The organism is Micrococcus sp. R8502A1 (assembly GCF_006704135.1).
GTDB lineage: Bacteria > Actinomycetota > Actinomycetes > Actinomycetales > Micrococcaceae > Micrococcus > Micrococcus luteus.
Genome location: NZ_VIGS01000013.1, coordinates 1 through 50,657, shown reverse-complemented (window position 1 = coordinate 50,657; position 50,657 = coordinate 1). Strand labels below are relative to the sequence as shown.

Genomic DNA, 50,657 nt, shown 5'->3' with positions numbered 1-50,657 from the left:
CGTCTGGGGTTTCAACCCATCCATTGGAGAAAGTCCATGAATGCCTGACGACCAGATCATCCGCATCTAGCTTGTAAAAAAATTGTCTCTACTCATCAGCTGAATATCGATCTTGTTTATCATCGTCTTGGTTAATTTTTTTTTTTTTCAAGCAGAAGTCGGCATACGAGATGTAGCTCCGTCTCGTGGGCTCGGAGTTGTGTATAAGAGTCAGATCCACATGGGCGTCGAGTGTACCGGGCGGCGCGTGTGGGCGACAGGGGCCCCGGCGCCCGGTCCGCTGACGACGCGCACGTATCCTGCGGGCATGACCGCGTCCCCCTCCCCTGCCCCGCCGCAGCCCGGCCGGACGGGCCGGGCGACCGTCGTCGTGATCGGCGCGGGCCAGGCGGGGCTGTCCGCCGCGTACCACCTGCGCCGCCGCGGCGTCGTGGGGCTGACTCCGAACGACGACGGCGCCGCCGGCGTCCCCGAGGACGCCCCCGGCACGTTCGTGGTGCTCGACGCGGAGACCGCCCCGGGCGGTGCGTGGCAGCACCGCTGGGACTCGCTCACGATGGCCACCGTCAACCACATCCACGAGCTGCCCGGCGACCCGGTGCCGCCGGCCGACCCGGCCGCGCGCGCCAACGCCCTGCTGCCGGCCTACTTCGCGGACTACGAGGCACGGTTCGCCCTGCCGATCCGGCGGTCCGTGCGCGTGAGGCGCGTCGAGCGGATCGGCGAGCCGGGACGTGCGCGCGGGCTCCTCGTCCGCACGGACGGGGCGCCGGGCACGTGGCGGGCGGACTTCGTGGTCAACGCGACCGGCACCTGGACGTCCCCACGGTGGCCCTCGGTGCCCGGGATGCGCTCGTTCCGCGGCCGGCAGCTGCACACCCATGACTACGTGTCCAAGGACGAGTTCGCCGGGCAGCGGGTGGTGATCGTGGGCATGGGCGTCTCGGCGACGCAGCTGCTGGCCGAGATCTCCACGGTCGCGGACACCCTGTGGGTGACCCGCCGCGAGCCGCAGTGGCAGGACTCGGCCGCGCCCGGCGCCCTGGCCGAGTCGGTGCGCGGGGTGGACGAACGGACCCGTGCGGGCCTGCCGCCGGGCTCCGTGGTCGGGGCGACCGGGATGCACCGCTCACCCTGGGTGCGCGAGGCGGAGACACGAGGCGTGCTGGTGCGCCACCCCATGTTCACGGCCGTCGAGCCGGACGGGGTGCGGATGCCCGACGGCTCGTTCGAACCGGCGGACGTGATCCTCTGGGCCACCGGCTTCCGGCCGGCGATCCGGCACCTCGCTCCCCTGCGGCTGCGCACGCCCGCCGGCGGCATCCGCGTGGCGGGCGGGCGCGCCCTGGACGAGCCGCGCCTGTTCCTCCTCGGCTACGGCCCCTCCCAGTCCACAGTCGGGGCCAACCGCGCCGGGCGCGACGCAGCGCGCGCGATCCTCTCGGACCTGGCCGGGCCGGCGTCGGGCTGAAGGCCGCCACGACCCGCTGACTACGATGGTCGCCGTGAGCTCCGCATCCCATTACTTCGACGTCGACCCCTCCGCGCCCGAGCGACGCCGCACCGTGCGGACGCGCCTGGCCGGCCGCGACGTCGAGGTCCAGACGGCCAACGGGATCTTCTCCCCGGACGGTCTGGACAAGGGCACCGCGGCCCTGTTCTCGGCCGTGCCCGCGCCGCCGGCGAGGGGCCGGTTCCTCGACGTCGGCGCGGGCTGGGGGCCGGTCGCCCTCACGCTGGCGCTGCGGTCGCCCGAGGCGGAGGTGACCGCCGTCGAGGTCAACGACCGCTCCCTGCAGCTGACCCGCGACAACGCCGCGGCGCTGGGTCTCGACAATCTCGTGGCACTGCGGCCGGAGGACGTCCCCGAGGGCGCGGAGTTCGACCTCATCTGGTCCAACCCGCCCATCCGGATCGGCAAGCCGGCGCTGCACGCCCTGCTGGAGCGGTGGCTGCCGCGCCTGGCCCCCGGCGGCGAGGCCTGGCTGGTGGTGCAGAAGAACCTCGGCGCGGACTCGCTGCTGCCGTGGATCGGCCGGATGCTCGAGGAGCGCGCGCCCGGCCGGTTCACCGCGGAGCGGGCGGACAGCGTCAAGGGCTTCCGGATCCTGCGGGTGGCGCGGGCGCGCTGAGACGCCGTTCCCCGAACGACAGCGGTTCGTGGCCCGCCGTTTCCCGAACGACAGCGGTCAGGCGGTGAGTTCGCCGTCGAAGACCAGCTCGGCCGGGCCCGAGAGGACCACGTGCTCGGCCCCCTCCGGGCCCGGCACGACATCCACGGCCAGCACGCCGCCGGGCACCTCGACGAGCCACGAGTCCGAGCCCTGGTCGCCCGACCACGCGCGCATCGCCACGGCCGCCGCGCACGCGCCCGTCCCGCAGGACTGGGTCTCGCCCACCCCGCGCTCGTGCACGCGCATCCGCACGCGGCCGACGCCCTCGCGCACGAGCGGCTCGTGCGCGGCCACGAACTCGACGTTCGTGCCGTGCGGCGGGGCGGGGTCCACCTCGGGGGCGCGGCCCAGGTCCAGGCCCTGCAGGTCGGCGAAGGAGGCCAGCGGGACCACGGTGTGGGGGTTGCCCATCGAGATGCTCAGCGCCGGACGCGGATCGGTGAGGCCGTGGGCACGGACCATCGAGTCCGACGCCGCCTCCTCCGCGAGCTCGGGGTCGAGGTAGGACCAGGGGCCCATGTCGATCGCGTAGCCGTGCTCGAGCCGGGTCACGGCCTTCACGCCGGCGCGCGTGCCGATGGTGATCGCCCGGCCGGGGGCCAGGTCCACGAGACCCTTCTCGACCAGGAAGTGCACGAAGACGCGCACCCCGTTGCCGCACATCTCGGCGATCGAGCCGTCGCCGTTGCGGTAGTCCATGAACCACTCGGCCTCGGGGTGCTCGGCGAGCAGCGCCTCACCCTCCGGCAGGCGTGCCGAGCGCACGGCGCGGATGACGCCGTCGGCGCCGATCCCCCGGTGCCGGTCGGCCAGCCGTGCGACGCGCTGGGCGTCGAGCTGCGTGTTGCCGTCCGGGTCGGCGATCAGCACGAAGTCGTTGCCCGTGCCATGGCCCTTCGTGAACGGCACGCGCGGCGCGCTCGCGTGGAGGGGGTCCTGGGCGGCGGGCGCCGCGGGCTGCTCGGTCATGAGCCCAGTCTAGGTGGCGTCCCCGGCGACGACGGCGAGCGCCTCCGCCACGATGTCCTCGCCCTGCGCGTCGAGCCAGACGACGCGCGGGTCGGCCCGGAACCAGGTCTCCTGGCGTCGGGCGAACCGGCGCGTGGCCACGACGGTCTGCTCGGCCGCCTCCGCCTCGGTGAGCTCGCCGTCGAGGACGGCGAGCATCTGGGCGTAGCCGATGGCGCGGGACGCGGTCGGTCCCTGCCGCAGCCCCTCCGGCCCGGGGACGTCGAGGCGGCGGACCTCGTCCAGCAGGCCCTCGGCCAGCATGCGCTCCACCCGGGCCGCGATCCGCCGGTGCAGCTCGGCCCGGTCCAGGCGCAGGCCGAGCTGCACCACGGGGGCGACCTCCGGGGCGTACGTGCGCTCCGGCATGAACGCGGAGAACGGGCGGCCCGTCAGCCGGCACACCTCCAGCGCGCGCACGATGCGGCGGGCGTCCTGCAGCCGCTCCGCCGAGACCGGGTCCAGGGCGGCCAGCTCGGCCCTCAGCCCGGCCAGGCCCTCCCGCTGCGCGCGCGCCTCCAGCTCGGCCCGCAGCGCCGGGTCCGTGGGCGGGAACTCGAGCACGTCCAGCGCCGCCCGCACGTACAGCCCGGAGCCACCCACGAGGATCGGGGTCCGACCCCGCGCGCGGATCTGGTCGAACAGGTCGCGGGCCGCGGACTGGAAGGCCGCCACCGAGGCCTCCTGGCCGACGTCGAGCACGTCCAGCTGATGGTGCGGGACGCCCTCGCGTTCAGCCTGGGTGACCTTCGCCGTGCCCACGTCCATCCCCCGGTAGAACTGCAGGGCGTCCCCGTTGACCACCTCGCCGTCCAGCGCGTGCGCCAGGGCGACGGCGAGGGCGGACTTGCCCGTCGCCGTCGCCCCGACGACGGCGACGACGGGCGGCCGGGCCGCGGCGGCGGACATCAGGACCGCGGGCGCAGGGTCGGCATGCCGAGGCTCGTGGCCCCGGAGCCGCCCGCCGTGCCGGGGGCGGGCGCGCCGCACGACTCGGCCTGGGCGCGGTCCCACGCGTCGCCGGCCCGGGAGCGGCGCAGGACGTAGTCCTGTGCGGTCGGGTCGGCGACGGCGAAGAACGGGTGGGCCTCGGTGACCGTCACGGTGACGAAGTCGCCGGGGCGGGGGGTCTCGGCGCCGGCGGGCACGGAGAAGTGCACGAGCCGGTTGTCGGGTGCGCGCCCGGACAGGCGGCCGCGCTCCGCGGCCTTAGAGCCGGAGTCGGCGGTGACGAGCAGCTCCTGGCGGGTGCCGACGAGCGTGGCCATCTCCTCGGCCGAGATCCGGTCCTGCAGGGCCACGAGGCGCTCGAAGCGCTCCTGGACGACGGCCTTGGGCACCTGGTGGTCCATCTCCCCGGCCGGGGTCCCAGGGCGGATGGAGTACTGGAAGGTGAACGCGGAGGAGAAGCGGGAGGCCTCGACCACGCGCATCGTCTCGGCGAAGTCCTCCTCGGTCTCCCCGGGGAAGCCGACGATGATGTCCGTGGTGATGGCGGCGTGCGGGATGCGCTCGCGCACCTTCTCCAGGATCCGCAGGAACTTCGCGGACCGGTAGGAGCGGCGCATGTCCTTGAGCACCTTGTCCGAGCCCGACTGCAGGGGCATGTGCAGCTGCGGCATGACGTTGGGGGTCTCGGCCATCGCGTCGATGACGTCGTCCGTGAACGCGGCCGGGTGGGGGCTGGTGAAGCGGACGCGTTCGAGGCCCTCGATCTCCCCGCACGCGCGCAGCAGCTTGGCGAACGCGCCGCGGTCGCCGAACTCGACGCCGTAGGTGTTCACGTTCTGGCCCAGCAGCGTGACCTCGACGGCGCCGGCGTCGACGAGCGCCTGCACCTCGGCGAGGATCTCCCCGGGGCGGCGGTCCTTCTCCTTGCCGCGCAGCGACGGGACGATGCAGAACGTGCACGTGTTGTTGCAGCCCACGGAGATGGACACCCAGCCGGAGTGGGTGGAGTCGCGCTTGGTGGGCAGGGTGGAGGGGAACACCTCGAGCGACTCGAGGATCTCGATCTCGGCCTCGGCGTTGTGGCGGGAGCGCTCCAGCAGCACGGGCAGGGAGCCGATGTTGTGGGTGCCGAAGACGACGTCCACCCACGGGGCCCTGCGCTGGATGGCGGCCTGGTCCTTCTGGGCGAGGCACCCGCCGACGGCGATCTGCATGCCCGGGTGCGCGTCCTTCACCGCACGCAGGTTGCCGAGGTTGCCGTACAGGCGGTTGTCCGCGTTCTCGCGGACCGCGCACGTGTTGAAGACCACGAGGTCGGCCTGGGCGTCCTCGGCGACCGGGGCGTAGCCGGTGGACTCGAGCAGGCCGGAGATGCGCTCGGAGTCGTGCACGTTCATCTGGCAGCCGAAGGTACGGACCTCATAGGTCAGACCCTCGTGCGGGCGCGCGGCGGCGCCGTCCTGCGCGAGCGGGGTGGTGCGGGGGGTGGGGTCCGTCAGAGTCACCGCACCATTCTAGGAACTCCGGGCGCGGCCCGGATCCGCTCACTCCTCGTGCTCGGCGAGGACCTCCTTCACGACGGCGAACGCGAGGCCGCCGCCGTAGCCCTTGCGTCCCAGCATGCCGACGAGGCGGCGGGTCACCTTGTTCCGCTCGGCCCGGGCCTCCGGCGAGGCACCGCCGGGGACGGTGCGGCCCCGCAGCCGTCGGCGCACGAGGTCGAGGGCGGCGGTCCGTTCGTCCTCGCCGTCGATGGCCTCGAGCGCCTCGGCGGCGATCTCCCGGTCCACGCCCTTCTGCTGGAGCTCGTGCCCGAGGGCACGGCGCGCCAGGCCCTTGCTTCGGTGACGGCTGCGGACCCAGACCTCGGCGAAGGCGGCGTCATCCACGAGGCGCACCTCCTCGAAGCGGTCGAGGACGCGCTCGATCAGCTCGGGCTCGGCCTGGCGCTCGGCGAGCTTGCGTTCGAGCTGGCCGCGGGAGCGGGGGCCCAGGGCGAGCTGGCGCAGGACGACCTCGCGTGCGGCCTCCTCGCGCTCACGCGGTGCGGTGGGCAGGGGCGCCGGGCCGGGGCGACGTCGGGGGCGGTCGGTCTCGACGGCGGGGCGGGGATCCACGGCCGGGCGTCCCTCGTCGCGAGGACGGCCACGCCGCGGGGGCGTGGTGGCCCGCTTCCGGCCCCGGCGCTCGATGTCCGCCCGGGTGTCCTCGCGCCCGGACCAGGGCAGCGCACGGGGCCCGGCGCCGGGCGCGGGACTGGGCAGATCGCTCGCGCGAGTCAGCAGGGCCCCGAGATCCGGTGCTGCGCCGGGGGCGGGATCCGAGCCGTCCCCCGCGGGGGTTCCGGCGTCGCGCGCGGGCACGGCGTCCCGCGCGGCGTCCGCGTCGGACGACGTCGGCTCCGGTGCGCCGGCCAGGTCGAGCCACATCCGGCCCACGTCCGAGTCCCGGGCGTCGTCGAACGCGGACGCACCGGAGGCGGAGCCGCTCCGGCCGGTCGTCTCCGACCGGTGGGCGGCCCCGCCTCCGACGTTCCTGCGCGATCGGGTCATCCGACGGCGGTGTCCCCCGGAACCGCGGTCAGGGCCGGGGCCTCGTCGTCCTCGGCCTCCGGGGCCACGCCGATGCCGAGCTTCGTGAGGATGCGCTCCTCGATCTCGTTGGCGAGGTCCGGGTTGTCCTTGAGGAAGCGACGGGCGTTCTCCTTGCCCTGCCCGAGCTGGTCCCCGTCATAGGTGAACCACGCGCCGGACTTCTTGACGATGCCCTCCTCGACACCCATGTCGATCAGGCCGCCCTCGCGGGAGATGCCGACCCCGTAGAGGATGTCGAACTCGGCCTGCTTGAAGGGCGGGGCCATCTTGTTCTTGACGATCTTCACGCGGGTGCGGTTGCCGACGGGGTTGCCGGCCTCCTTGAGGGTCTCGATGCGGCGGACGTCGATGCGCACGGACGCATAGAACTTGAGCGCCTTGCCGCCCGTGGTGGTCTCCGGGGAGCCGAAGAACACGCCGATCTTCTCGCGCAGCTGGTTGATGAAGATGGCCGTGGTCTTGGTCTGGTGCAGGCGGCCGGTCACCTTGCGCAGCGCCTGGGACATGAGGCGGGCCTGCAGGCCGACGTGGGAGTCGCCCATCTCGCCCTCGATCTCGGCGCGCGGGGTCAGCGCGGCCACGGAGTCGATGACGACGATGTCCAGGGTGCCCGAGGAGACGAGCATGTCCATGATCTCCAGGGCCTGCTCGCCGGTGTCCGGCTGGCTGACCAGCAGGGCGTCCGTGTCCACCCCGAGCTGGCGGGCGTAGACCGGGTCCAGGGCGTGCTCCGCGTCGATGAAGGCCGCGATGCCGCCGTTGCGCTGCGCGTTGGCCACCGCGTGCAGGGCCAGGGTGGTCTTGCCCGAGGACTCCGGGCCGTAGATCTCCACCACGCGGCCGCGCGGCAGGCCGCCGATGCCCAGGGCCACGTCCATGGCCACCGAGCCCGTGGGGATGACCTCGACGGGTGCCTGGGTCTGGTCCCCCAGCCGCATGACGGAACCCTTGCCGAACTGCTTGTCGATCTGGGCGAGAGCGGCCTCGAGGGCCTTCTCGCGATCCGTCACCTTGCTCATCCTTCACCCCTAGCTCTGGTGGTGCTGCCGCGGACGCTGGAGCGCCCGCCTCGGTCATGTCCGTGAATCTACGGGGGGGCGGCGGACACGATAAGCGTGGCCGGCCCCGCCTGTGCACGAGATCACCCCGTCGCACTGCTGTGCAGGACTCTACCGCATTCTTCGAACACGTGTTCGAACAGGGGCAGTGCCCCGCCAGCGCGTCGCGGCGTCAGCGTTTCGGCGGCACGTCCCGACCGAGACGCCGCTCCTGCGGGATCTCATGCAGGTCGCAGACCGCCAGCCAGACCCGCCGCGGGTCCACGCCGGCGGCGAGCGCCGCCGTCGCGGTGGTGTCCAGGCCGGGCAGGTGCAAGGAGTCGGCCACGAGGCCGGCCCGGGCGGGGCCGAACTCCTCGTCCATCAGCCGGCGGAACTCGCTCTCGCGCACGGGCGGTCCTCTCTGTGGTCGGTCGCGGGGTCAGGGACGGGGACGCAGACGGCGCGGGCGCCCCGAGACGGGGCGCCCGCGCCGTGGGTGTGGCGGGGTCAGCGGCCGGCCAGCGAGCCCAGGCTGGGGTCCGTGAGGTCGTCCGGCAGGGTGTCCGGGACGACCATGCCCTCCTGCTCCACGAGCCGGTCCGAGACCTCCCGCAGCAGGTAGGACAGCGGGATGTCCAGCGCCTGGCAGATCGAGGCCAGCAGCTCGGAGGAGGCCTCCTTCTGGCCGCGCTCCACCTCCGACAGGTAGCCGAGCGAGACACGGGCGTCGTGCGAGACCTCGCGCAGGGTGCGGCCCTGGAGCTGCCGGACGTCGCGCAGGACGTCGCCGATCTCGTGGCGGAGGAGGGGCATGCTGCGCTCCTTGATGTCGGGGGCGGCCGCGCGGGGACGGGGCTGGTCATCGACCCAGCGCGTGATTCCGTGGGAATGGACGGGATGTCGCATCATGTCTATCGCCTGCTCCTGGACTTTTCCTGAAGGGCGCCGGGCCGCGGGCCTGATCCCGCGGGGCACTCTTCTTGACTCGTTACATTCAACGTCGGGCGGGGTCGCGTTCATTCCCGACACATGGTCTCCTCCGCCGTCAGGCCCTCGGCGGCCCCGTCGCCCTCGTGCCGCTCCGAGCGCCGATGCCGTTCCCGCAGGGAGTACGTGGCGTTCCGGATGCGGTCGGAGTCGTCCAGGCTCGAGCCGACGGCCCCGGCCATCGTGCCCATCGACGCCGCGAGCCACACGAGCCGCACGTAGTCGCCCACGCCGCCGGGCTGGTCGAGCTCCTCCTCCAGATACTCCACGGGGATGATCATGAGCGCGACCAGCAGCAGCGTGACGAAGAGCAGGACGTAGACCACGGTGCAGGCCAGACCGACGGTGAGCACGGTGGAGAGGTTGTCCAGCCGCGAGCTGTGCCGGTGGGTCGCACCGTGCGTCCACAGGCCGTTCGTGGTGACCAGCCACGCCACCAGCAGCACCACGGACAGCACGCTGACCGCCGCGAGCCGCACCGGGGACATCACGCTGGAGAGCACCCAGATGGAGCCGAAGAACACGCCGTAGGCACCGGCCGCACTGGCCGAGGCGATCGTGAACGTCATATCCCGCGGCATGAGCAGCGGCCGGTTGGCCATCACCATCCCGGCCAGCAGACGCAGCGTGCCCGTCCAGCCCTTCACGTACACCGTGGACGCGCGTCGGGACTCACCGCCCATCCCGGTGGTCGTGGTGACGTCCGCGTCGACGTCGCCCAGCGGGGCGATGCCCCGCAGCGCGGCCGTGTCGGGCTCGGGAGGCTCGTCCGTCGGGGACCGGCCGCCGTCCTCCTCCACCTCGCCGGACTCGTCGGAGGACTGCACGTCCAGCTCCCCGTCCGGCGGGTCCACGTGCGGGGCGGTGTCGATGTGCTCGACGATCCGCAGCACCGTCTCCCGCAGCCGGCGGGCCGGGGTGATGACCCCCAGCGCCGGTACGCACACGACGCCGACCCGCAGCTGCGGCACGACGTCCGCCACCACGCCGCGCCGGTCGTCGAACCGGGGCAGGTCGACGACGGCGACCACCGTGTCCCATCCCCGCCCGTTCGCGAGTGAGCGGACCGGCTCCTCCAGGACCATGCCCCCGGTCGCACCGACCGGCAGCGACTCCTGCCGTGTCTCGACCCGCCAGCCGCCGGGCTGCGGCAGGCGGTCGTCGAGCCGGTCCTCGACATCCCCGGCGATGCGGCGCACGAGGGCCCACGGGGTGCCCGGGTCGGCCACGAGGCCGATGACGCGGGGGCCCGGGGCGTCGTCGCCGTCCTGCGGCGCATGCTCGGGCGGGGTGGGAGGCGATGCGGTCTCCATCGCGCCGAACCTACGCGGCGGGGCGGGCCGGCACCAGGGACGGGGCGCCGAGGCGGGTCGGTCGGCGCCCCCATGCAGCCTCAGTGGCCGCGGCCGGCGAGCAGGCGCGTCAGGGCCTGCAGCGCCGCGGCGACGGTGGCCTCCCGGATCGCGGCCCGGTCGCCGTCGAGCCGGAGGAGGATCGCGGTGGCCGCGCCGTCGCGCTCGCCGCCGAACACGTCCAGCGCGCTCGCGTCCGCGTCGGGCACGGCCAGGCCGAGCCACACGGTGCCCACCGGCTGGCCCTGGTGCGGCTCGGGCCCGGCGACGCCCGTGGTGGCCACACCGACGTCGGCGCCCAGGGCCGCCCGGGCGCCGAGGGCCATCCGTCGGGCCACGTCCGCGTCCACCGCCCCGACCCGCGCGAGCAGGTCCTCCGGCACACCCAGCAGGCCGGTCTTCACGGCGTTCTGGTAGGCCACCACGCCCCCGTGCAGCACGGCCGACGCCCCGGGGACGTCGGCCAGGCGCGCGGCCAGCAGGCCGGCGGTGAGGGACTCCCCCGTCGCCACCGTGAGGCCCGCGTCCGCGAGCGCGTGCACCACGTCCCGGGCCGCCGCCATGGTCATCGCCTCAGGCCCCCCGCTGGGCGGCGAGGGCGTCCCGCCGCAGGATCCACGCGTCCTTGACGTACTCCAGACCGGTCAGCACCGTCAGCACGGTGGCGGCCCCGATGACCGCCCAGCCGGCCCACGGCCACCAGCCGCCCACGAGCGGAGCCATGGGCAGGAGCAGCAGGCCGATGCCCACGGTCTGCAGCACGGTCTTGAGCTTGCCGCCGCGGCCGGCCGGCATCACGCCGTAGCGGATCACCACGAAGCGCATCAGGGTGATGCCCCATTCGCGCACCAGGATCACGATGGTCACCCACCACCACAGCTCGCCCAGCAGGGAGAACAGCACGAGGGCCGTGCCCGTGAGCAGCTTGTCCGCGATGGGGTCCGCGATCTTGCCGAAGTCGGTGATCAACCCGCGGGCGCGGGCGATGTCCCCGTCGAGCTTGTCGGTGTACATGGCCGCCGCGAACAGCGCCAGCGCGACCCAGCGGGCGACGAGCGAGTCGCCGCCCCACGGCCCGCCGGCCCACAGCGCCCAGGCGAAGAAGGGCACCATCAGGATGCGCACCGAGGTCAGGATGTTCGGCAGGTTCCAGGCGGACACGTGCTGCGCCCCACCCGCCGTGCTCATCTGCCCGTCAGCTGCCACGCGCCCTCCGATCCCTCGTCGTCGTCCTCATCGTTCCAGTCCACGGCGGCCGGGCGCGAGTCCAGATCCTCCTGCACCAGGTCGCGCGGACCGGACGACGCCGAGGCGTCGCCGTCGCCGGAGGTGGCCGAGGGCGGGGTGTCTCCGGAGATGGTGGCGAGCACGTCCGCGAGGTCGTCGGGCTTGACCAGCACGTCGCGGGCCTTGGAGCCCTCGGAGGGGCCCACGACGCCGCGGGACTCCATGAGGTCCATGAGGCGGCCGGCCTTCGCGAAGCCCACCCGCAGCTTGCGCTGCAGCATGGACGTGGAGCCGAACTGCGTGGTGACCACGAGTTCGACGGCCTGCAGGAGCAGGTCCAGATCGTCGCCGATGTCCTCGTCGATGACCTTCTCGGTCTTCTCGGGGATCACGTCCTCGCGGTACTGGACCTGCATCTGCGACTTCACGTGCTCCACGACGGCGTGGATCTCGGACTCGTTGACCCACGCCCCCTGCACGCGCATGGGCTTGGACTTGCCCATCGGCAGGAACAGGGCGTCGCCCTGGCCGAGCAGCTTCTCCGCGCCGGGCTGGTCCAGGACCACGCGCGAGTCCGTGACCGACGACGTCGCGAACGCCATGCGCGAGGGCACGTTGGCCTTGATCAGGCCCGTGACCACGTCCACGGACGGCCGCTGCGTGGCGAGCACGAGGTGGATGCCGGCCGCGCGGGCCAGCTGGGTGATGCGCACGATCGCGTCCTCGACGTCGCGCGGGGCGACCATCATCAGGTCCGCGAGCTCGTCCACGATGACCAGCAGGTACGGGTACGGGCGCAGCACGCGCTTGGAGTCCGGCGGCAGCTTCACCTGGCCGGCCCGGACGGCCTTGTTGAAGTCGTCCACGTGCTTGTAGCCGAACGCCGCGAGGTCGTCGTAGCGGGTGTCCATCTCCTTGACGACCCACTGCAGCGCCTCGGCCGCCTTCTTCGGGCTCGTGATGATCGGGGTGACCAGATGGGGCACGCCCTCGTACGCGGTGAGCTCGACGCGCTTGGGGTCCACCATCACCATGCGCACCTCGTCCGGGGTGGAGCGCATGAGGATCGAGGTGATCATCGAGTTCACGAACGAGGACTTGCCGGCGCCGGTGGCGCCCGCCACGAGCATGTGGGGCATCTTCGCGAGGTTGGCCACCACGTAGCCGCCCTCCACGTCCTTGCCGACGCCCATCACCATCGGGTGGTCGGTGCGCTGGGCGGCCTGCGAGCGCAGGACGTCACCGAGGGCCACGACCTCCTTGTCCGTGTTGGGGATCTCGATGCCGATCGCGCGCTTGCCCGGGATGGGGCTGAGGATCCGCACGTCCGAGGAGGCCACCGCGTACGCGATGTTCCTCTCCAGCGCCGTCACCTTCTCCACCTTGGTGCCGGGGGCGACCTCGACCTCGTAGCGCGTCACCGTCGGCCCGCGGGAGAACCCGGTGACCTGGGCGTCCACCTTGAACTCGGTGAACGTGGTGGTCAGCGCGGCGACGACCCGGTCGTTGGCCTCGGAGCGCTCCTTCGGCTGGGGCCCGGCGGGGAGCAGGGCAGACTGCGGCAGCGTGTAGGACACGTCCCCGCCCAGCTCGGACTGGGTGCCGCGGGCCGGCTCGGCGGTCACCGGCGGCACCGGTGCGGGGGTGCTGGCGGGCACGGCGGAGGACGACGACGGCACGGCGGCCCCGGAGCCCTGACGTGGGGCGTCGTCCAGGGCGAACGGGGTGTCCTCCCCCGCGTCCTCCTCCGGGGCTGCGGCGGCCGGGGCGGCGGCCTCGCGCTGGGCGCGGGCGTGTTCGCGGACCTGCTCGAGGGCACGGTCCGCGGCCGTGGGTCGGCGCACTCCGGCGGGCGGCTGCGGCTCGGCGTCCGCGTGCTCGGGCGCGTCGTCCTCGTCCACCCACGGGTCGAAGTCGTCCGAGGCGTCCCGGCCCGCGTCCCGCGCGTCCGCGGCGGCCTGCTCGGCGTCGAACACGCCCTGCTCCCCGCGAGCGGCCCGGCGGGGGGCGGGCCGGGGCAGGACCTGGGTGGTCTCGGCCTCGGGGGCGGCGTGGGAGCCGGGCTCGGCCTCGTGGATCACCGGGGAGTCGTAGGCGGTGCTGGCGGTGTGCTCCGGGGCGGCGTCGGCGGCCTGCTCCTCGCGTGCCCGGCGCCCGCCGAACAGGCGCGCGAACAGGCCGGGGCGGGAGGCCCCGGCGGCGTGGGCGCCGGCGGCCGGGCCGTCCAGGTAGGACTGGTCGTGGTCCGGGTGGGTGCGCCCGGTCTCCGCATCCACGGAGAGCGGGGTGGCGAGGTCCTCGGCCTCGCGGCGCTCCTCCCGGGCCCGGCGCCGCTCGGCACGGCGGGCGGCCCGCTGCTCGGAGGCACCCTCGGGGTCCTGGCCCGTGAGCCAGTCGTAGCCGCCCGCGATCCGCTGCGGGATCGAGCCGACGGGCGTCGCGGTGAGCACGAGCACCGAGAAGAAGGCCAGCAGGATCATGAGGACCCAGACGGGCACGGGTGTCAACAGGGAGGCCAGCGGCGCCGTCGCCAGGTAGCCGACCATGCCCCCGGCGCCGAGCATGTCCTCGAAGGCCTCGGCGGCCGAGGGCACGCCGCCCACGAGGTGGGCGATGCCGGAGCCGGCGACCGTGGCCATGAGCAGGCCGATGATGATGCGCCCGTTGGCGCGATGGTCCGTGGCGTGGCGGAAGCAGCGCACGGCCACGACGAGCAGGGCGATCGGCACCAGGAGGGCGAACCACCCGACGGTGCCGCCCACCACCCCGTGCACCACGCGGCCGACGGCGGTGCCGCGCAGGCCCCACCACTCCACGGCCGCGATCAGCGCGGCGAGCAGCAGCAGGAGCAGGCCGGTGCCGTCACGGCGTTCCTCACGGTCGATGCGCACGTCCGGGCCGAGCTTGCGGAAGCCCGCGCCGACCGGTGTGGCCAACCCCATCCACAGGGTGTGCAGGGCGCGCAGGGGCGCGGCGGGCCGGTCGGCCTCGGGGACGGTCGCGGTCGACCCCTTCCGTCCGGAGCCTCGGCGTCCGGCGGAGCCGGAACGGGACGTGGCGGAGGAGGAGGACGACGAACGCGTGGGGGAAGTACGGGTCGCCATGCCCACCAAACTACCGCGAACCGCGGACACGGCAGGCATGGCGACCCGGAGGGGTCAGGCCTCCAGGACCACCGGGATGATCATCGGGCGGCGGCGCAGCTTGCGGTTGACCCACGTGCCGACGGTCCGGCGGACCACCTGCTGGAGCTGGTGGGCGGTGTGGTCCTTGCTGGACTGCACGGCCTCCTCGAGCGCCCGGACGATCTTCGGCTTGATCTCGTCGAACACCTTCTCGTCCTCGGCGACGCCGCGGGCGTGGACGTCCGGGCCGGACACGATCGTGCCGGTCTGCCGGTTGACCACGGTGATGATCGAGAGGAAGCCCTCCTCGCCCAGGACACGGCGGTCCTTGAGGTCCGAGTCGGAGATCTCGCCCACGGAGGAGCCGTCCACGTACACGTAGCCGCACTCCACCTCGCCGACGACCTTCACGAGGCCGTCGGTCATGTCCACCACGGTGCCGTTGCCGGCCAGGATGACGTTCTCGGCCGGCACGCCGGTCTTCTCCGCGATCCGGCCGTTGGCGATCAGGTGGCGGGTCTCGCCGTGCACCGGCATCACGAACTCGGGCTCGACGATGTTGTAGCAGTACAGCAGCTCGCCCTCGGAGGCGTGGCCGGAGACGTGCACCTTGGCCATGCCCTTGTGCACCACGGTCGCGCCGAGCTTCATGAGCCCGTTGATCACGCGGAACACGGAGTTCTCGTTGCCCGGGATCAGGGAGGAGGCCAGCACGACGAGGTCGCCCTCCTCCAGCTGCACCTGGTGGTCCCCGTTGGCCATGCGGGACAGGGCCGCCATCGGCTCGCCCTGGGAGCCGGTGACCATGAGCACGATCTCGTCGTCGCGGTACTTGTCCACCTTGCGGATGTCCACGAGGATCCCGTTCGGCACGTTGAGGTAGCCGAGCTTCGCCGCGATGATCATGTTGCGGATCATGGAGCGCCCGCCGAAGGCCACCTTGCGACCGTGCTTGTGGGCGGCGTCGAGGACCTGCTGGACGCGGTGCACGTGGGAGGAGAACGAGGCCACCACGATGCGGCGCTTCGCCGTGGCGAAGTAGCGCTCGAGGGTGGGGCCGATCTCCGCCTCCGTGGTGGTGAACCCCGGGACCTCGGCGTTCGTGGAGTCGGTCATGAACAGGTCCACGCCCTCCTCGCCGAGACGGGCGAAGGCGCGCAGGTCCGTGATGCGGCCGTCGAGCGGCAGCTGGTCCATCTTGAAGTCGCCGGTGTGCAGGATGGTGCCGGCGTCCGTGTGGATGGCGACGGCGAGCGCGTCCGGGATCGAGTGGTTCACGGCCACGAACTCGCACTCGAACGGGCCGAACTCGACGATGTCGTCTTCCTTGACCACGCGGGTGCGCGGCTTGATCCGGTGCTCCTCGAGCTTGGCCTCGATCAGGGCGAGGGTCAGCTTGGAGCCGATCACGGGGATGTCGTCGCGCAGGCGCAGCAGGTACGGCACGGCGCCGATGTGGTCCTCGTGGCCGTGGGTCAGGATGATGCCGACGACGTCGTCCACGCGGTCCCGGATGTAGTCGAAGTCCGGCAGGATCAGGTCGACGCCGGGCTGGTGTTCCTCGGGGAAGAGGACGCCGCAGTCGACGATGAGGATCTTGCCGTCGATCTCGAAGGTGACCATGTTGCGGCCGACCTCCTCGAGGCCGCCCAGCTGGACGATGCGGCAGGTGCCCCGCTTGAGCTTGGGCGGGGTGGACAGGCGGGTGCCTGCGGTCATGGAACGGGTCCCTTCTAGAAGGTGATGCCGGCCTCCGCGAGGTCGGCTCGGATGACGGAGAGCTCGTCCGGCGTGGCCTGGACGAGGGGCAGCCGCACGGCTGCGGACGGGATGACGCCCTGGGCGGCGAGGACGGCCTTCGCGGCCACCGCGCCCTGGACGTGGGTCATGATGCCGCGCTGGACGGGGTCCAGCGCGAAGTGGTGGTCACGGGCACCGGCCAGGTCGCCGGCGTGGACGGCGTCCACGAGCTGGCGGTACAGCTCGGGGGCCGCGTGTGCGGCCACCGAGACGACCCCGACGGCGCCGAGCGCCATGAGCGGCAGGGTCGCGCCGTCGTCACCGGAGTAGAGGTCGAGGTCCGTGTGCGCCAGGACGGTGGTGGTGGACTGCAGGTCCCCCTTGGCGTCCTTGAGCGCACGGATGTTGGGGTGCTGCGCGAGCGCGATGATCGTCTCGGGCTCGATCGGCATCACGGAGCGGCCCGGGATGTCGTAGAGCATGATCGGCAGGTCCACGCCGTCGGCCACGGCCTCGAAGTGCGCGCGGATGCCGGCCTGGTTGGGCTTGTTGTAATACGGGGTGACGAGCAGCAGCCCGTCCACACCCGTCTCGGCCGCGCGGCGGGACAGCTCGAGGGTGTGCGCCGTGTCGTTGGTGCCGGTGCCGGCCACGACCCTGGCGCGGTCCCCCACGGCCTCGACGACGGTGCGGAACATCGCCACGTTCTCCTCGTCCGTGAGCGTGGAGGTCTCGCCGGTGGTGCCGGTGACCACGAGGCCGTCGGCCCCGCGGTCCACCAGGTGCTCGGCCAGCGCGGCGGCCGCCTCGAGGTCCACGGCGCCCTCGTCCGTCATGGGGGTGACCATGGCGGGCACGACCGTGCCGAAGAGCAGCTCGGAGGGGATGACGGCGGAACGGACGGCACTCATGGGCCCCACCCTACCTGCGAGACTGGGGGCCCGCGCCGTCCGTGGCCCCTCCGCGACGCGCGGCGACCCGAGAGGAGCCCGCCCTGCGTCCCGCCCCGCCCCCCGCCGCCGTCCGCCCGGACCGGCCCGCGCGTCGCCGGCTGCCCGGCGTCGACGCGGCCCGCGCGATCGCCCTGCTCGGCATGATCACCGTCCACGTCGTCGACCCGGTGACGGCGGACGGGGCGCCGCACCCGGCGTTCCTGTGGTTCGCCGGACGCGCCTCGGTGCTGTTCGTCCTGCTGGCCGGAGTCGGGCTGGCCCTGTCCACGGGGGGCGCGACGCCGGCCACGGGGGTCCGGCGCGCGGCGCTGCGCCGCCGGATCGCCCGACGGGCGGGCCTGCTGTTCGTGCTCGGGCTCGCGTGCGGGACGCTCGGCGTCCCCGTGGCCGTCATCCTGTGCCACTACGCCCTGCTCTTCCTGCTCGCGCTGCCCCTGCTGGGCCTGCGCGCCCGCGCCCTGGGCCTGATCGCGGGGGCGTGGCTCGTGCTCGGGCCGGTGCTGGTGTTCGCGGTGGTCGCGGCCGCGCAGGCCGCCGTGGGGCGTCAGGAGTTCTTCGTGGGTGGGCGGCTCTGGCTCTCCCCCGGCCCCGCGGACCTGCTGCGTCCCGGGCTGCTGCTGGCCGATCTCACGGTCACGGGCTACTACCCCGTCCTGTCCTGGGGCGCGTTCCTCGTGCTGGGGCTGGCCCTGGGGCGGCTGCCGCTGGACCGTCGCCGCGTGGCCGCCGGGATCCTCGGCGGCGGGGCCACGGCGTGGGCGGCGGCCGGCGTCGTCGGTGCGGCGGTGCTGCGGGCCCCGGGCACGCTCGAGCGCGTCGCCGCGGCGATCGGCACGGACCCGGTCGAGACGGCGCTCACGCTGCGCACAGGCGAGCCGCGGCTCGCGCTGCTGATCCCGGATCCGCTGTGGCTCGCCCTGCCGACCCCGCACTCCGGGTCCGTGGTGGCCGCCGTGCTCGCGGCGGGCTGGGCCTGCGCCGTGCTGGGCGCCTGCCTGCTGGCCCGGCCGCTGGTCGGGCACGCCGCGCTGCGCCCGCTCGTGGGTGCGGGGCGCATCCCGCTCACGCTCTACGTGGGGCACCTCGTGGTGCTCGCGCTCGTGGACGCGACCGGACTCGACCCGGCCGACGGGGCGCTGCTCGCCGCCCTCGTCGTGCTGTGCCTCGCGGCCGGGCTGGCCGCCGAGCTCAGCGGCCGACGGGGTCCGCTCGAGGCCGTGATGGCCCGGCTCTCCCGGGCGGGTGGGGAACGGGCCGTCGAAGGGCGCTGAGCGAGGCGTGGGCCGCGTCAGCCGGCGCGGTGCAGGCGGACGGCCTCCCGGGCCGCCTCGCGGGCGCGGCGGCGGTCGCCCGAGGCGTCGTAGGCCAGGGCGAGGCGGTAGCGGGCGCGCCAGTCGCGCGGCGCGGCCTCGGCCTCCACGCGGTACAGCTCGAACTGGGCGTCGGCGGCCTCCCGGTCGATCCGGCCGCCCGGCGAGCGCGGCAGGTCGTCCTCCGGCAGCCCGCCCTCGGCCTCGAGCTGGTCGGCCAGGCGTTCGGTCTGGCGGCCGAACCACACCTCGCGGGCCAGGACGGCCACGGTCACCAGCACCACGAGGATGACGCCCGCGCCGATCGCCTTGGCCAGCGGCTGCGGGGCGCGCACCAGCGCGACGGACGCGTTGAGGGCGAACCCGGCGAACAGCAGCACGAGCAGGCAGACGAAGCCGACCCACACCTTGCTCATCACGGTCGAGCGGCGGGCACGGGCGGCGTGCTCGGTCGGGCCCACGGCGCCGTCGTCGGGAGTGCGGGAGGGCTCAGCCAAGGTCCAGGTATCCGTCCAGTCCGTAGGTCAGACCCGGGCGGGAGGCCACGGTCCGCAGGCCGAGGACGACGCCGGGCATGTAGGCGCCGCGGTCGAACGCGTCGTGCCGGACCACGAGCTGCTCGCCCGGCCCGCCCAGCAGCACCTCCTGGTGCGCCTCCAGGCCACGCAGGCGCACCGCGTGCACGTGCACGCCGTGGACGACGGCGCCGCGCGCGCCGTCCGGGTCGTGCTCGGTGGCGTCCGGGGAGACGGGCACGCCGGCCGCGTCCCGGGCCGCGCCGATGAGCTCGGCGGTCCGCACGGCCGTGCCCGACGGGGCGTCCACCTTGTCCGGATGGTGCAGCTCGACGAGCTCGACGGACTCGAAGTACCGCGCCGCCTGCGCGGCGAACGCCGAGGCCAGCACCGAGCCGACCGAGAAGTTCGGGGCGATCAGCACGCCCACCCCCGGGTGCTCAGCCAGCTGCGCCTCCAGGCGCTCGCGGCGCTCGGGCACCCAACCCGACGTGCCGACCACGGTGTGCAGCCCATGCTCCACGGCGAAGGCCACGTTCTCGGGCGAGGCGTCCGGGACCGTGAGGTCCAGGACGTGGGTGGCGCCGGCGTCGAGCACCGCGTCCAGGCGGTCCTGCGAGCCGAGCTCGGCCACGAGCTCCAGCCCCTCGGCCGCTCGCACCGCGGGCACCGCGTGGCGGCCCATGCGGCCACGGGCGCCCAGGATCGCGACGCGCGGGACGTCGTCGGGAGCGGACACGGCGGAGGGGGTGCGGGTCTCGGTCATGGCCTCCAGCCTACGCGGCCCGCCCCGGCGGCCGTGGCCGAGGTCAGGCCGGGGCGACGACGACGCGCGCCCGGTCCCCCGCGGCCAGGCGCGCGGCCACGGCCCGGACCTGGCCGGCGTCGACCTCGCGGACCCGGGCGAGGGAGGCCGCCAGGTCCACGTACTCCCCCGTGACCAGTTCGGCCCGTCCCAGCCGGGACATGCGGGCGCCCGTGGACTCCATGCCCAGCACGGTGCCGCCGCAGATCTGCCCGTGGGCGCGCGCGAGCTCCTCCTCGGTGACGTCGGCCTCGGCCATCCGGTCCAGCTCGGCCTCCATCAGCGCGGCCACCTCGTCCACCCGGTCCGGCTGGCAGCCCGCGTACAGCCCCCAGTAGCCGGCGTCGGAGTACCCGGCGGAGAACGAGTAGGTGTTGTAGGCCAGGCCGCGGCGCTCGCGGATCTCCTGGAACAGCCGCGAGGACATGCCCCCGCCGAGGACGGACTGCATGACGCCCAGGGCGAAGCGGTCCGGGTCCGTGATGGACAGCGAGCGGCCGCCGACGAGGACGTTGGCCTGCTCGACCGCCTTGGTGACGGTGTGCGTGCCGGCCCGCACCCGCGAGGCCGCGGCCCCGGCGGCGTCCACGGCACGACGCGGGGCGGGCAGGGCCCCCGAGGTGAGCTCCCAGCCCGAGGCGCGCAGGGCGGCGAGGACGAGGCGGCAGACCTCGTCGTGGTCGAGGTGGCCGGCGGCGGTGACGACGAGCTCGTCCGGGCGGTACCAGTGCGTGTAGTGCCCGACCACATGGTCGCGGGTGACGGCCCGGATCGTCTCGGGCGTGCCGCCGATCGGCCGGCCGAGGGGGTGGCCGTCCAGCATGACCTCGGCGAGCTTCTCGTGGGCCACGTCCACGGGGTCGTCCGCGTCCATGGCGAGCTCCTCGAGGATCACGCCGCGCTCGGTCTCGAGCTCGTCCGGGTCGATCAGGGAGGAGGTGAGCATGTCCGTGAGGACCTCCACGGCCATCGGCAGGTCCTCGTCCAGCACGCGGGCGTGGTAGACGGTGGACTCCTTGGCCGTGCCGGCGTTGGACTCCCCGCCCACGCGGTCGAAGGCGGCCGCGATGTCCATCGCGGTGCGCGTGGGCGTGCCCTTGAAGAGCAGGTGCTCGAGGAAGTGCGTGGCGCCGTAGCCCTCGGGCGACTCGTCACGAGACCCGACGGCCACCCAGTAGCCGATGGTCACCGAGCGCTGGTCCGGCATGGCCTCGGTGAGCACGCGGACGCCGCCGGGCAGCACGGAGCGGCGCACCACGGAACCGTTGCCCTCGTCCGCCAGCACGCCGTCGAAGTCCAGGGGGATCTCACGGTGAACACTCATGACGGCCATTCTCGCCCATGCGCGACGACGGCGCCGCACCACTCGCGGGGAGGGTGCGGCGCCGTCGTGGTCACCGGGCCGGGCGTGCCCGGCCGGGGCGGATCAGGCCTCGATCTGCGAGGACTCGATCGCGTCCGCGGTCTCGGCCAGGGCGTCGGACTCCGCCACCACCGGGGAGAGGGACAGCTTGCCGCGGTCGTCGATCTTGGTGATCTCGACCTGGACCTTCTGGCCCACGCCGAGCACGTCCTCGACGTCGTCAACGCGCTTGCCCTCGTTGAGCTTGCGCAGCTCGGAGACGTGCAGCAGACCGTCCTTGCCCGGGGTGAGCGAGACGAACGCGCCGAACGTGGTCAGCTTCACGACGGTGCCGAGGTACCGCTCGCCGATCTCGGGGACCTGCGGGTTGGCGATCGCGTTCACCGCGGAGCGCGCGGCCTCGGCCGAGGCGCCGTCGGTGGCGCCGATCAGCACGGTGCCGTCGTCCTCGATGGTGATGTCCGCGCCCGTGTCGTCCTGGATCTGGTTGATCATGGCGCCCTTGGGGCCGATGACCGCGCCGATCTTGTCCACCGGGATGCGCACGGAGATGATCCGCGGAGCGGTGGGGGCCATCTCGTCCGGGGCGTCGATGGCGGCGTTTAGCACGGACAGGATGTGCAGGCGCGCCTCGCGGGCCTGCGTCAGGGCGGCGGCCAGCACGGAGGCCGGGATGCCGTCCAGCTTGGTGTCCAGCTGGATCGCGGTGACGAACTCGGCGGTGCCGGCCACCTTGAAGTCCATGTCGCCGAACGCATCCTCGGCGCCGAGGATGTCGGTCAGGGCCGCGTACTGGGTCTGGCCGTCCACCTCGGCGGAGACCAGGCCCATGGCGATGCCGGCCACGGGCGCACGCAGCGGCACGCCCGCGTTCAGCAGGGACAGGGTGGAGGCGCAGACGGAGCCCATCGACGTCGAGCCGTTGGAGCCGAGGGCCTCGGAGACCTGGCGGATCGCGTAGGGGAACTCCTCGCGGGCCGGCAGCACGGGCACCAGGGCGCGCTCGGCGAGGGCGCCGTGGCCGATCTCGCGGCGCTTCGGGGAGCCCACGCGGCCGGTCTCGCCGGTGGAGTACGGCGGGAAGTTGTAGTGGTGCATGTACCGCTTGGCCGTCTCCGGCGCCAGCGAGTCGATCTGCTGCTCCATCTTGAGCATGTTCAGCGTGGTGACGCCCATGATCTGGGTCTCGCCGCGCTCGAAGATGGCGGAGCCGTGCACGCGGGGCAGGACCTCCACCTCCGCGGTCAGCTTGCGGATGTCCGTCAGGCCGCGGCCGTCGATGCGCACCTGGTCGGTGAGGATGCCGCGGCGCACGATCTGCTTGGTGAGGGAGCCGTAGGCCTTGGCGATCTCGCCCTTGCGCTCGGCGAAGTCCTTGCCCTCGCCGGCGAGCTCCTCGAGCACCTCGAGCAGGTAGGCGTCCGAGGCCGACTCGCGCTCCTGCTTGTCGCCGATGGAGAAGATCTCGGTCAGGCGGCCCGCGGCGAGCTTCTCGACGGCGGCGTAGGCGTCGTCCTGGTAGTCCTGGAACACGGGGACGTCCACCGGGTCCTTGCCGGCGCGCTTGACCAGGTCGGCCTGGGCCTCGCACAGGGCGCGGATGAAGGGCTTGGCGGCCTCGAGGCCCTCGGCCACGATCTCCTCGGTGGGCGCCTGCGCGCCGCGCTCCTTGACCAGGGTCCAGGAGTCCGGGGTCGCCTCGGCCTCGACCATCATGATGGCGACGTCGTCGCCCACCACACGGCCGGCCACGGCCATGTTGAACACGGCGCCCTCGAGCTGGGAGTGCTTCGGGAACGCGACCCACTGGCGCGTGCCGGAGCCGTCGTCCATGAGGGCCATGCGCACGCCGCCGATGGGGCCGGAGAACGGCAGGCCGGACAGCTGCGTGGACAGGGAGGCGGCGTTGATGGCCACCGTGTCGTAGATCTCGTCCGGGGCGATCGAGGTGACGGTCACGACGACCTGGACCTCGTTGCGGATGCCCTTGACGAACGCCGGGCGCAGCGGGCGGTCGATCAGGCGGCAGGTGAGGATCGCGTCCGTGGACGGGCGGCCCTCGCGGCGGAAGAACGAGCCGGGGATGCGGCCCGCGGCGTACATGCGTTCCTCGACGTCCACGGTCAGCGGGAAGAAGTCGAAGCCCTCGCGGGGCGACTTGCCGACGGTGGTGGCGGACAGCATCGACGTCTCCTCGTCGATGTAGACCATGGCGGCGCCGGCGGCCTGCTGGGCGAGGCGCCCGGTCTCGAAGCGGACGGTGCGCTTGCCGTACGAGCCGTTGTCGATGACGGCCTCGGCGAAGGTGATCTCAGGACCCTCCATGAGGGCCTCCTTTCAGGTGGACGGCGCCGCAGGCGTCCCTGTCCCCCTGGTCTTCGATCGAGGCCCTCGGCATCCCGCCGTGCGGCGGGGTCCGGGAGCCACTGTCGAGGACCGCGGGCGATGGGCGCGGAGCCGTCGGGTGTGTCGATGATGCGGGGATGCGCGCCGTGTCGCGCCGGAGTGCCGCAGACTGCGGCGGTCTCCCCCCGGGACACACTACGTGCGTCCGGGGGCAGACGAAAGGCGGCGCCGGCGCGCGCGGGTCTCCCGCGGGCTCCGGCGCCGCCTCCTCAGGTCACTTGCGCAGGCCGAGGCGCTCGATCAGCGCACGGTAGCGCTCGATGTCGACCTTCTGCAGGTAGCCGAGCATGCGACGACGGCGACCCACCAGGGCCATCAGGCCGCGACGGGTGTGGTGGTCGTGCTTGTGCTCCTTGAGGTGCTCGGTCAGGTCCTTGATGCGGCGGGACAGGACCGCGATCTGCACCTCGGGGGAACCGGTGTCGCCCTCGTGGGTGGCGTACTCCTTGATGATCTGCTGCTTGACAGCGGGATCCAGGGCCATGGTGGGCCTCCTTCACTTCGGTACCGCGAACACGGGCCGCGCCCCGCCGGGGCGGACGACGCGGGGCCCACCCCACCGCGGACTGCAGGGAGGCCGAGGGTCGAGTCTACCGCATCGCCTACCCTGGCCCGGTGAGCACCCCACCGGTCCCCCACTCCCCGGCCCCGTCGTCGTTCCCCCTCCGGCCGCCCGCGCCGCCCCTGGATCTGCCGCTGATCGGCCACGGCTACCCCGCGCTGCTGCGCACGCCGCGGGCCCGATGGTGGAACCCGCTCGCGTCCTTCGGCCTCGTGCTGGCCGGCCTGGTGGGCCTCCTCGTGCTCGGGGGCGTGCTGGGCGCTCTCGCCCTGATCGCCACGTCCGGGCCCGCGCTGCTCGGCGCGGCCGACCCGACGGACGTGACCGACCTCGACCTGTACTCCGCGCCCATGGTGCTGCTGAACAACCTCCTGCTCGCCGCGCTGATCGGGGTCGCGCTGCTGGCCGTGGCGCTGGGCCACCCCGTCGCCGCCCGCTTCGTCCACTCGGTCGAGGGCCGCGTGCGCTGGCGCTGGCTGGCGCGCTGCGTCGTCGTGCTGACGCCGTTGTTCCTCGCTTACGTGCTGGGCACGTGGGCCCTCGACGGCGCCCCCACGGCCCCGCGCGCGCAGGACTGGGTCTGGCTGCTCGTCATGGCGTTCGTGCTCACCCCGTTCCAGGCCGCGGGCGAGGAGTACCTGTTCCGCGGGTGGCTGCTGCTGGCCGTCGGCACGTGGATCCGCCGGCCGGTCGTGGCCGCCGCGGTCACCGCGGTGCTCTCGGCGGCGACCTTCTCGCTCGCCCACGGCTCGCTCGACCCGTGGATCCTGCTGGACCTCGCCGCGTTCGCCGTCGCCGCCGTCCTGCTCACGTGGCGCACGGGCGGGCTCGAGGCCGCCGTCGCCCTCCACGTGGTCAACAACGTGGTGATCATCGCCGTCGGCACGCTCGTGGGCACCGTCGAGGACAGCTACGTGGGCGCGGAGACCGCCGGCTCCCCGGCGGCCACGCTGCTCTCGGTGGCGGTGGTCGCGGTGGCCACGGCGCTGCTGCTCTGGCAGGCGCGGCGGGCCGGGATCGCCCGGACGGTCCCGGTCACCGTGGGCGCCCGCCCCTGACCGGCGCCGCCCACCAGGCCACCGTCACGTAGGGCACCTGCAGGACCGCGTCCGCCGCATGGCCCAGGTGCTCGTGCAGGTACCAGTCGAGGTTGGCCGTCATCCGGGACCGGATCCGCTCGTCCGCGCGCAGCCAGTACGAGCGCGAGGCCATGAGCCCGTGCAGCCCCGCCGCGGTCATGGGCTGCGTCCACGCCCAGCGCGCGTGCTCCTCCGCCCCGAACGGGGCGGCGAACCGGCGCTGCTCCGGCCGGGCGGCGTGCACGTCCCCGGCGTGCATGATCCGGGTGAGACGGTGCACCCACGGCACCGCCGTGTCGAGCTGGTTCCACACCGCGGCGAGGCGCCCGCCCGGGCGCAGCACCCGTGCGGCCTCCGCGCTCGCCGCGGCCGGGTCCATCCAGTGCCATGCCTGGGCCGCCACCACGACGTCGGCGCTCGCCGCCGGCAGGCCCGTGGCCTCGCCCGTGCCCGGCACGGCGCGCACCCGCCCGCCCGTGCCGGCCGCGACCTCGCGTTCCAGGACGGCGCGCATCGACGCCGACGGCTCGAGGGCCGTCACCGTCCGCACCCGGTCCGCCGGGCGGGCCGCGAGCAGCCGGGTGAACAGTCCCGTCCCGGCCCCGAGCTCCACCACGTCCGCGCCGTCGGCGGTGCCCGCCAGGACGCGGTCCACCACGGCGGCCGGGTAGGAGGGGCGGACGGCGTCGTAGTGCTCCCCGCCGGTCTCGAAGGGGTTGGGCCCGGCCCGACGGGCCCGGGCCGGGCGCCCCGGCAGGTTCGGCACAGCGGGGGGAGCGCCCGGCTCCGGGGCGCTCACCGGTCGGAGGGGGTCGTGGCCAGGATCGCCCGGGCCTCGTCCACGTCCTGCGTGATCTGCGCCACGAGCTTCTCGACGCCCTCGTAGGCGACCATCCCGCGCAGCCGGGCCACGAACTCCACCTCGATGTGCTGGCCGTACAGGTCGAAGTCCTCCACCCGCTCGTCGTGGCGGTCGATCACGTGCGCCTCCACCACGCGGGAGACGTCCTCGAACGTGGGGTTCGAGCCGATGGAGATCGCGGCCGGCCACACCCCGCCGTGCGCGTCGTGCACCCAACCGGCGTAGACGCCGTCGGCCGGGATCATGCCCTGCACATCCGTCTCGAGGTTCGCCGTGGGGAAGCCGAGCTCGCGGCCGCGCGCGAACCCGTGCACCACCTCGCCGGCGAGCACGTGGTGCCGACCGAGGACCGCCGCGGCCTGAGCGACGTCGCCCGCGGCCAGGGCCTCGCGCACCCAGGTCGAGGAGCAACGGCGCTCCGGCTCGGCCCCGTGCTCGGCGGGGAACTCCTCGACGGCCTCGACCTCGAAGCCGTAGCGGGCCCCCAGGCGCACCATCTCCGCGACGTCGCCGGTGTTGCCCCGGCCGAAGCGCACGTCGTGCCCCACGACCACGACGGCGGCATGCAGCCCGTGCACGAGCATGCCGCGGACGAACTCCTCCGGGGACTGGTCCGCGAACTCGAGGGTGTACCGCTGCAGGAGCACCGCGTCCAGACCCGCCTCCTCCAGGAGGACGACCCGCTGCTCGGGGCTGATGATGTCCACGTGGGGCACCTCGGGCTGGTGCACGGCGCGCGGGTGCGGGGTGAAGGTCACGGCCACGGCCAGGGCGTCGCGGGCCCGCGCCAGCTCGACGACCCGGCGCAGCACCTCCCGGTGGCCGCGGTGCACGCCGTCGAAGTTGCCCAGGGTGACCACGGTGCGCGGCAGGTCCGTGGGGACCTCGTCCAGGCTGTTCCAGACCCGCATCAGAGCGCCCCCGCCTCGGCCGGGCGGGCGGGGCGGTGCGTCAGCAGCCAGATCAGGCCGACCACCGGCAGCACGAGCGGCACATAGCCGTAGCCCGCGCCGAACCGGGACCACACGGTGTCGTGGGCGAACATCCCCGGATCCAGGACGGTCCACAGGCCCACGCCCACCACGCCGGCCAGCTCCACGAGCACGGCGCCCAGCGCCACGGCCCAGGCGCGCGCGCCGGAGCGGGCGAGCGCGAACGTCGCCACGATGTACACGACCGCCGCGACCGCGGAGAGCGTGTACGCCACGGGGGCGGCGTCGAACTGCGTGAGGATCTGGAAGAGGCTGCGCGCGCTCGCCGAGAGGGCGAACACCGCGTAGACCATGACGATGATCCGGCCGAGACCCTGGTTGCGCGCGGGGGCGCCGTCGCTGGGTGCCATGTCCATCCTCCTCACCACTGCCCGAACCAGATGACCTGCATGCGGTGCAGCATCACGGCGATCGTGGGCCCGACCACGGCCAGCACGAGGTTGGACCACCGGGTCTTGTCCGTGACGGCCCAGCCCACGGCGATCACCGGCACGATCAGGGCGGTGAGGATGTAGCCCCAGAACTCCCAGCCGGGGCCGTTCAGGGTGTCCCCGCCGAGCTGGCGGACGGCGGCGGCCGCGGCGTAGACGAGCGTGAACAGCTCGACGGCGGCCACCGAGAGGATCGAGGCGTCCGCGGGGTGGCGGCGGATCGCCGTCATCACCACGCAGACCACGAACGAGACGGCACCGATCACCAGTCCCGTCCAGAACCAGGCGTCGAGGATCATGCGGTCCTTCCCTGTCCCGGCCCCTCGGCCGGGGCGAACACGAGCTGGGGCTTGGCGACGTCGGCGCCGCGGCGGCGCACGTCGGAGACGAGGGCGATGACGCGGCCGTCCGGCGCGCGCCCGGCGACGAGCGTCTCACCCGTGCCGGTGGGCGCCACGACCCGCCCGAAGGCGAGCTCGTGGGCCTCGTGCTCCGTCAGCTCGCGCACCGGGAAGAGCCCGGCGGCGGCCTCGGAGAGCTCGGTCATCGCGAAGCGCTCCGCGAGGGCCTCGAGCGAGAGCGCGTCGGCCACGTCGAACGGGCCGACGGCGGTGCGGCGCAGCGCCGTGAGGTGCCCGCCGGTCTCGAGGGCCTCGCCCAGGTCGCGGGCGAGCGCCCGGATGTAGGTCCCGGAGGAGCAGCGCACGGTGACGTCGAGGTCGACCAGCCGGCCGCCGTCGAGCCGGCGCAGCTCGTGCACCGTGAACTCGTGCACGGTGACGGGGCGGGCGTCGAGGGTGACGTCCTCTCCCGCGCGGACGCGGTCGTAGGCGCGCCGGCCCGCCACCTTGACGGCGGAGACGGCCGAGGGCGCCTGCAGGATCTCGCCCGTGAGGGCGGCGACCTGCTCGGCCACGCGCTCGGGCGTGACGGCGTTGGCCAGCCGGGTCTGCACGACCTCGCCCTCCGCGTCGTCCGTGACGGTCGACTGCCCGAGCCGGATCGTGGCCGTGTACGTCTTGTCCGTGCCCGTGATGGCGGTCAGCAGGCGCGTGGCCTTGTTGACGCCGACCACGAGCAGGCCCGTGGCCATGGGGTCCAGGGTGCCGGCGTGGCCCACCTTGCGGGTGCCCGCCAGCCGGCGGACCCGCCCGACGACGTCGTGCGAGGTCCACCCCTGCGGCTTGTCCACGAGGACGACCCCCGACGCCTCCGTTCCCGGCGCGTCGGGGGCCTGTCCCCCGGTGCTGCGTGCGCTCACCGTGCCGCGGGCCTCAGGCGCGCGGGGCGTCGTCGGCGTCGGCGTCCGGCTCGGCGGTGCGGTACGGGTCCGCGTCACCGGCGTACGACGCGCCCTCGCGCGCCTTCGCCAGCTCGGCGTCCCGCTCCTTGGCCGCGCGGAGGACGTCCTCCAGGTGTGCGGCCGCCTCGGGGACGGTGTCCGCCACGAACTCGAGCGTGGGCACCAGGCGGATGGTGAGCCCGCGGCCCACCTCGCGGCGCAGGATGCCGCGGTTCTCCTGGATGCCCTCGTGGGCGGCGGCCACCGTGGCCTCGTCGCCCAGGACGGTGTAGTAGACGGTGGCGTGCTGCAGGTCGTTGGTCACGCGGACCTCCGTCACGGTGACGGGCTCCACGCGATCGTCCTTGACGCCGCGGCGCAGCGCCTCGGCCACGAGGACCTTGATGCGCTGGGCCAGGCGGCCGGCGCGTGCCGGATCGGCCATGGTGCGGTTCCTTCCGGTGGTGATGGTTCAGAGGGTGGGACGCGGAAGGCGGGGGCCCGTGCGGGCCCCCGCCCCGGCCGTCAGACGCGCGGCTTCTCCTGCATCTCGAAGGTCTCGATCACGTCGCCCTCCTTGATGTCGTTGAAGCTGCCCAGGCCGATGCCGCACTCGTAGCCCTCGCGGACCTCCGTGGCGTCGTCCTTGAAGCGGCGCAGCGACTCGATCTTGAGGTGCTCGGAGACCACCACGCCGTCGCGCACCAGGCGGGCCTGGGCGTTGCGGCGGATGAGGCCCGAGCGCACGAGCGAACCGGCGATGTTGCCCCACTTGGAGGAGCGGAACACCTCGCGGACCTCGGCCGAGCCGAGCTCGACCTCCTCGTACTCCGGCTTCAGCATGCCCTTGAGCGCGTTCTCGATGTCGTCGATCGCGTCGTAGATCACGCTGTAGAAGCGCATGTCCACACCCTCGCGGTCGGCCAGGTCGGCGACCCGCTCGGCGGGGCGCACGTTGAAGCCGATGATGATGGCGTTGTCCACGGTCGCCAGGTTCACGTCGTTCTGCGTGATGGCGCCGACGCCGCGGTGGATGACGCGCAGCTGCACCTCGTCCTCGCCGACCTCGATCTTGAGCAGCGAGTCCTCGAGCGCCTCGACGGCACCGGACGCGTCGCCCTTGATGATGAGGTTGAGCGTGTCCAGCTTGCCCTCGGCCACGGCCTGGTCGAAGTCCTCCAGGGTGATGCGCTTGCGGCGCTTGGCCAGCTGGGCGTTGCGGTCCGCGGCCTCGCGCTTCTCCGCGATCTGGCGGGCGGTGCGCTCGTCGTCGGTGACGAGGAACGAGTCGCCGGCCCGCGGCACCGCGGACAGGCCGAGCACCTGGACGGGACGCGACGGATCGGCCGCCTCCACGGCGTTGCCGTTCTCGTCGAACATGGCGCGCACACGGCCGTGGGCGGAGCCCACCACCATGGTGTCGCCCACGCGCAGCGTGCCGGTCTGCACCAGCACGGTGACGACGGCGCCGCGGCCCTTGTCGAGGTTGGCCTCGATGGCCACGCCTCGGGCGGCCTTGTGCGGGTTCGCCGTGAGCTCGAGGGCGGCGTCCGCGGTGAGCAGGATCGCCTCGAGCAGCTGGTCGATGTTGATGTTGTTGCGCGCGGAGACGTCCACGAACATCGTGTCGCCGCCGTACTCCTCGGGCACGAGGCCGTACTCGGTGAGCTGACCGCGGATCTTGTCCGGGGCGGCGGTGTCCTTGTCGATCTTGTTGACCGCCACCACGATCGGCACGCCGGCCGACTGGGCGTGGTTGAGCGCCTCGACGGTCTGCGGCATGACGCCGTCGTCGGCCGCCACCACCAGCACGGCGATGTCGGTGACCTTCGCACCGCGGGCACGCATGGCGGTGAACGCCTCGTGACCCGGGGTGTCGATGAAGGTGAGGCGACGCTGCTCGCCCTCGTGCTCCACGGGCACCTGGTAGGCGCCGATGTGCTGGGTGATGCCGCCGGCCTCACCCTCGATGACGTTCGAGGAGCGGATGGCGTCCAGCAGACGCGTCTTGCCGTGGTCCACGTGGCCCATGACGGTGACGACCGCGGGGCGCGGCTCGAGGTCGGCCTCGTCCTCGTTGGCCGCCTCGGCCTCGAGGTCGATGTCGAAGGCCTCCAGCAGCTCCTTGTCCTCGTCCTCCGGGGACACGATCTGGACCTTGTAGCCCAGCTCGTCGCCGAGCAGCTGGAAGGTCTCCTCGTCGAGGGACTGGTTGGCCGAGGCCATCTCGCCGAGGGTGAAGAGCACCTTCACCAGGTCGGCGACGTCGGCGCGGATCTTCTCGGCGAAGTCGGCCAGGGACGCGCCGCGGCGCAGACGCAGGACGGTGGTGCCGTCGCCCTTGGGGACCTTGACACCGCCGATCTCACGCGTGTGCTGCTGCTCGAACTCCTGGCGCTTCGCGCGCTTCGACTTGCGTCCCCTGCGTGGGCCGCCGCCGCGCCCGAAGGCGCCCTGGGCGTTGCCGCGACCGCCACGGCCGCCCGGGCCGCCGGGACGACCCGGGCCGCCGCCGGGGCCGCCGCCCGGACGGCCACGGCCGCGGGCCGGCTGCGGGGCCGGGGTGATCTGCTTGGGCATCATGCCCGGGTTCGGACGCGGCCCACCGGGGCGGGGGCCGCCGGCGCCCGCGGCCGGGCGCGGACCGCCCGGACGGGGCCCGCCGGCGCCGGCCGGCGGACGGGGGCCGCCCGGACGAGGCGCGCGGTCCTCACGACCGGAGCGCATGCCCTGCGAGGGGGCGAACGGGTTGTTGCCCGGGCGCGGAGCACCGCCACGGCCGCCCGGGCGGGCGCCCGGACGAGACCCGGCGGAGCCGCCCTTGGGGCTGAACGGGTTGTTGCCGGGGCGCGGGGCACCCGGCTTCGGCGCGGACGCACCCGGCTTGGGCGCAGCGGCGCCCGGCTTGGGCGCGGCGGCGCGGCCCGCGGCGGGGCCGGGCACCGGGGCGCCGGCGTTCGACGTGGGGGCCGCGGTGCGCGGCGACGGGGCGGCCGCCGGCTTCGGCGCGTCGGGACGGCCCGCGGCCGGGGCGGCGGGCGTGGAACCGGGCTTGGCGGCGGACTTGCCGGCACCCGGGTAGGCGTTGCGCAGCTTCTTGACCACCGGGGGCTCGATGGTGGACGAAGCCGAGCTGACGAACTCGCCGAGGTCCTTGAGCGTGCTCAAGGCCTCCTTCGAGGTGATGCCGAGCTCCTTGGCGAGCTCATGGACGCGGACCTTGGCCACGGTTCTCCTGTTCTGGCCCCACGGGCCGGAACGGAGCCGCTCGGGCTGTCCGTCTCAGCGCGTCCTGGGACCGTTGACGTTGCTCCAGGCCGTCGCGCGCGCCACCAGGGCACGCGCACCACGGCCTGCCTGATAGCAGGGGGTGAAGTTCATCGCTGGGCACTCATGCTTCAGTGCTCATCGGGTACGCATCAGATCTCTGACCCGCCTTCATCTGTCGGTCTGTCAGCCGGTGCCTCCGCAGTGCGGCCCAGCGCGTCGGCGTCGACGGCGGACCGGAAGGCCCGCCCGAACGCGCGGCGGCGCAGGGCGAGGTGGAGGCAGTCCTCGCCGGGGTGCAGCCATGCACCCCGGCCGGGACGGCGTCGTTCCGGGTCCCAGACGACGGATGGGGGTTCCGTCGAGGAGTCCAGGGCGACGCGCACCAGCTCTTGCCGGTCCGCCCTCGATCGGCATCCGATGCAGGTGCGCACGACCGTCCGAGACGTCATGCGTTCACCCCTCACGGGCGTCGGATCGAGAAAGGACCTCATCCATCCTAGCGCGTCCGGGCCCGGATCTGTTCCCGGGGACGGTCAGCGTCCCGGGGCGGAGGTGGTGACCCCGTCGCCGACGATGTCGATCCGCCAGCCCGTGAGCTTGGCCGCGAGGCGGGCGTTCTGGCCCTCCTTGCCGATGGCCAGGGACAGCTGGTACTGCGGGACCACGGCGCGGGCCGAGTGCTGGTCCGCGTCGAGGATCTCCACCGAGACGGTCGTGGCGGGCGAGAGGGCGTTGGCGATCATCGCGGCGGGGTCGTCCACGTGGTCGACGATGTCGATCTTCTCGTCGTTGAGCTCCGTCATGACGGCGCGCACGCGGCTGCCCATCTCCCCGATGGAGGCGCCCTTGGCGTTCACCCCGGGGCGGGTGGCGCGCACGGCCATCTTGGTGCGGTGGCCGGCCTCGCGGGCCAGGGCCGTGATCTCGACCGAGCCGTCCGCGATCTCCGGGACCTCGAGCTCGAAGAGCTTGCGCACGAGGCCGGGGTGCGAGCGGGACACCGTGACGGACGGGCCCTTGGCGCCGCGCGTCGCGGAGACCACGTAGGCGCGGATCCGGCGGCCGTGGGCGTAGTCCTCGCCGGGCACCTGCTCGGGCGGCGGGAGGACGGCCTCGAGGGTGCCGAGGTTCACCTGGACCATGTGGCGGTTCAGGCCCTGCTGGATGACGCCGGAGACGAGCTCGCCCTCCTTGTCCTTGAACTCGCCGAGGACCTTGTCGTCGTCCTCCTCGCGCATGCGCTGGATCATCACCTGGCGCGCCGTGGAGGCGGCCACCCGGCCGAAGCCGTTCGGGGTGTCGTCGAACTCGCCGATGGGCGTGTCGTCCTCGTCCAGCTCCGTGGCCCACACGGTGACGTGGCCGGTCGCGCGGTCGATCTCCACGCGGGCGCGCTTCAGGGCCCCCGGGGTGCGGTGGTACGCCATGAGCAGGGCCTGCTCGATGGTGGGGATGAGGCGGTCCATCGGGATCTCCCGCTCCGCCTCCAGCATGCGCAGCGCGCTCATGTCGATGTCCAACTCATGCCTCCGTGTGCTCGGCCGTGTCCTCGCCCGCGGCGGCGTCGGCGTCGCCGGCCTGCTGAGCGGGGCTCCACTCTACCTGCACGATCGCCGGACCGAGACGGTCGAGGGCGACCCGCTCGGCGGGCAGCTCCTTGGCCTTCATGCCCTTCTTCGCGGGCGGGCGCACCACGGCCAGCTCGACGTCGTCGTCCGTCACGTCCTTCAGGCGGGCGGTCACGGGCGCGGCGCCGTCGACCGAGACCTCGACGAGACGGCCGACGTTGCGGGCGAAGTGGCGGGGCTCGGTGAGCGGGCGGTCCACGCCCGCGGTGGTGACCTCCAGCAGGTACTCCCCCGCACCGACGCCGGGCACGTGGTCGCCCAGGGCGTCGAGGGCGGCGGAGACCCGGCCGGAGAGGCGGGCGACGTCGTCCAGGCTCAGGCCCTGGGTGCCCGAGGCGCGGTCGAGGACCACCTCGACGGTGCGGTGCTCGGCGGTGCCCGTGGCGCGCACCTGCTCCACCACCACGTCGTCGGCCGCCAGGGCCTCCTCGACGCGGGTGCGCAGCTCGGCGAGGTCGTCGCGGCGGTCGGTGCTGTCCATGGGGTGCCTCACTCGTCGGGTCAGGGCCGCCGCGCCACGCGGGCGGGCGCCGGGGTCGGGATCCGGGGCCGAGCCTACCGGCGGCCCACGGCGGGGCCGAGTGCTCCCGACCGGGTCGGACGGGGCGGGCTCAGCGCAGCAGCGGGGCGAGGGTGTCCGCGCCGACCTTGACGATGAGCGCGGCCACCACCATGAGGTACACCACGCGGATGAAGCCGGTGCCGCGGGCGATCGCCATGCGGGCCCCCACGTAGCCGCCCACGAGGTTGGCCGCGCCGAGCAGCAGCCCCAGGCCCAGCACCGCGTGCCCCGAGGGCACGAAGTACGCGAGCGCGCCGAGGTTGGTCGCGAGGTTGACCACCTTCGCCTGTGCCGAGGCGTGCAGGAAGTCGAACTTGAGCAGCAGCACCAGCCCCAGGATGAGGAACGTGCCCGTGCCGGGGCCGAGGACGCCGTCGTAGAAGCCCACCGCCGCGCCGAGCGCCACGGCCCGGGCCAGCGCGGTGCTCCGCCGCGGTCCCACGCCGGCGACCTGTCCGAGGCCCGGGCGCACGGCCGTGAACACGGCGACGGCGATCAGCGCCACCAGGATCACGGGCCGGATCACGCCGGCCGGCAGATGCGCGGCGACCACGGCCCCGCCCAGGGCCGCCGCGAAGGCGACGGCGGCCATCGGCAGTGCCGTGGACAGGTCCTGCCGCAGGCGCCGCCGGTAGGTGAGCGCCGACGTCGCCGTGCCGAACACCGAGCCGAGCTTGTTGGTGGCCAGGGCCTGGATCGGGCTCAGCCCGGGCACGAGCAGCAGGGCCGGCAGCTGCAGGAGCCCGCCCCCGCCCACGACGGCGTCGATCCAGCCCGCCACGAAGCCCGCGGCGAGCACGAGGACGAGCAGCCCGGCGGTCAGCTCGACGGCGCCGAACCACTCAGCGCCCGTCGCGCACCTCCGCGAGCACCGCCGCGACGGCCCCGTCCACGGGCACGGGGCGCGCCTCGCCGGTGGCACGGTCCTTGAGCTCGAGCTCGCCGTCCGCCAGGCCGCGGCCGATCACCACGGTGGTGGGCACGCCGATGAGCTCGGCGTCCTTGAACTTCACGCCGGGGCTGACCTTCGGACGGTCGTCCACGAGCACGGTCACGCCCTCGGCCTCGAGGCCCGCGGCGAGGGTCTCGGCGGCGGCGAGGCCGTCCTCGCCCTTCGTGGCGACGACGACGTGCACGTCCGCCGGGGCCACCGCGCGCGGCCACGCCAGGCCCTTGTCGTCGTGGTAGCGCTCGGCGATCGCGGCGACGGCGCGCGTGATGCCGATGCCGTAGGAGCCCATGGTCACCACGACCTGCTTGCCGTGGACGTCGAGGACCTTCAGGTCGAGGGCCTCGGCGTACTTGCGGCCGAGCTGGAAGATATGGCCCATCTCCATGCCGCGGCGGGTGTGCAGCGGGCCGGAGCCGTCCGGGGCCTGGTCGCCCTCGCGCACCGCGGTGGCCTCGAGCACGCCGTCCCACATGAAGTCGCGGCCGGCCACGAGGCCGAACACGTGGCGCTGGTCCGCGTTCGCGCCGGTGATCCACGCGGTGCCGGGGGCGATGCGCGGGTCCACGAAGAAGGGTAGGCCCGAGACGGAGCCCTCCGCGCCGAGGACCGGGGTGCCCTCGACCGCGTCGGCCGCCGCGGGGCCGATGTAGCCCTTGACCAGGGCGGGGTGCGCGGCCAGGTCCGCGGCGGTCGCGGCCTCGAGCGTGGGCTCGCCGACCACGCCGAGCGCCGGGCCCACGGAGGCCTCGAGACGCTTGAGGTCCACCTCACGGTCGCCGGGCACGCCCACGACGAACGGGCGGCGCTCGCCGCCGTCCACCACCGCGGTGACCACGACGCACTTGAGCGTGTCCGCGGCGGTCCACGGCTCGCCCTCGCGCGGGGCCAGCCGGTTGGCGACGTCCACGAGCGCGGCGATGGTGGTGGAGACCGGGGTGTCCTTGACCTCGGCGGCGGGCAGGGCCGCCATGGCCGGCTCGTCCAGCGGGGCGGGGGCCACCGTGGTGACGGCCTCGACGTTGGCGCGGTAGCCGCCGTCGGACTCGACGAAGGTGTCCTCGCCCACCTCGGTGGGGTGCAGGAACTCCTCGGAGCGGGAGCCGCCCATCGCACCGGAGGTGGCCCGCACCGGCACGACCTCGAGGCCGAGGCGGTCGAAGATCCGCAGGTAGGCGGCCCGGTGGGCCTCGTACGCGGCGTCCAGGCCGGCGTCGTCCACCGTGAAGGAGTAGGAGTCCTTCATGATGAACTCGCGCCCGCGCAGCAGGCCGGCGCGCGGGCGGGCCTCGTCCCGGTACTTGGTCTGGATCTGGTACAGGTACGCGGGCAGGTCCTTGTACGAGGAGTACAGGTCCTTCACCAGGAGCGTGAACATCTCCTCGTGCGTGGGGGCCAGGAGGTAGTCGTTGCCCCGGCGGTCCTGCAGGCGGAACAGCCCGTCGCCATACTCGTCCCAGCGCCCCGTGGCCTCGTAGGGCTCCCGCGGCAGCAGCGCCGGGAAGTGCACCTCCTGGGCGCCGATCGCGTCCATCTCCTCGCGCACGATCCGCTCCACCTTGGCCAGCACCTTCAGGCCCAGCGGCAGCCACGAGTAGATGCCCGGGGCCGCGCGACGGATGTAGCCGGCACGGACGAGGAGCCTGTGGCTCGCCACCTCGGCCTCCGCCGGGTCGTCGCGCAGGGTGCGCAGGAACAGGGTGGACATGCGCAGGGGCATGACGGGGCCTCCTCGGACGGGCTCGCGCGGTCGGGGGCGGCGCGCGGGACGGGACGACGCCGACACGGGGTGCCCGGCGTCCTGACCGCCGATCCTATCGCCCGCGCAGGGTCCGCCGGGTCAGTACAGGACGGTCGCGAACGTGCCGCGCCGCTCGAACCCCACGCGCTCGTACGCGCGCAGCGCGGGGGTGTTGTACGCGTTGACGTAGAGGCTGACCACGGGCGCCTGGAGGCGCACGTAGTCCACGACGGCGGCCATCGCCGACGCCGCCAGCCCTCGGCCGCGCGCGGCGGGGGCCATCCACACGCCCTGGATCTGGGCGCACCGGGAGGAGAGCAGCCCGATGTCCGCCTTGAAGCGCAGCGGGCCGCCCGCGTCGCGCGGGCCCGGGTCGATGAAGACGCGCCCGGCGTGGATCAGCCGCTCGACGCGGTCCCGGTACTGGGCCGCGCCGCCGGTGAACGGGGAGAAGCCGAGCTCCTCCTCGAACATCGCCGCGCTGGCCGGCAGGACGCGCGCGAAGTCGCGTGGCTGCGCCTGCACCACGGACGGGTTCGGGTCGATCCCCCCGGCCGTGCCCAGCACGAGCAGCGGCTGGTCGGGGCGCACGGACCGGGACCGGTGGCCCGCGGCGGCGAGGGCCTGACCGGCGGCCAGCACGGGACCGGCCGGGCCGTAGATCGACCCGTACCGGCGGCGCAGCGCGGCGGCCGCCGCGCCGAGCGCCTCCGCGTCGCCCGGCGCCCAGCCCGCGTCCGGGGCCTCGGACGCGGCGACCGGCACCACGTTCGAGCCGATCCAGACGGCCGCGCGCAGCCCCCCGGCGCCCGGGGCGTCGTCGTCGATCCCGAGGAACAGGGTGCCCGCCGCTCCCCCGCGCGGGCCGGCCAGGCGGCCCGCCTCGAGCAGGGAGTCCACGAACACGTTGGACACGGGGGCACGGGCGGACAGGGCCGCGAGCGCGGCGGTGTCCGCGTCGGTCAGCAGGCGGACGCGGTCAGCCGTGGCGGCCCGGACCTCCCGGTCAGTGGACGGAGACCACCGGGGCACCGGCGGCAGCCTGGTCACCGCCGTCCTCCCCCAGGTCCATCTCGCCGGCGATCCGGTTGGCCTCCTCGATGAGGGTCTCCACGATCTGGTCCTCGGGCACGGTGCGGATGACCTCGCCCTTGACGAAGATCTGGCCCTTGCCGTTGCCGGAGGCGACGCCGAGGTCGGCTTCGCGGGCCTCGCCCGGCCCGTTGACGACGCAGCCCATGACGGCCACCCGCAGCGGGACCTCGAGGTCCTGGAGGCCCTCGGTGACCTGCTCGGCCAGCGTGTACACGTCCACCTGGGCGCGGCCGCACGAGGGGCAGGAGACGATCTCGAGCTTGCGCTCACGCAGGTTCAGGGACTGCAGGATCTGCAGGCCCACCTTGACCTCCTCGACCGGCGGCGCGGAGAGGGAGACGCGGATGGTGTCGCCGATGCCCTGGCCGAGTAGGTAGCCGAAGGCGGTGGCGGACTTGATGGTGCCCTGGAAGGCCGGGCCGGCCTCGGTGACCCCGAGGTGCAGCGGCCAGTCACCCTGCTCGGCGAGCAGCTCGTAGGCGCGGGCCATGATCACCGGGTCGTTGTGCTTGACGGAGATCTTGAAGTCCTTGAAGCCGTGCTCCTCGAAGAGGGAGGCCTCCCAGACGGCGGACTCGACGAGGGCCTCCGGGGTGGCCTTGCCGTACTTCTGCAGCAGGCGCGGGTCCAGGGAGCCGGCGTTGACGCCGATGCGGAGGGAGGTGCCGTGGTCCGAGGCGGCCTGCGCGATCTCCTTGACCTTGTCGTCGAACTTCTTGATGTTGCCCGGGTTCACGCGCACGGCGCCGCAGCCGGCCTCGATCGCCGCGAACACGTACTTCGGCTGGAAGTGGATGTCCGCGATCACGGGGATGGTGGACTGCTGGGCGATGACCTTGAGGGCCTCGGCGTCCTTGTCCGTGGGGCAGGCCACGCGGACGATGTCGCAGCCGGCGGCCGTGAGCTCGGCGATCTGCTGCAGGGTCGCACCGATGTCGTGCGTCTTGGTGGTGGTCATCGACTGCACCGAGACGGGGTGCTGCGAGCCGACGCCCACCGAGCCCACCCGGATCTGCCGGGTGGTGCGGCGCGGGGCCAGCACGGGCGGCGGGGCGGACGGCATTCCAAGGCTGACGGGCACGGGGGCGCTCCTCATGGGTTCTCGGGGTCGACGGCGCGGGGCCGCCGGGTTCTCCGGTCCATCCTAGGCGCGCGGGCGCCCCGGGGCGCGGGGCGACCGCCCACGGCGAACGGGCCGGGCTCAGAACAGCCGGACCGGCTCCACGATGTCCGCCACGATCAGGAGGACGCCCATGAGCAGCATCGCCCCACCCACCGCGTAGGTCAGCGGCAGCATGCGGGCCAGGTCGAACGGCCCCGGGTCGGGGCGGCCCGTGATCCGGGCCCAGCCGCGGCGCACCGCCTCCCACAGGGCGCCGGCCACGTGGCCGCCGTCGAGCGGGAGCAGCGGGATGAGGTTGAACACCATGAGCGCCACGTTCACGCCCGCGAGCAGGGACAGCAGCAGGGCGGCCTTGTCCGTCAGCGTGGCCTCCTCGAGGGCCGCCGCCTCCCCGGCGATCCGGCCGACCCCCACCACAGACATCGGGCCGTCCGGGTCGCGCTCGGCCGGGGTCACCACGGCGACGGCGGTGTCCCACAGCCGCTGCGGCAGCACGAGGACGACGTCGACGACGCCCCGCACCTGCTGGGCCACGAGCGGGCCGGCGTCGAGCGGGGTGCCGCGGACCGTCTCGAGCTGCGCGCCCATGCCGATGAACCCGACCTCGTGGGTCGCGACGGTCCCGTCCGGGGCCCGCTCGGGCCGGCCCAGCGCGTCCGTCACGGGCCGTTCCGTCAGGCGCGGGGTCAGGGTGGCGCTCATCCGCTCGCCGTCGCGCTCCCACTCGATCCGGGTGGGCTGTCCGGCGCGGTCCCGGATCGCGGCGGAGAGGGCATCCCAGTCGGAGACCGGCCGCCCGTCGAAGGCGAGCACGGTGTCCCCGGGGCGCAGTCCCGCCTCGTGGGCGGGCCCGGCGGGATCGCCCGGGCGGCAGTCCTCGGTCCCGCCCGAGGCGGCGCGAGCCTGCTGCTCCTGCGTCGTGACCACGCACCGGTAGACCTCGGCGACGGTGGTGCTCGGCTGCGAGGTGCCCACCGTCGTGACCAGCAGGGCGGTGACGCCCAGCGCGATGAGCAGGTTCATGAACGGCCCGCCGAGCATGATCACCACGCGCTTCCACACCGGCAGGGCGAGGAAGCGGCGGTGCTCGTCGCCGGGGCGGACCTCCTCGGCGGCCTGGGCTCGCGCGTCGTCGGCCATGCGGCCCAGCTGCTGGACGAAGCCCGTGGACGCCGTGCGGGGCGTCTGCCCGGGCCGCGGCGGGGGCAGCATCCCGATCATCGCGACGTAGCCGCCCAGCGGGACGGCCTTGAACCCGTACTCCGTCTCGCCGCGGCGCCACGAGACGAGCGTCGGGCCGAAGCCGATCATGTACTGCGTGACGCGCACGCCGAAGAGCTTGGCCGGGACGAGGTGGCCGACCTCGTGCAGGGCGATCGAGACCGCCAGGCCCAGTGCGACCGCGAGGACGCCCGCGACGTACCAGAGGATCTCCACGACGGTCACCAGCGGGCCCGCGCCGCACGGCGCGCCCAGGCCTCGGCGGCGAGCACGGCGTCCACGGTGAGCGCGGCGGGCGCGGGGTCGTGGCCGGCCGCGGCGAGCACGTGCTCGGGGGCGTAGTCGGCGACGACGGCGCGGACCGTGTCCACGATCCCGTCGAAGGGCAGGGCGCCGGCGTGGAAGGCGTCCACCGCCTCCTCGTTGGCGGCGTTGAACACGGCCATGTGGGTGGGCGAGGCGGCCGCCGCCTCCTTCGCGGCCCGCACGGCGGGGAAGGCCTCCTCGTCGAGGGGTTCGAAGGTCCAGGTGGCCGCCCGCGTCCAGTCGCAGGCCGGGGCCGCGCCCGGGAGCCGGCGCGGCCAGCACAGCCCGAGGGCGATGGGCAGGCGCATGTCCGGCGGGGAGGCCTGGGCGAGCGTGGACCCGTCGACGAACTCGACCATCGAGTGCACCACGGACTGCGGGTGGACCACGACGTCGATCCGGTCCAGGGGCACGTCGAACAGCAGGTGGGCCTCGATCACCTCGAGGGCCTTGTTCACGAGGGAGGCGGAGTTGGTGGTGACGACGCGGCCCATGTCCCACGTGGGGTGGGCGAGGGCCTGGGCGGGCGTGACGGCGTGCAGGGCGGCGCGGTCCAGGCCGCGGAACGGCCCGCCCGAGGCCGTGAGCACGAGGCGGCGGACCTCGTCCGCCGTGCCCCCGCGCAGCGCCTGCGCGAGCGCGGAGTGCTCGGAGTCCACCGGCACGAGCTGGCCCGGCGCCGCGGCCGCCTTCACGAGGGCCCCGCCGACGATGAGCGACTCCTTGTTGGCCAGGGCCAGGCGGTGGCCGGCGTGCAGCGCGGCGAGGGTGGGCCGCAGGCCGATCGAGCCCGTGATCCCGTTGAGCACGGTGTCGGCGCCGGGCCACGCCGCGATCTGCTCGGCGGCGCGTGGCCCGGTGAACAGCACGGGTCGGGGGGCCGGGCGCCCGAGGCGGGCGGCGGCGTCGGCGAGGGCGGCGCGCAGCTCCTCCTCCCCCGCCGCGGCGGAGCCCACCGCCTCGACCTCGAAGCGCACGGCCTGCTCGGCCAGCAGGGTCGTGTTCGCCCCGCCCGCGAGCGCGACGGCCCGGAGCCGGGCGGGGTCCTGGGCGATCACGTCGAGGCCCTGGGTGCCGATCGAGCCCGTGGAGCCGATCAGGGCGACGGCGCGCGGGGCGCCGTCGTCGTCCGCCGGGGCGGGGGCGGGCAGCGTGTAGTCGGTGAGGGATCCGTGCGTCACCCCGCCATGATGCCAGCCGGGCCTGGACACGGACGGGGGGCCGACCGGACGGACGCCGCGCCGCGACATCCCGCCCCGCCGACCCCCGTGGGACCGGGTCAGCCGCGGATCAGTGCTGCACCGGCTTCTCGGCGCCGATGCCGGTGAGGGAGCGGACCTCCATCTCGGCCTGCTTGTCGGGGTCCTCGGCGCGCGACGAGGTCACCGAGCCGAGCCAGCCGAGGAAGAAGGCCAGCGGGATGGAGACGATGCCCGGGTTCTTCAGCGGGAACACCGCGAAGTCCGCGCCCGGGATCATCGAGGTCGGCGTCCCGGACATCACCGGGGACAGGACGATCAGGATGATCGCGGAGAGCAGTCCGCCGTACATCGACCACACCGCGCCGCGGGTGGTGAAGCGCCGCCAGAACAGGGAGTAGAGGATGGTCGGCAGGTTCGCCGAGGCCGCCACCGCGAAGGCGAGCGCCACGAGGAACGCCACGTTCTGGCCCTGGGCGGCGATGCCGCCGACGATCGCCAGGACGCCGATCACCACCACGGTGATCTTGCCGATCCGCACCTCCTCCTGCGGGGTGAGCGGGTGCTTGGCGATCACGGAGCCGTACACGTCGTGGGCGAAGGACGCCGCCGCCGTGATGGCCAGGCCCGCGACCACCGCGAGGATGGTGGCGAACGCGACCGCCGAGATCAGGCCCAGCAGGATGGAGCCGCCGAGCTCGAACGCCAGCAGCGGGGCCGCGGAGTTCTGCCCGCCGGGCGCGGCCGTGATGCGCTCGGGGCCGATCAGCGCGCCGGCACCGTAGCCCAGCACGAGGGTGAACAGGTAGAACGCGCCGATGAGGACGATGGCCCACACCACGGACTTGCGCGCCTCCTTGGCGGTGGGCACCGTGTAGAACCGCATGAGCACGTGCGGCAGGCCGGCGGTGCCGAGCACGAGCGCGATGCCCAGGGACACGAAGTCGAGGCGGGTCAGGGCGCTGGCGCCGTACTGCAGGCCCGGCTCGAGGATCGCCTCGCCCTTCGGGTTCATCTCGACGGCGGCCCCCAGCAGGGCGTTGAAGTCGAAGCCGAACAGGGCCAGCGACCACACGGTCATGATCCCCGCGCCGGCGATCAGCAGGATCGCCTTGATGATCTGCACGTAGGTGGTGCCCTTCATGCCGCCGATCAGCACGTAGACGATCATCAGCACGCCCACGATCACGATCACGAGGGCCTGGCCGGCCCGGTCGTTGATGTTCAGCAGCAGGGACACCAGGCCGCCGGCGCCGGCCATCTGGGCCAGGAGGTAGAAGAGGCAGACGGCCATGGTGCCGAAGGCGGCGGCGATGCGCACGGGACGCTGCTGCAGGCGGAAGGACAGCACGTCCGCCATGGTGAACTTGCCGGTGTTGCGCAGCAGCTCGGCCACCAGCAGCAGGGCCACGAGCCACGCCACGAGGAAGCCGATCGAGTAGAGGAAGCCGTCGTAGCCGTAGAGGGCGATCGCGCCCACGATGCCCAGGAACGAGGCCGCGGAGAGGTAGTCACCCGCGATGGCCGTGCCGTTCTGGGTGCCGGAGAAGCCGCGGCCGCCGGCGTAGTAGTCGGCCGAGGACGCGTTCGTCTTGGACGCGCGGATCACGATCACGAGGGTGACCACCACGAAGGCGACGAAGATGCCGATGTTCACGGCGGGGTTGCCGACCGTCTGCGGGGCGGCCTGGAGCAGGGGGGTGAGCGCGCTCATCGCGTGGCCTCGGGGTTCTCGTGGGCGCCGGCGGCCTCGCGCTCGAGGCGCTCACGCAGCGCGGTGGCGCGGGGGTCCAGGGTCCGGTTGGAGAAACGGACGTAGGCGAAGGTGATCAGGAACGTGGTGACGAACTGGAGCAGGCCGAGGATCAGGCCGAGGGTGATGTTGCCGCCGAGGCGGATCGCCATGAACTCGGGGAAGAACGCGCCGACGATCACGAACACCAGGTACCAGACGAAGAACGCCACGGTCATGGGGAAGGCGAAGGATCGGTGGGTGCGCCGGAGCTCGATGAACTCCTCGGACTGCTGCGCGGCGCGGAACTGCGCGGCCGTGGGGACCGGCGCCGTGGGCTCGCTGGATGACATGGGCCCTCCGGGGGTGCGTAGGACGGATCAGTGTGAGACAGATCACTGTGATGACAACCACACTCTGGCGGGCGGAGGGGTGCGCCGTCAAGCGCGCCCCGGGGCCGTGCGCCCGTGTGACAGCCCCGGGGCGCAGCCGTGCGGACGCGGACGCGCCCCGACGGCACGGGGCCGCCGGGGCGTGGAGCCGCCCAGGAGCCGGTCAGGCGCTGCCCGGCCGGGGCGTGTCCGCGCGGCGCAGGAGCGCGCGAGCCTGGGCGAGGACCACCTCGTCGACCATCGCCCCGTCCAGTTCGAAGGCCCCGTGCCGCCCCTCGGCCGCGGCGAGGACGCGCCGGGCGCGCTCGACGGCCTCCGGGGCGGGCGTGTAGGCGGAGCGCACGACGGGCACCTGGCGCGGGTGCAGGCACACGGTCGCGGTGCAGCCCAGGGCGACGGCGTCCTCGGCCTCGGCGGCCAGCCCGGCCTCGTCGACGAGGTCCAGATGGACGGCGTCCCACGCGGCCACCCCGTGCGCGGCCGCCGCCAGCAGCACCGTCGCGCGGGCGTGCTGGACCACGGAGCGGTAGGCGCCCCCGGGGGTGCGGGAGGAGCTGCCGCCCATCGACGCCACGAGGTCCTCGGCGCCCCACATCAGCGCACCCACGTGCGGGTGGGCGGCCAGTTCGGCGGCGGCGAGGATCCCGGCCGCGGTCTCGCACAGGGCGACGACGCGGGTCTGCGGTCCGAGGGCGGCGACGACCCCGTCCACCTGCGCGGCGGACTCGGCCTTGGCGAGCATGAGCGTGCGCCAGCCCGTCCCGGCGAGCATGGCCAGGTCGGCGTCGTGGTCCGCGGTGCCCGCGGGGTTCACGCGGACCACCACGCGGTCCCCGTCCAGCGGGCCGCCGTCGACCCCGCAGGCCCGCCCCGCCCAGGCCGCCGCGACGGCGTCGCGCGCGGCGGGCCGGGCCTCCGGGGTGACGGCGTCCTCGAGGTCGAGGATCACCGCGTCCGCGCGCTCGAGCGCCGTGGCGTACCGCTCGGGGCGGTCCGCCGGGGTGAACATGACGGCCGGTCCGAGGGTCAGCGCGCTCATGCCCGCTCCCCCGTGCCTGCGGCGTCGGCGGCCTTCGCCTTGGCCTCCGCGTGTGCCCGCGCGGTCCACATCAGGCAGGTGCGCTGGGCGCGGACGACGACGTCGCCGTGCTGGTTCTCCCCCGTCATCGCGAACGTGACGATCCGCTGCCCCGGCCGCGAGGAGGACTCGCGGATCGCGGTGACCTCGGAGCGCCCGTAGAGCGTGTCCCCGTGGAAGACCGGCTTCGGGAACGCGATCTCCCCCAGGCCGAGCTGGGCCACGAGCGTGCCCTGCGTGGTCTGCCCGACGGCGAGGCCCACCAGGGTGGACAGCGTCAGCATCGAGTTGACCAGTGGCCGGCCGAACGGCTGGGCCGCCGCGTACGCGTGGTCCAGGTGCAGGGCCTGCGGGTTCATGGTGAGGGTGGTGAACAGGACGTTGTCCGCCTCGGTGAGCGTGCGGCCGGGCCGGTGCAGGTAGACCTGACCGACCGCCAGCTCGTCCGCGTAGCGGCCCCGCTGCTCGATCTCGACGCGCTCCGTCACGTCAGAGGCCCAGCTCGCGGGCGATCAGCATGAGCTGCACCTCGGTGGTGCCCTCGCCGACCTCGAGGATCTTGGAGTCGCGGTAGTGACGGGCCACGAGGGTCTCGTTCATGAAGCCGTAGCCGCCGAACACCTGGGTGGCGTCCCGGGCGTTGTCCATGGCGGCCTCGCCGGCAATCAGCTTGGCCATGGCGGCCTCGGTCTTGAACGGCTTGCCGGCCAGCATCTTCTGGGCGGCCTCGTAGTAGGCCAGGCGGGCGGCGTGCGCGCGGGCCTGCATGCGGGCGATCTTGAAGGACACGGCCTGGAACTGCCCGATCTTCTGGCCGAACGAGGTCCGCTGCTTGGCGTAGGCGACCGACTCGTCCACGCAGCCCTGGGCCGCTCCGGTGGCCAGGGCCGCGATGGCGATGCGGCCCTCGTCCAGGATCTCGAGGAAGTGGGCGAAGCCGCGGCCGCGGGCGCCCAGCAGGTTCTCCTCCGGCACGCGCGCGTCCGTGAAGTGCAGGGCGTGGGTGTCCGAGGAGTTCCAGCCGACCTTGTCGTAGGCCTTGGCCACGGAGAAGCCCTCGGTGCCGGCGGGCACGAGGATCGTGGAGATCTCCTTGGCGGGGCGGCCGTCGTGGCCGGTCCTGCCCTCCACCGTGCCGGTCACGGCGGTGACGGTGACGAGCGAGGTGATGTCCGTGCCGGAGTTGGTGATGAACTCCTTGGCGCCGTTGATGCGCCACTGTCCGTCCTCGAGCGCGGCGGTGGTCTGGGTGCCGGCGGCGTCGGAGCCCGCGCCCGGCTCGGTGAGGCCGAAGCCGGCCAGGTGCGTGCCGGCCACGAGGTCCGGCAGCCAGCGCTGCTTCTGCTCCTCGGTGCCGAACTTCAGCAGCGGCATGGCGCCCAGGGAGACGCCGGCCTCGAGGGTGATGGCCACGGACTGGTTGACGCGGCCGAGCTGCTCGAGGGCCAGGGCCAGGGCGAAGTAGTCGCCGCCCATGCCGCCGTACTCCTCGGGGAACGGGAGGCCGAACAGGCCCATCTCGCCCATCTGGGCCACGATCTCGTACGGGAACTCGTGCTGGGCGTCCAGCTCGGCGGAGACCGGGGCCACGACCTCGTCGGCGAACTCGCGGACGGTGTCGGAGAGGACCTGGTAGTCCTCCTCGAGGGCGGGCAGGGTGCGGTGCTTGGTGCTCATGGTCCTCTCCTGTTCTCAGACGTTCTCTGTGGGTGCTGCGTGCTCGGTGGGCTCGACGACGGCGATCAACGCCTGCGCGGCCACGGCGTCGCCCTCGGCGACGTGGACGGTCACGACGCCGGCGACGGCGGCCGTGACGGGGTGCTCCATCTTCATGGCCTCGACCACCGCCAGCTCCTGGCCCGCGGCCACGGTGTCGCCGGTGGCCACGGACACGGCGACGACGGTGCCCGGCATGGGCGTGCGTGCCTCGGGCGACGCTGCGCCGGCCGGGGCACGGCGCGCGGCCGCGGCCGCGCGGGCAGCCTCGACCACCTCGGCCCGGGTGAGGCGGCGGACCTGCCACGCGGCGCCGTCGCGGTGCAGCCACGCTGAGCGTGGGTCCCGCGGGTCACCGGCCAGGAGGTTGACGCCCGCCAGGGCTCCGGCGTCCTCGTCCACCTCGGCGTCGGCGGCGGGGGCGGTGAGGATGCGGTCCTCGTCCCCGACCCGCACGCGCATCCCGGGCTGCGGGGCGCCCGCGCCGCGCCAGCCGTCCGCCCGGGCCCACGCGGTGCCGGCCGCGCGCTGCTCGGCGGCGGCCGCGTCCTCGGACACGTCGGCCAGGGCCTCGGCCGCGAGGGCGGCGAGGTCCTCGGGCAGCGCGGGGGCGGTCCACGCCTCGAGGCCGTCGATCAGCTCGGTGGTGAGCCGGCCGGCCCGCACATCCGTGCGGGCCGCGAGCTCGCGCAGCCAGCCCAGGTTGGAGCGGACGCCGAACAGCACGGTGTCCGCGAGCGCGGCGTCGAGCCGGTCGAGGGCCTCGGCGCGGTCGGCGCCGCGGGTGATGAGCTTGGCGATCATCGGGTCGTAGAAGCCGGTGATCTCGGGCTGAGCGCCGTCGACGTCCACGGGGTCCACGGCGCCGACGGCGGTGGCGGGCCGCGCCTGCGGCCCGGAGCCGAACGCGCGCTCCTCGGACGGCCGGGAGGGCAGCAGGAGGGTGTCGACGCGGACGCCCTCACCGGCGGGCTCGCGCCAGCGCAGCACGGGCCCGGTGGAGGGCAGGAAGCCGTTCGCGGGGTCCTCCGCGTAGACGCGGGCCTCGACGGCGGCGCCGTCGAGGGTCACGTCCTCCTGGGCGAAGCCGAGCGGCTCCCCCGCGGCGATGCGCAGCTGCAGCTCCACGAAGTCCAGGCGCTGCCCGCGCACCCGGACGACCTCCTCGGAGACCGGGTGCTCCACCTGCAGGCGGGTGTTCATCTCCATGAAGAAGAACTCGTCCGGGTTCTCGTCCGAGACGAGGAACTCGACGGTGCCGGCACCGCGGTAGCCCACGGACACGGCCGCGTCCACGGCGGCCCGGCCCAGGCGCTCGCGGAGCTCGGCCCCGTGCGCCAGCCCGGTCAGCAGGGGCGCGGGGGCCTCCTCGATCACCTTCTGGTGGCGGCGCTGCAGGGAGCACTCGCGCTCACCCAGGTGCACGGTGGCGCCGTGGGCGTCCGCGAACACCTGCACCTCGATGTGCCGGGGCGCGGTGATGAGCCGCTCGAGCAGCAGCGTGTCGTCGCCGAACGCCGAGCGCGCCGTGCGCCGGGCCGAGGCGAGGGCGCCGGGCAGCTCCTCGGCGGCGCGCACGGCCACCATGCCCTTGCCGCCGCCGCCCGCGGAGGGCTTGATCAGCAGCGGGAAGCCGACGCGCTCGGCCTCGGCCGTGATCTGCTCGTCGGTGAGCGTGGGGTCCTGGATGCCGGGCACCACCGGCACGTCGTACGCGGCCACGGTCTCCTTCGCGCGGATCTTGTCCGCCATCGCGTCGAGCGAACCCACGGGAGGGCCCACGAACACGATGCCTGCCGCGTCCAGTGCGCGGGCGAAGTCGGCGTTCTCGGACAGGAAGCCGTAGCCGGGGTGCACGGCCTGCGCGCCGGTGCGGCGCGCGGCGTCGACGACGGCGTCGATGTCCAGGTACGACTCGCGAGCCGGGGCCGGGCCGAGGCGGACCGCCGTGTCCGCCTCGCGGACGTGCCGCGCGTCGGCGTCGGCGTCGGAGTACACGGCCACCGAGCGGATGCCGAGGCGGCGAAGGGTGCGGATGACGCGCACGGCGATCTCGCCGCGGTTGGCCACCAGCACGGTCTCGAACAGGGGCGTCCCCTGGGCGTGGTTCTCGGTCACGGGTGCCTCACATGCGGAACAGGCCGAACCGGGAGTCCGGCAACGGGGAACGGGAGATGACGTCGAGGGCCAGGGAGAGCACCCGGCGGGTCTGGCCGGGGGTGATCACACCGTCGTCCCAGAGGCGGGCGGTGGAGTACAGGGGGCTGCCCTGGTCCTCGTACTGCCGGCGGACCGGCGCCTGGAAGGCCTCGACCTCCTCGGGGGACATCGGCTCCTCCCCCGCGGCGTTCCGCTGGTCCTGCTTGATCTGCGTGAGCACGGAGGAGGCCTGCGGGCCGCCCATCACGGAGATGCGCGCGTTCGGCCACATCCACAGGAAGCGGGGTGAGTAGGCGCGGCCGCACATCGCGTAGTTGCCGGCGCCGAACGAGCCGCCGATCACCACGGTCAGCTTGGGCACGCGGGCGGTGGCGACGGCGGTGACCATCTTGGCGCCGTCGCGCGCGATGCCGCCGGCCTCCGCGTCCCGGCCCACCATGAAGCCGGAGATGTTCTGCAGGAACAGCAGCGGGATGCCGCGCTGGTCGCACAGTTCGATGAAGTGCGCGCCCTTGCGGGCGGAGTCTCCGAACAGGATGCCGTTGTTGGCGAGGACGCCCACGGGGTGGCCGTCGATCCGTGCGAACGCGGTGACCAGGGTGGTGCCGTGGAGGGGCTTGAACTCGTGGACGGAGCCGCCGTCCACGAGGCGGTCGATCACCTCGCGCACGTCGTAGGGGGTGTTCACGTCCACGGGCACGACGCGGGTCAGTTCGGCCGGGTCCTTGGCGGGCTCCGCGGCGGGGACGACCTCCCAGGCCGGCGCCTCGGCCGGGGGCAGGGTGGCCACGATGTCCCGGAGGATCTGCATGGCGTGCAGGTCGTCGTCCGCCAGGTGGTCCGCGACGCCGGAGCGCTCGGCGTGCAGCCGGCCGCCGCCGAGGTCCTCGGGCGAGACGTCCTCCCCGATCGCGGCCTTCACGAGCGGGGGGCCGCCGAGGAAGATGGTGCCCTGCTCGCGCACGATCACGGTCTCGTCCGACATGGCCGGCACGTACGCGCCGCCCGCCGTGGAGGAGCCGCACACCGCGGCCAGCTGCGGGATGCGCAGCGAGGAGAGCAGCGCCTGGTTCCGGAAGATGCGGCCGAAGTGCTCGCGGTCCGGGAAGACCTCGTCCTGGCGGGGCAGGAACGCGCCGCCGGAGTCCACGAGGTAGATGCACGGCAGATGGTTCTCCAGGGCGATCTCCTGGGCCCGCAGGTGTTTCTTCACCGTCATGGGGTAGTAGGTGCCGCCCTTCACGGTGGCGTCGTTGCCGACCACCATCACGAGGCGGCCGTGGACCAGGCCGATGCCCGCCACGACGCCGGCGGCGGGGCTGTCCCCGTCGTACAGGCCGTGCGCGGCCAGCGCGCCGACCTCGAGGAAGGGCGAGCCCTCGTCGAGCAGCGCGTCGATGCGGTCCCGCACCAGCAGCTTGCCGCGGCCGGTGTGGCGCTCGCGCGAGCGTTCGGGCCCGCCGAGCGACGTGCGGGCGACGAGGTCGGCGAGCTCCTGCTCGAGCCGGGCGTGGCCGGCCGCGTTGCGCTCGGCCACGGTGGGCGCGGACTGCGCGGGCGGGGCCGGGGTGCTGGCGGTCATGAGACCCCCTTCAGTGAATGACGACTAACTGAACCGAACCTCAGTGTAGTGACGATCGTCACTGACGTCGACCGGGCGCCCGACGCGCCTCGTCCCGCCCTACAGTGGACCCCATGCCCGCCGCCGACCCCGCGTCGCCCGCCAC

At 73.9% G+C, this 50,657-nt stretch carries 45 protein-coding genes; 4 read left to right on the top strand and 41 right to left on the bottom strand.

Annotation, left to right across the window (positions count from 1 at the left end; all coding sequences use genetic code 11):
- Positions 1–307 precede the first annotated feature (307 nt).
- Together FLM69_RS04405 and FLM69_RS04400 are read left to right on the top strand one after the other, a co-directional pair.
- Positions 308–1,471, top strand: a complete 1,164-nt coding sequence (locus FLM69_RS04405; RefSeq protein WP_141843254.1) for an NAD(P)-binding domain-containing protein — start codon at positions 308–310, stop codon at positions 1,469–1,471.
- A 25-nt stretch (positions 1,472–1,496) separates the two neighbouring features.
- Positions 1,497–2,132, top strand: a complete 636-nt coding sequence (locus FLM69_RS04400; protein WP_141843252.1) for a class I SAM-dependent methyltransferase — start codon at positions 1,497–1,499, stop codon at positions 2,130–2,132.
- 57 nt (positions 2,133–2,189) lie between these two features.
- Here the strand turns inward: FLM69_RS04400 and dapF are convergent, their stop codons facing one another.
- The 13 genes from dapF to dapA form a co-directional block, all read right to left on the bottom strand.
- Positions 2,190–3,143, bottom strand: coding sequence for a diaminopimelate epimerase (gene dapF, locus FLM69_RS04395; RefSeq protein ID WP_129866790.1), 954 nt, complete (start codon positions 3,141–3,143; stop codon positions 2,190–2,192).
- Between the two features lie 9 nt (positions 3,144–3,152).
- Positions 3,153–4,091 carry a tRNA (adenosine(37)-N6)-dimethylallyltransferase MiaA gene (gene miaA / locus FLM69_RS04390; RefSeq protein ID WP_141843250.1) on the bottom strand — a complete coding sequence of 313 codons (939 nt, stop codon included), beginning with the start codon at positions 4,089–4,091 and terminating at the stop codon, positions 3,153–3,155.
- Positions 4,091–5,638, bottom strand: coding sequence for a tRNA (N6-isopentenyl adenosine(37)-C2)-methylthiotransferase MiaB (miaB, locus tag FLM69_RS04385; RefSeq protein WP_020628159.1), 1,548 nt, complete (start codon positions 5,636–5,638; stop codon positions 4,091–4,093). Before miaB ends, miaA begins: the two co-directional genes overlap by 1 nt.
- A gap of 39 nt (positions 5,639–5,677) precedes the next feature.
- Positions 5,678–6,685, bottom strand: coding sequence for a regulatory protein RecX (locus FLM69_RS04380; RefSeq protein WP_036384237.1), 1,008 nt, complete (start codon positions 6,683–6,685; stop codon positions 5,678–5,680).
- Positions 6,682–7,746 (bottom strand): recombinase RecA, encoded by a 1,065-nt coding sequence (gene recA / locus FLM69_RS04375; RefSeq protein ID WP_036384235.1) that lies wholly within the window; start codon positions 7,744–7,746, stop codon positions 6,682–6,684. The genes FLM69_RS04380 and recA overlap by 4 nt, the downstream gene beginning before the upstream one ends.
- 211 nt (positions 7,747–7,957) lie before the next feature.
- Positions 7,958–8,176 (bottom strand): DUF3046 domain-containing protein, encoded by a 219-nt coding sequence (locus FLM69_RS04370; RefSeq protein WP_002856506.1) that lies wholly within the window; start codon positions 8,174–8,176, stop codon positions 7,958–7,960.
- A 98-nt stretch (positions 8,177–8,274) separates the two neighbouring features.
- Positions 8,275–8,676: a helix-turn-helix domain-containing protein gene (locus FLM69_RS04365; protein WP_036315027.1), complete on the bottom strand. Its 402-nt coding sequence runs from the start codon at positions 8,674–8,676 to the stop codon at positions 8,275–8,277.
- Between the two features lie 107 nt (positions 8,677–8,783).
- Entirely contained in the window at positions 8,784–10,067 is a 1,284-nt protein-coding gene (locus FLM69_RS04360) for a hypothetical protein (RefSeq protein ID WP_141843249.1), read from the bottom strand.
- An 80-nt stretch (positions 10,068–10,147) separates the two neighbouring features.
- On the bottom strand, positions 10,148–10,669 hold the full coding sequence (locus tag FLM69_RS04355; protein WP_181743483.1) for a CinA family protein: 522 nt from the start codon (positions 10,667–10,669) through the stop codon (positions 10,148–10,150).
- A gap of 10 nt (positions 10,670–10,679) precedes the next feature.
- The gene (locus FLM69_RS04350) at positions 10,680–11,294 is read right to left on the bottom strand and encodes a CDP-alcohol phosphatidyltransferase family protein (protein ID WP_141843256.1); all 615 of its coding nucleotides are present in this window, start codon (positions 11,292–11,294) and stop codon (positions 10,680–10,682) included.
- On the bottom strand, positions 11,291–14,437 hold the full coding sequence (locus FLM69_RS04345; protein ID WP_141843245.1) for a DNA translocase FtsK: 3,147 nt from the start codon (positions 14,435–14,437) through the stop codon (positions 11,291–11,293). Before FLM69_RS04345 ends, FLM69_RS04350 begins: the two co-directional genes overlap by 4 nt.
- A gap of 54 nt (positions 14,438–14,491) precedes the next feature.
- Positions 14,492–16,177 carry a ribonuclease J gene (locus tag FLM69_RS04340; RefSeq protein ID WP_141843243.1) on the bottom strand — a complete coding sequence of 562 codons (1,686 nt, stop codon included), beginning with the start codon at positions 16,175–16,177 and terminating at the stop codon, positions 14,492–14,494.
- A gap of 14 nt (positions 16,178–16,191) precedes the next feature.
- Positions 16,192–17,109 carry a 4-hydroxy-tetrahydrodipicolinate synthase gene (gene dapA, locus FLM69_RS04335; protein ID WP_141843242.1) on the bottom strand — a complete coding sequence of 306 codons (918 nt, stop codon included), beginning with the start codon at positions 17,107–17,109 and terminating at the stop codon, positions 16,192–16,194.
- Between the two features lie 41 nt (positions 17,110–17,150).
- Here dapA and FLM69_RS04330 point away from each other — a divergent pair, with 41 nt between their 5' ends.
- On the top strand, positions 17,151–18,422 hold the full coding sequence (locus FLM69_RS04330; protein WP_141843240.1) for a heparan-alpha-glucosaminide N-acetyltransferase domain-containing protein: 1,272 nt from the start codon (positions 17,151–17,153) through the stop codon (positions 18,420–18,422).
- Between the two features lie 17 nt (positions 18,423–18,439).
- On the opposite strand, the gene FLM69_RS04325 is transcribed toward FLM69_RS04330, so the two are convergent.
- The 5 genes from FLM69_RS04325 to rpsO form a co-directional block, all read right to left on the bottom strand.
- On the bottom strand, positions 18,440–18,958 hold the full coding sequence (locus FLM69_RS04325) for a hypothetical protein (protein WP_141843238.1): 519 nt from the start codon (positions 18,956–18,958) through the stop codon (positions 18,440–18,442).
- Entirely contained in the window at positions 18,951–19,742 is a 792-nt protein-coding gene (gene dapB / locus FLM69_RS04320; RefSeq protein ID WP_002855289.1) for a 4-hydroxy-tetrahydrodipicolinate reductase, read from the bottom strand. The genes FLM69_RS04325 and dapB overlap by 8 nt, the downstream gene beginning before the upstream one ends.
- Before the next feature lie 43 nt (positions 19,743–19,785).
- A complete protein-coding gene (locus FLM69_RS04315) occupies positions 19,786–21,114 on the bottom strand; it encodes a M16 family metallopeptidase (protein ID WP_370510496.1) in 1,329 nt (442 codons plus the stop codon).
- Positions 21,115–21,207: 93 nt separating this feature from the next.
- Positions 21,208–23,469, bottom strand: a complete 2,262-nt coding sequence (locus FLM69_RS04310) for a polyribonucleotide nucleotidyltransferase (RefSeq protein ID WP_141843235.1) — start codon at positions 23,467–23,469, stop codon at positions 21,208–21,210.
- A 295-nt stretch (positions 23,470–23,764) separates the two neighbouring features.
- On the bottom strand, positions 23,765–24,034 hold the full coding sequence (rpsO, locus tag FLM69_RS04305) for a 30S ribosomal protein S15 (RefSeq protein ID WP_017488396.1): 270 nt from the start codon (positions 24,032–24,034) through the stop codon (positions 23,765–23,767).
- A 131-nt stretch (positions 24,035–24,165) separates the two neighbouring features.
- On the opposite strand from rpsO, the gene FLM69_RS04300 reads away from it, so the two are divergent.
- Entirely contained in the window at positions 24,166–25,170 is a 1,005-nt protein-coding gene (locus FLM69_RS04300; protein ID WP_141843233.1) for a CPBP family intramembrane glutamic endopeptidase, read from the top strand.
- Here FLM69_RS04300 and FLM69_RS04295 read toward each other — a convergent pair.
- The 23 genes from FLM69_RS04295 to FLM69_RS04185 all read right to left on the bottom strand — a co-directional run bounded on the left by FLM69_RS04295 (position 25,148) and on the right by FLM69_RS04185 (position 50,512).
- Positions 25,148–25,990 carry a class I SAM-dependent methyltransferase gene (locus tag FLM69_RS04295; RefSeq protein WP_115165215.1) on the bottom strand — a complete coding sequence of 281 codons (843 nt, stop codon included), beginning with the start codon at positions 25,988–25,990 and terminating at the stop codon, positions 25,148–25,150. The genes FLM69_RS04300 and FLM69_RS04295 overlap by 23 nt on opposite strands.
- Positions 25,987–26,964 carry a bifunctional riboflavin kinase/FAD synthetase gene (locus tag FLM69_RS04290; protein WP_036314988.1) on the bottom strand — a complete coding sequence of 326 codons (978 nt, stop codon included), beginning with the start codon at positions 26,962–26,964 and terminating at the stop codon, positions 25,987–25,989. The genes FLM69_RS04295 and FLM69_RS04290 overlap by 4 nt, the downstream gene beginning before the upstream one ends.
- A complete protein-coding gene (locus FLM69_RS04285; protein ID WP_036314984.1) occupies positions 26,964–27,395 on the bottom strand; it encodes a hypothetical protein in 432 nt (143 codons plus the stop codon). Before FLM69_RS04285 ends, FLM69_RS04290 begins: the two co-directional genes overlap by 1 nt.
- A gap of 11 nt (positions 27,396–27,406) precedes the next feature.
- On the bottom strand, positions 27,407–27,775 hold the full coding sequence (locus FLM69_RS04280; RefSeq protein ID WP_002855305.1) for a hypothetical protein: 369 nt from the start codon (positions 27,773–27,775) through the stop codon (positions 27,407–27,409).
- Positions 27,772–28,737, bottom strand: a complete 966-nt coding sequence (truB, locus tag FLM69_RS04275) for a tRNA pseudouridine(55) synthase TruB (protein WP_078026112.1) — start codon at positions 28,735–28,737, stop codon at positions 27,772–27,774. The genes FLM69_RS04280 and truB overlap by 4 nt, the downstream gene beginning before the upstream one ends.
- A 13-nt stretch (positions 28,738–28,750) precedes the next feature.
- Positions 28,751–29,203 (bottom strand): 30S ribosome-binding factor RbfA, encoded by a 453-nt coding sequence (gene rbfA, locus FLM69_RS04270; protein ID WP_036336697.1) that lies wholly within the window; start codon positions 29,201–29,203, stop codon positions 28,751–28,753.
- Between the two features lie 80 nt (positions 29,204–29,283).
- Complete coding sequence (gene infB, locus FLM69_RS04265) at positions 29,284–31,986, bottom strand: translation initiation factor IF-2 (protein ID WP_141843231.1); 2,703 nt, start codon at positions 31,984–31,986, stop codon at positions 29,284–29,286.
- Positions 31,987–32,177: 191 nt separating this feature from the next.
- On the bottom strand, positions 32,178–32,477 hold the full coding sequence (locus FLM69_RS04260) for a YlxR family protein (RefSeq protein WP_235186490.1): 300 nt from the start codon (positions 32,475–32,477) through the stop codon (positions 32,178–32,180).
- Between the two features lie 84 nt (positions 32,478–32,561).
- The gene (nusA, locus tag FLM69_RS04255; RefSeq protein ID WP_060974126.1) at positions 32,562–33,548 is read right to left on the bottom strand and encodes a transcription termination factor NusA; all 987 of its coding nucleotides are present in this window, start codon (positions 33,546–33,548) and stop codon (positions 32,562–32,564) included.
- A 1-nt stretch (position 33,549) separates the two neighbouring features.
- Positions 33,550–34,137, bottom strand: coding sequence for a ribosome maturation factor RimP (gene rimP / locus FLM69_RS04250; RefSeq protein ID WP_036314068.1), 588 nt, complete (start codon positions 34,135–34,137; stop codon positions 33,550–33,552).
- Positions 34,138–34,267: 130 nt separating this feature from the next.
- A complete protein-coding gene (locus tag FLM69_RS04245; protein WP_181743482.1) occupies positions 34,268–35,017 on the bottom strand; it encodes a TSUP family transporter in 750 nt (249 codons plus the stop codon).
- Between the two features lie 43 nt (positions 35,018–35,060).
- Positions 35,061–36,887 (bottom strand): proline--tRNA ligase, encoded by a 1,827-nt coding sequence (locus FLM69_RS04240; RefSeq protein WP_141843228.1) that lies wholly within the window; start codon positions 36,885–36,887, stop codon positions 35,061–35,063.
- 120 nt (positions 36,888–37,007) lie between these two features.
- A complete protein-coding gene (locus FLM69_RS04235) occupies positions 37,008–37,940 on the bottom strand; it encodes a GNAT family N-acetyltransferase (RefSeq protein ID WP_141843226.1) in 933 nt (310 codons plus the stop codon).
- On the bottom strand, positions 37,915–39,099 hold the full coding sequence (ispG, locus tag FLM69_RS04230) for a flavodoxin-dependent (E)-4-hydroxy-3-methylbut-2-enyl-diphosphate synthase (protein ID WP_065423801.1): 1,185 nt from the start codon (positions 39,097–39,099) through the stop codon (positions 37,915–37,917). The genes FLM69_RS04235 and ispG overlap by 26 nt, the downstream gene beginning before the upstream one ends.
- 105 nt (positions 39,100–39,204) lie before the next feature.
- Positions 39,205–40,572 (bottom strand): RIP metalloprotease, encoded by a 1,368-nt coding sequence (locus FLM69_RS04225; RefSeq protein ID WP_141843224.1) that lies wholly within the window; start codon positions 40,570–40,572, stop codon positions 39,205–39,207.
- Positions 40,569–41,804: a 1-deoxy-D-xylulose-5-phosphate reductoisomerase gene (dxr, locus tag FLM69_RS04220; protein WP_181743484.1), complete on the bottom strand. Its 1,236-nt coding sequence runs from the start codon at positions 41,802–41,804 to the stop codon at positions 40,569–40,571. Before dxr ends, FLM69_RS04225 begins: the two co-directional genes overlap by 4 nt.
- 139 nt (positions 41,805–41,943) lie before the next feature.
- Complete coding sequence (locus tag FLM69_RS04215) at positions 41,944–43,566, bottom strand: cation acetate symporter (RefSeq protein WP_141843220.1); 1,623 nt, start codon at positions 43,564–43,566, stop codon at positions 41,944–41,946.
- On the bottom strand, positions 43,563–43,937 hold the full coding sequence (locus tag FLM69_RS04210) for a DUF485 domain-containing protein (protein ID WP_041104222.1): 375 nt from the start codon (positions 43,935–43,937) through the stop codon (positions 43,563–43,565). Before FLM69_RS04210 ends, FLM69_RS04215 begins: the two co-directional genes overlap by 4 nt.
- 202 nt (positions 43,938–44,139) lie before the next feature.
- The gene (locus tag FLM69_RS04205; protein ID WP_141843219.1) at positions 44,140–45,015 is read right to left on the bottom strand and encodes a CoA ester lyase; all 876 of its coding nucleotides are present in this window, start codon (positions 45,013–45,015) and stop codon (positions 44,140–44,142) included.
- Positions 45,012–45,542, bottom strand: coding sequence for a MaoC family dehydratase (locus FLM69_RS04200; RefSeq protein WP_141843217.1), 531 nt, complete (start codon positions 45,540–45,542; stop codon positions 45,012–45,014). Before FLM69_RS04200 ends, FLM69_RS04205 begins: the two co-directional genes overlap by 4 nt.
- A gap of 1 nt (position 45,543) precedes the next feature.
- Positions 45,544–46,731, bottom strand: coding sequence for an acyl-CoA dehydrogenase family protein (locus FLM69_RS04195; protein WP_141843215.1), 1,188 nt, complete (start codon positions 46,729–46,731; stop codon positions 45,544–45,546).
- Positions 46,732–46,746: 15 nt separating this feature from the next.
- The gene (locus FLM69_RS04190) at positions 46,747–48,888 is read right to left on the bottom strand and encodes a biotin carboxylase N-terminal domain-containing protein (protein ID WP_141843213.1); all 2,142 of its coding nucleotides are present in this window, start codon (positions 48,886–48,888) and stop codon (positions 46,747–46,749) included.
- A gap of 7 nt (positions 48,889–48,895) precedes the next feature.
- Positions 48,896–50,512, bottom strand: coding sequence for a carboxyl transferase domain-containing protein (locus FLM69_RS04185; RefSeq protein ID WP_141843211.1), 1,617 nt, complete (start codon positions 50,510–50,512; stop codon positions 48,896–48,898).
- Positions 50,513–50,657 lie beyond the last annotated feature (145 nt).

What these genes read in the sequence shown, in the direction of transcription:
- rbfA (WP_036336697.1), bottom strand. Translation starts at nt 29,203, where the DNA reads ATGGCCGATCCGGCACGCGCCGGCCGCCTGGCCCAGCGCATCAAGGTC.
- recA (WP_036384235.1), bottom strand. Translation starts at nt 7,746, where the DNA reads ATGAGCAAGGTGACGGATCGCGAGAAGGCCCTCGAGGCCGCTCTCGCC.
- rpsO (WP_017488396.1), bottom strand. Translation starts at nt 24,034, where the DNA reads ATGGCCCTGGATCCCGCTGTCAAGCAGCAGATCATCAAGGAGTACGCC.
- FLM69_RS04360 (WP_141843249.1), bottom strand. Translation starts at nt 10,067, where the DNA reads ATGGAGACCGCATCGCCTCCCACCCCGCCCGAGCATGCGCCGCAGGAC.
- FLM69_RS04210 (WP_041104222.1), bottom strand. Translation starts at nt 43,937, where the DNA reads ATGTCATCCAGCGAGCCCACGGCGCCGGTCCCCACGGCCGCGCAGTTC.
- FLM69_RS04215 (WP_141843220.1), bottom strand. Translation starts at nt 43,566, where the DNA reads ATGAGCGCGCTCACCCCCCTGCTCCAGGCCGCCCCGCAGACGGTCGGC.
- FLM69_RS04340 (WP_141843243.1), bottom strand. Translation starts at nt 16,177, where the DNA reads ATGACCGCAGGCACCCGCCTGTCCACCCCGCCCAAGCTCAAGCGGGGC.
- FLM69_RS04205 (WP_141843219.1), bottom strand. Translation starts at nt 45,015, where the DNA reads ATGAGCGCGCTGACCCTCGGACCGGCCGTCATGTTCACCCCGGCGGAC.
- FLM69_RS04280 (WP_002855305.1), bottom strand. Translation starts at nt 27,775, where the DNA reads ATGATCCTCGACGCCTGGTTCTGGACGGGACTGGTGATCGGTGCCGTC.
- miaA (WP_141843250.1), bottom strand. Translation starts at nt 4,091, where the DNA reads ATGTCCGCCGCCGCGGCCCGGCCGCCCGTCGTCGCCGTCGTCGGGGCG.
- FLM69_RS04400 (WP_141843252.1), top strand. Translation starts at nt 1,497, where the DNA reads ATGGTCGCCGTGAGCTCCGCATCCCATTACTTCGACGTCGACCCCTCC.
- FLM69_RS04345 (WP_141843245.1), bottom strand. Translation starts at nt 14,437, where the DNA reads ATGGCGACCCGTACTTCCCCCACGCGTTCGTCGTCCTCCTCCTCCGCC.
- FLM69_RS04355 (WP_181743483.1), bottom strand. Translation starts at nt 10,669, where the DNA reads ATGGCGGCGGCCCGGGACGTGGTGCACGCGCTCGCGGACGCGGGCCTC.
- dapF (WP_129866790.1), bottom strand. Translation starts at nt 3,143, where the DNA reads ATGACCGAGCAGCCCGCGGCGCCCGCCGCCCAGGACCCCCTCCACGCG.
- FLM69_RS04290 (WP_036314988.1), bottom strand. Translation starts at nt 26,964, where the DNA reads ATGCGGGTCTGGAACAGCCTGGACGAGGTCCCCACGGACCTGCCGCGC.
- dapA (WP_141843242.1), bottom strand. Translation starts at nt 17,109, where the DNA reads ATGAGTGCCGTCCGTTCCGCCGTCATCCCCTCCGAGCTGCTCTTCGGC.
- FLM69_RS04350 (WP_141843256.1), bottom strand. Translation starts at nt 11,294, where the DNA reads ATGAGCACGGCGGGTGGGGCGCAGCACGTGTCCGCCTGGAACCTGCCG.
- FLM69_RS04380 (WP_036384237.1), bottom strand. Translation starts at nt 6,685, where the DNA reads ATGACCCGATCGCGCAGGAACGTCGGAGGCGGGGCCGCCCACCGGTCG.
- rimP (WP_036314068.1), bottom strand. Translation starts at nt 34,137, where the DNA reads ATGGACAGCACCGACCGCCGCGACGACCTCGCCGAGCTGCGCACCCGC.
- FLM69_RS04315 (WP_370510496.1), bottom strand. Translation starts at nt 21,114, where the DNA reads ATGGCCGTCATGAGTGTTCACCGTGAGATCCCCCTGGACTTCGACGGC.
- FLM69_RS04405 (WP_141843254.1), top strand. Translation starts at nt 308, where the DNA reads ATGACCGCGTCCCCCTCCCCTGCCCCGCCGCAGCCCGGCCGGACGGGC.
- FLM69_RS04310 (WP_141843235.1), bottom strand. Translation starts at nt 23,469, where the DNA reads ATGGAGGGTCCTGAGATCACCTTCGCCGAGGCCGTCATCGACAACGGC.
- FLM69_RS04185 (WP_141843211.1), bottom strand. Translation starts at nt 50,512, where the DNA reads ATGACCGCCAGCACCCCGGCCCCGCCCGCGCAGTCCGCGCCCACCGTG.
- FLM69_RS04260 (WP_235186490.1), bottom strand. Translation starts at nt 32,477, where the DNA reads ATGACGTCTCGGACGGTCGTGCGCACCTGCATCGGATGCCGATCGAGG.
- FLM69_RS04365 (WP_036315027.1), bottom strand. Translation starts at nt 8,676, where the DNA reads ATGATGCGACATCCCGTCCATTCCCACGGAATCACGCGCTGGGTCGAT.
- dapB (WP_002855289.1), bottom strand. Translation starts at nt 19,742, where the DNA reads ATGACCGAGACCCGCACCCCCTCCGCCGTGTCCGCTCCCGACGACGTC.
- FLM69_RS04240 (WP_141843228.1), bottom strand. Translation starts at nt 36,887, where the DNA reads ATGCCCCTGCGCATGTCCACCCTGTTCCTGCGCACCCTGCGCGACGAC.
- FLM69_RS04285 (WP_036314984.1), bottom strand. Translation starts at nt 27,395, where the DNA reads ATGGCACCCAGCGACGGCGCCCCCGCGCGCAACCAGGGTCTCGGCCGG.
- FLM69_RS04195 (WP_141843215.1), bottom strand. Translation starts at nt 46,731, where the DNA reads ATGAGCACCAAGCACCGCACCCTGCCCGCCCTCGAGGAGGACTACCAG.
- ispG (WP_065423801.1), bottom strand. Translation starts at nt 39,099, where the DNA reads ATGAGGAGCGCCCCCGTGCCCGTCAGCCTTGGAATGCCGTCCGCCCCG.